The sequence below is a fragment of the Streptomyces sp. NPDC055243 genome, assembly GCF_044544025.1.
In the GTDB taxonomy this organism is placed as follows: domain Bacteria; phylum Actinomycetota; class Actinomycetes; order Streptomycetales; family Streptomycetaceae; genus Streptomyces.
Genome location: NZ_JBITWR010000021.1, coordinates 1 through 56966, shown reverse-complemented (window position 1 = coordinate 56966; position 56966 = coordinate 1). Strand labels below are relative to the sequence as shown.

Below are 56966 nucleotides of genomic sequence, written 5' to 3'. Positions count from 1 at the left end.
GGCGCCTTGGTCGCCGTCATCACCGGCTCCGCCGAGTTCGTCCTCTAACGCCGGACGGGCTGGAAATGCCAGCCCGTCCGGCGTTTGAGGACATCTTGTACGGGGTCTGGGGCGGAGCCCCAGGCAGGTCCGGGGCGCAGGCATGGTTTGCGGGAAGGGGCGGGGTTGGGGAGAGGTCTTGTGGCTAGCCGACCTCTCCCGGCCGCACGACCTCCGTGATGCCCCGCGCGGCCAAATGCGCAGAGTCACCTACCCTGCTGGCCAGCACGGTGGTCGGCCGGACCCCGTCCGCGACGAGGCGGGCGAACGCCTCGAACACCGGCCCCCCGGGGCCGCACGCGGACCGCCGCGAGGTGGAGTCGTCGACAACGACCGCGGTCGAGCGGACCGCGGGCGCGTACTCCCGCCCCCGCCACTCCTTCGCGAGACGGGCCAACACCTCACCCCCCGGCTTGACCCGCCCCTCGTTGGTCAGCAGACCCAGGCTGTACTCAAGCTCGGGGAAGTCCGCGAGCGAACGCGACACATCGTGCGAGCACCACCACGTCACCCCCCACACGTCCGCACAGTCGAGCGCCGCCTCCACCGTCGCCTCGGTGAAGGAAGCCGCGTGCTCCGCGGGGATGAGGGGAGCGGGCGCGCCCACCTCCTGGAGCCAGACCGGGCGGCGCGGATCGTCCGCCCACGCCTTCGACAGTTCGATCATGTACGCCGCGTGGTGCGCGGTGGCGACGCCCTCCCGCCCGTGCCGCTGGGCCGTGCCGTTGAACACCCAGGAGTGCACGGCGGTCGCACCGCCGAGCCGCGCGGCCTGGGCGGGGGTGAAGGGCTGGTCGTCCTGGTACCAGGCGGCGTCGTACTCGGCGTGCAGATGCAGCTTGCCGGGCGCCCCCTCCTCGCACGCGGCCAGCACCCGCCGCAGCCACTCCCCCGCCTGGTCCTCGGTGATCCGGTCGGGATCGGGGTGCGGGCCCGCCGAGAACTGGTTGACCTCGTTGCCGATGGTCATGCCGATGAAGTTGGGCCGGTCGGCGAGCGCGGCGGCGAGCGTACGCAGGTAGGCGATCTCCCCCTCCACCACATCGGGGTCGGTGAAGATGTTCCGCCGGTGCCACGTCTGCGTCCAGGCCGGCAGGAAGTCGAAGCTCGACAGATGCCCCTGTAGTCCGTCGACGTTGACGTCGAGCCCGCGCTCGGCCGCGGCGTCGGCGAGGGCGACGAGCTGTTCCACGGCGCGCGGCCTGATCAGGGTGCGGTTGGGCTGGAAGTACGGCCAGATCGGGAAGACCCGGATGTGGTCGAGGCCGAGCCCGGCGATCGCGTCGAGATCGGCGCGCACGGCGTCGATGTCGAAGTCGAGCCAGTGGTGGAACCACCCCTGGCTGGGTGTGTAGTTCGCTCCGAAGCGCGGCGCGTCGGAGGGAACAGGGGTCGTACGAGTCATGCGAGTCCTGGTTCTCGGGGGTGCGGGGGGGGCATCCGGTGCGGGGCCCGGGGTGCGCGGTGAGGCGATCGGAGTACGGAGTGCTGCGGCGGCTCAGCCCTTGACCGCCCCCTCGCCCACCCCGCGGAAGAAGTACCGCTGAAGACAGGCGAAGAGCACGATCAGCGGAAGCACGGCGATGACCGTGCCCGCGGCGACGAGCCGTTCGTCGTTGGCGAAGGTGCCGTGCAGGTAGTTCAGACCGATGGTGAGCGTGAACCTGTCCGGGTCGCTCAGCACGATCAGCGGCCACAGGAAGTCGTCCCACGCGCCCATGAAGGCGAAGATCGCCACCACGGCGAGCGTGCCCTTGACCGCTGGCAGGGCGATCCTCAGGAAGCGCTGCCAGACGTTCGCGCCGTCGACGAACGCGGCTTCCTCGATCTCGTACGGCAGGTGCAGGAAGGCGTTGCGCATCAGCAGGACGTTGAGCGCGGAGACGCAGGCCGGCAGGAGCACACCGATGAGGGTGTTGTTCAGGCCCAGCTCCCGCATGGTCGTGAACTGGGCGATGATGATGCCCTCGACCGGCACCAGCATGGCGAGCACGAAGACGATCGTGGCCGCACGGCGGCCCCGGTAGCGCAGGCGCGCGAGGGCGTAGCCGGCGAGCGTGGCGCCCACGCAGTTGGTCACCACGTTCGCGGCGGCCACCTTCAGGGAGTTGAACGCGTAGTCCCAGACGGGGATGGTGTCGGCGACCCGCTCGTAGTTGTGGAAGGTCGGGCTGCTCGGCAGGAACGAGGGCGGGGAGCTGAAGATGTTCTCGTGCGGGCCCTTCAGCGATGTGGACAGCTGCCACAGGAAGGGGCCGATCATCAGCGCGAGTACGGCGAGCAGGAGTGCGTAGCGCAGGACGATCTCCCACACGGGCATCCGGCGGCCGTTCTCGTCGGTGATCCGCCCGCGCCTGCGGGCCCCGTCCTTGCGGGCCTTGCCCTTGCGGAACCTGCCCTTGCCCTCCGCCTCGCGGTCCGCCTGCTCGGTCTCGCGCGTGTCCGTCGCGGTGCTCACGCGTCCTCCTTCCGGTCCGCGCGCAGCACGAGCAGCATCAGCGCGACGGTGACGATGAAGACGACGACCGAGATGGCCGACGCGTAGCCGACGCGGCCGGTCAGGCCGGTGCCGACCCGTTGCACCAGCATCACGAGCGTGGTGTCCTCGCCGGCCGGGCCGCCGTTGGGCCCGGCCATCAGGTAGACCTCGGAGAACACCTTGAAGGCGGCGACCGAGGACAGTGCGGCGACCAGGACCATCGTGGAGCGCACGGCGGGCACGGTGACGGTGACGAAGCGGCGCACCGCGCCCGCGCCGTCCACCGAGGCGGCCTCATGCAGCTCGCGCGGCACGTTGGCGAGGGCCGCCAGGTAAATGATCATGTAGTAGCCGAGGCCCTTCCAGACCGTGACGGCCATGGCGCTCAGCAGGAGCAGCCACTGGTCGCTGAGGAAGCCGACCGAGCCGACGCCCACCGCCTCAAGCACCGCGTTGACCAGGCCCCGTTCATCCAGCATCCACACCCAGATCAGGCCCACCACGACGATGGACGCGACCACCGGCGTGTAGAAGGCGGACCGGAAGAAGGTGATGCCGGGGATGTGCTTCTGGACCAGCATCGCGAGCAGCAGCGGCAGCAGGACGAGCGCGGGGACGACTCCGACGATGTAGAGCGTGGAGTTGCGGAGCCCGATCCAGAACATGTCGTCGTGCAGCAGCTCCCGGAAGTTGTCCAGGCCGACGTACTCCCCCGGGATCAGGGTCCGCTTGTCGGTGAAGGAGTTGATGAGCGTGCTGACGAACGGATAGAGGATGAAGATGCCGACGATCAACAGCCCGGGAGCGGCGAACAGCCAGGGACTGGAGGGCAGTTGACGCCGGATGCGGCGGCGTGGGCCGCGGTCGGCGGCGGTGGCGGCACGGGGAACGGTGGCGGTGCTGGAGCTTTTCATGGTGGTCGGTGATCCCGTGTCGTCGTCTCAGCTCTGCTTCAGCAGCCGGTCGCAGTTCTTGACAGCGTTGTCAAGCGCTTCCTTGGGGCTCTGCTTGCCCTGCAGCGCCCGGGCGACGCCGTTGCGCAGCTCGATCTTCATCTGCTCGCTGAACAGCACGGGCGTGTAGTTCACCGCGGTCTTGATGGACTTGGCGGCCGCGACGCGCACGCGCGTGTCGTCGGTGCCGTCCTGCTTGGTGAAGTACGGGTCGTCGAGCGAGCCCTCCGTGCTGGGGAAGATCGCCACCTTCTTGGCGAAGGACATCTGGCGCTGCGCGTCCGTGACGTAGTGGGCGAAGGCCACGGCGGCGGGGGTCTGCTTGGTGCGGGTGTTCACCATCACCCCCATCACGTACATGTTGTCCTTGCCGGTGTTGGTGATCTGCGGGGTGATCCCGATGTTCTTGTAGAGACCGGGTGCGTCCTTCTTGAACTTGCCGAGGTCCAGGGCACTTCCGGGGTTCATGGCGACGGCCTCGGTGAGGAACTTCTTGCCCGTCGACTCGGGCGTCGCGGTGAGCGCCTGCCGGTCCAGGGCCTTCGCGTCGTACAACTCCTTGTACTTGGTGAGGAGTTCGACGCCCTTGGCGCTGTTGAAGGTAAACTTGGTCCCGTCCTTGTCCATCAGCGGGACGCCGTAGCGCCCGAAGTCCTCGATGGTGGGGACGTTGGCGAGCGTGGCGGTCTTGCCGTCGGTCTCCTTCGACAACTTCAGGGCGTCGTCGAAGAGTTGGTCGTAGGTCGTCGGGGGCTTGTCGGCGGCGAGACCCGCGTCCTTGAAGATCCGCTTGTTGTAGAAGAGCGGTCCGGTGTTCAGATACCAGGGGAAGGCGTACGTCCCCTCCGTGCCCGGTATCTGGTGGCTCTTCCACGCCCCCGGCAGGTACTCCTTCTCGTACTTCCCCGCGGCCTTGTCGAGGTCGAGCGCGAGTCCGGCCTTGGCGAGCGGGGCCACCAGGTCGGGCGAGACGTTGACGACGTCGGGGAGGGTGCCTGCCGCGGCGTCGGCGCTGATCTTGTCGGCGTAGCCTTCGCCGGGCTGGTCGACCCAGTGCACCTTGGTGCCCGGGTACTTCTTCTCGAAGCCGTCGACGACGCCCTCGAAGTACGACTTGAAGTTCGCCTTGAGGTTCCAGGTCTGGAAGGTGATCTCGCCCTCGACCTTGCCGGAGGCGTCGGTCGAGCCGCCGCCGTCACCTCCGTCACCGCAGGCGCTCAACGGCAGGAGCACGGCGATGACGGCGGCAGCGGCGGCTGCCCTTCGGGGCATGCGGGGGTGGTGGGAGATGCGCACGGTGAAACGGCTCCTTTGCTCGGCCCAGCGTGAGGCAGACCTTGCATGGAACTCCGGTGAAAAGTCAATGGATTCGTGGCACATTCCTTGCTCAACACGCCAACTGTGCAGCTCAGAGCGTTGCGTTGAACTTCTTGCGAGGATCGACTAATGCGCTTTAGAGTGGGCTGGCTCAAGCGCATTAGTATGCGCACGACAGGAAAGGGGCAACACCGGTGCAAGGCAAGCGGTCCCCGGCACGCCGGCCGACCATGAAGGACATCGCGCGCCGCGCCGGAGTCTCCGAGAGCGCCGTGTCCTTCGCGCTCAACGACCGGCCCGGAGTCTCCGAGCTCACCCGCGACCGGGTCCGCAGGGTCGCCGAGCAGCTGGGCTGGCACCCGAGCACGGCGGCACGCGCCCTGTCCGGCGAGGGCTCGGCGACGGTGGGCCTCGTGGTGGCGAGGCCCGCCGGGACGCTGGGCGTCGACTCGTTCTTCCTCCAGCTGATCTCGGGCATCCAGGAGGTCCTGGCGGAGCGTCGACTGGGGCTGCTCTTCCAGGTCGTGGAGGACGTGACCGCCGAGTGCGCGGTCTATCAGCGGTGGTGGGCCGAGCACCGGGTGGACGGCGTCCTGGTCGTGGACCCGCGCACGGACGACCCCCGTCCGGCGCTCCTCGACGAGCTCGGCCTGCCCGCGGTGGTGACGGGCGGTGTGCCCGACCCGGAGGCCCACCACCCCAATCTCTCCACCGTCTGGGCGGACGACGCGGGCGCGATGGCGTCGGTCGTGGACCACCTGCACGCCCTCGGGCACCGCCGCATCGTGCACATCGCGGGACTGCCCGGCCTCGCCCACACGGAGCGGCGGATCCGGACGCTGCGGGCCGAGGCTGAGCGGCGCGACCTGTCCGAGGTCCGCTCGGTGACCACGGACTACTCGGACGCGGAGGGCGCCGCGGTGACCAGACGGGTGCTCAGCGCCGCATCCCCGCCGACGGCTCTCGTGTACGACAACGACGTGATGGCCGTCGCCGGGATCGCCGCGGCGTCCTCACTCGGCTTCGCCGTGCCGGCGGACGTCTCGGTGATCGCGTGGGAGGACTCGGCACTGTGCCGGATGGTGCACCCGTGGCTGACGGCGCTCTCCCGCGACACGGTCTCCTTCGGCCGCACGGCGGCCCGTGAACTCCTCTCCCTCCTGGACGACCGCCCGGCGGCCACGGTCCAGGTACCACTGCCCAGCCTCATCGAACGGGAGAGCACGGGGCCGGTGGCCGGGAGCTGAAGGTGCTCTCCACCCCGGGGAGCAGGCCTGACTGTCGTACCCCGCCAGTACGGTGCCGGTGTGGCGGACATCTACGAACTCTCGATGGCGCTGGACCTGCGTGACGACGTCTCCGAGGAGGAGATCGCCGAACTGCGGTGGCATCTCGGCCTGGGCTCCCGGCCGGTGGGGCCGACCATCGTGCGCGAGTTCCCGGTCGTGGTGGAGGACGACCAGGGCGAGCTGGTCACGGAGGACGACCCGGTGCCGCTCCTGGGGCGCCATGAGGCGGCCTTGAAGGTGGGCGGCGCTCTCACCTCCGTGCTGCTCCGGCGCGAGGACGGCTGGGCGCTGACCGCCCGGCAGGAAATCCACCCGGACGACTTCGACCGCGTCGACGAGCTGCTCACCTGGCTGGCGACCAAGGCCGGGGACCACCACGGGCGGTTCGACGGCTCCGTCCACATCGGATGGATCAGGTTCTACGAGACGGAGGAACCCGATCCCCTGACGGTACGGAACGGCGGCGTCGCGTGGCCTTGCTGAGCGTTTCGCCCCGTCTGCTCGCCACGACATTCAGCACCGGCCTCACCCGTCGGCCCGTCCCTCACCCGTCGGCCCGTCCCTCAGCCTGGCAGCCTGGGGAGAGGGACCGTGGAGAGGCCGAGTCTTCCCTCCCGGGGCCCGATGCCCGACCGGGCTGCGCCTTGAGCGCCGACAGGCTCCGTGAAGGATCTTGAGTTTGGTGTAATGCCGGGGCGATGGTGAGCGCGGATGATCGGCGCGGCTCGGCGTGTGGGGCGGGGGCGGGTGGAGAGATGGCGACAGCAGAACGTCAGGGTCAGGGTGCCGTGAAGGGGCCGGCGCGATGGGACTGGGAGCTGATGCCCCTTTCAGGGGGCGTCGTACCAGGAGAAGGCCGTGATCCTCCAGCCCTCCGGGGTGCGGACGAATTGGATGGTCTTGGTGCCGCCTCCCTCGAACGGCTCGCCGTCCAGTGTTCCGGATTTGCGGTACGTGCCGAACCGCGAGGCGATGTCGCCCTCGATCTCGGTCCGTTCGGAGGTCTCCCACTCGGAGAACTCCACCAACCGGCCCTCCGTCAGAAGCCGTTGGCGCGGCTCGATGAACTCGTCCACCGTGTAGACCGTGAACTGCGGGCCGGTCAGGACGATCACACCTCCCGGGACGAGCAGCCGGCGGATGCGGGCCACGTCGGCGGTCTTGCCGCCCACGTTGTCGAAGGCGCCGAAGAACTCGGCGGTCAGGGCGTCGATCTCGTTCTTGGACATGGCCGGGACGGTAACACCGCGCCGTGCAGGCGTACTTCGCCGGCCTGAGGTACGCGGACTTCGCCGGCCTGAAGCACGAGAACCCGGGGCCGCGCTCACGGGCGAGCGCGGCTCCCGGGCCGGACCTCTACACCCGTGACCGGTACAGCCCGAACTCCGCCAGGCGCACCGTCCCGCGCGACCCCGTCACCCGAAGCCGCCACTCCCGGGCCCGCACCGGCGCGGCCAGGATCAGGACCCGGCTCGCCCCCACCGTGTCCACCTCGGTCACCAGGGACCAGCCGGCCCCGGTGGACGTCCGCGCCTCGATCACCGCGCGCTCCAGCCGCTGGCCGCGCCTGATGTCCTCCCCGAGCCGGATCCGGTCGACCTCGCGCGCCTTGCCCAGGTCGACCGTGAGCGTCCCCCGGGCGGGCGCCGGACACACCCACGCCGTGTCCGGGTCGGCGTCCACCGCGCACGAGGGACGACGGCCGTCGCCGCGGACCCGCGCACCCCGCGCCAGGTCCTCCGGCAGTTCGCGCCCGATCCGCTCGCGGAACTCCCGCAGCCGCGCCACGTCCGCCTCCGGGAGTAGGCCCCGCTTGTCCGGCGGAACGTTGAGGAGCAGTACCGCATTGCGGCCCACCGAGCGGAACCAGATGTCCGTCAACTGCTCGACGGACTTGGGCTGTTCGTCCTCGTGGAAGAACCAGCCCGGCCTGATCGAGACGTCGCACTCCGCCGGCCACCACTGCACGTACTGGGCGACCGCCCGCGACTCCGCCAGCGCCGCGCGGCTACCCTGATCCGGTGCGTCGTACTTCAGGGCGTAGTCGATGCTCCCGTTCCCCGAGTCCTTGACGGGGACGACGCTCCACTCGTTCTCGCGCGCGAGCCCGCCCTCGTTGCCGACCCACCGGACATCCGGGCCGCGCACCGCGACCGTCGCGTCCGGGGCCAGGGCGCGGATGACCGCGTACCAGCTGTCCCAGTCGTACGTCTCGACCTTCTCCGGCGGGATGCGCCCCTGGGCCCCGTCGAACCACACCTCGTCGACGGGCCCGTACTCGGTGAGCACCTCGTAGAGCTGGTTGAGCATGTGCGCGCCGTAGTCCGTCGCGTCGAGCGTGAACGACCGCACGGCGGCCTCGCCCGCCCGGTCGTCGCCCGCCACCGGTGTGGGAATGGTGCGCCGCGAGCGCGCGCTGCCGTTGGCGTAGACGCCGTACAGGTACTGGTTCTCGTCGGCGGGCGAGATGTAGACGCCCACCTTGATGCCGTGGCGGCGCAGCGAGTCGGCGAACGAGCGCAGTACGTCGCCCTTGCCGCCCTGCCAACTGCTGCTCACCACACTGTGCTTGGTGTAGCGCGAGGGGTAGAGCACGAAGCCGTCGTGGTGCTTGACGGTGAGGATGGCGAGCTTGAAGCCGCCGTCGCGCAGGGCCCGCGCCCACTGGTCGGTGTCGAGGCCGGACGGCTGGAAGACGTCGGGGTCCTCGTCGCCCGTGCCCCATTCCAGGCCGGTGAAGGTGTTCACCCCGAAGTGCAGGAACGCGGTCTGCTCAAGGCGCTGCCAGGCGATCTGCCGTTCCGTCGGCCGGACCTGGGAGGCCTTGGTGACGACCTCGTCCGGGGAGTCGTCCGGGCCGATCGGGATGCGGTAGGGCGGTTCAGGAGCGGCGGCAGCGGCCGTCCCGATGGAGCCGGACGCGGCGAGCGCGAGGGAACTGCTCGACGCGGCGACCGCCGTGGTGACGGCGGCGGTCACGAAAAGACGTCTGCTGACAGTCATGGGGGTGCGGTCTCCCTGTCGGGTCTCGGGCGATGGGATCAGCGGGCGGTCGCTCGGCGGGTGATCGCTCAGCGAGCCGTCAAGGTCCAGGTCGCCGGGGCCTGTTGATCCGCCGGGTACTGCTGAAGCCGCCCGTCGTCGGCGACGCGCACGGACATCCGCGTGATCGCGTTCGTCAGCCGGTAGCCGCCCGCCGCCTTCGCGAGCTGCCACCGCTGGAGGGTGTTCTTCGCCTCGCACGTCTCGTGCGTGACCGAACTGCCGGGCTCCAGCGGCACGTTGAGGGTGAGCTTTCCGCTGCGGGTCTCCAGGCAGGTGCCGTCGGCCGCGGACTTCAGCGTGACGTAGCCGTCGGCGGTGCGCTTGATCTCGTAGGCGGCGGGCTCCGCGTGCCCCTTGGTGTCCCGCAGGGTGTACGTGCCGTCCGCCACCGGTGGCTTCGTCAGATCACGCCACCCGGGCGCGTGCCCGACGGACCTGGCGCGCGCGGTGAAGTCGGCGTACGTCGGGTCCGGGTGCGGGGACCCCCAGGTGACCTGGGCGATGTGACTGAGCGGCAGCGCCATGGAGGCGGCGACCTCGTTCTCGGTCTCGCCCCGTCCGTTGTCCGGCCACAGGCTGATCTTCGCGCCGGTGATGCCGTCCCGCGACGCGAGCTTCTCGCCCTCGAAGCTGCGCGGGTCCCACGCCTTGTCGTACAGCGCCTTGGTGTCGGTGTGGAAGCCGCCGCGGACCAGGTAGAGGGAGTACGCGGCGTTCTGCAACGGATGGCCCTGGGCGATGAGCTGGCTCGGCTTCGTCTTCACGTCGAGCCAGTGCTCCACGCTCGCGCCCGCCGCGACCGGCACGGTGTTGTCGCCGGTCAGGCCGTCGTTCCAGATGCGCAGCTGCTTGCCCTTGCCGGTCGCGTAGGCGTGCACGCGGTTGATGAAGTCGACGAAGGCGTCCTGCGGGGTCGCCTGGTCGCCGTACTTCCTCTTCGCGTAGTCGAGGATGTGGGGGTACTTGGCGAAGTCGGAGCCGAGCATGTACTCGTCGGCGCCCATGTGCCAGGACTTCGCGGGGAACACCTCGGCGTACTCGTCGATGAGGCTCGTGTAGTACGCGAAGGCCTCGTCCTTGGTGATGTCCAGGCGCGACGGCTGCGGTTTGCCGTCGGAGTCGGTGAGCTGGAGGTCGGTGCGCTTCTCCAGCCACGGGTCCATGTGGCCCGGGGAGTTGATCTCCGGGACGATCGTGACGTGGTACTTCTCGCCGAGCGCGACGATGCGGCGGATCTCGCTCTTGGTGTAGTAGCCCCAGCTGTTGGCCTCGGGGTGCTTGTCGCTCTTCACCTTGAGTTCGAGGAGCAGCTGGTTCTGCTTGTGGTACGCCATGTCGCGTACGAGGTTCTCCAGCCAGGGCGTCGAGACGTGGATGTAGCAGGCGCAGACACCCACACCGCGCTCCTTGTACTGAGGGACGTCGACGGTGCGTCCGGCCGGTACGCGGTCGCTCTGGGCGAGGAGCTGGAGGAGGGTGCGGGTGCCGTAGAAGGCTCCGGTCTCCGTCGCGCCGGTGATCTCCAGGCGTTTGCCCGCGCGGAGTTCGTAGCCTTCGGCGCCGAGGGGTGTGCGCGCGGGGGCGACGTCGAGCACGATGTCGCCGTCGCGCGGGGCGCCGCCGGTGACCGGCACCCGGCCCTCGCCCGCCGCGCGCAGATCATCGGCGAGGGTGCGGGCCACGTCGCGTGCCGCCTGCCCGTGCGCGACGATCCGGGAACCGGGTCCGTACGCGTAACTCCCCTTTCCCGGCGTCCAGTCGGCCAGGGCGGGGACCGTGCGGGGCGGGTCCGCGGCGGGCCGCGACGCACCGGCGGCCTGGGCCGCCGGGACGGGCGCCGCGAGCAGCAGCAGGGCCACCGCGGCGCCTCTCAGCCGGTGGAACCGCGCACGGGGCGCGAGCATCATGCGCATGTCAGTCATGACATCCGATGATTCAAGCGCCCCGTGAGGGTGTCAATGCATTGCTCGCGGCGGAGACTTGGACATTTGCGCTGCCCTACGCCGACCCATCGGATGAATCCGCAGGCCGCCTGTCAGCCGGGCCCGCCGTCCGTCAGCCCGGCCAGGTGCCCGTCAGCCGGCGCGTGGCGACAGCGCCACCGCGGTCGACGGCCGCCTTGACCACGGCGAAGATCGCACCCTGGAGCGTCGCCGCCAGCAGGATCTCGCCCCAGCTGCGGTGCTCGTCGGTGGCGTCGGGCGCGTCCTCGTCGTGGCCGACCACCTTCCACGCCTGTTTGAACAGCCCGCCCGCGGCCACACCGGCGAGCGCGCCGAGCGCCATGCCGACCGGCTTGTACGCGATCTTCGAGGCCTTCACACCGCGCTCCCCTGCTTACGCCTGCGTCGCAGCAGTACGTACGTGGCCAGCAGCGTCGCGCCACCGGCCGCGAGGACGGCGGTGCGGTTGTTGCGGACCTGCGCGGGGGCCTTGTCCTGCCACAGCTCTCCGGCCTGTCCGGCCGCGGCCTTGACCTGGTCCGTGGCGGCGGCGGCCTTGTCCTTGACCTGGTCGGGCACCTTGTCCTGCAGCACGTGGGCGGCCTCGGTGGCCTTCGCCACGGCCTGCCCGCTCAGCTCCGCGGCCTTCGTGGCCGTCTGGCCCTTGATCGCGACCGCCTTGTCCTGCGCACGGGCCTTGACGTCCGCCTTGGCCGCGAGCGCCTCGACCGTCTCTCCCAGGTCCTGCCGGGTCTGCTCGACCTTCGCGCGCAGTTCCCCGGCCCCGGCGGTGTGCTTGTCGGGATGGTTCATCGCTGTGCACTCTCCTTGATCTCTGCGACATCGGCCTTGACGCTGCCGATGGCCTGCTCGGGGATCGGCGGGGCGGCCCGGCCGACTTCCTTCTTGCCGGTCACGGCCAGTACCGCGGCGATCAGACCGAGGACGGCGGTGACGATCAGCCCCGCCGCCCACACCGGAAGCGGCACCGCGAGGGCCGCGATCGCGGTGGCGACGAGAGCCTGCAGGGTGAGGAAGCCGACGAGACCGGCTCCGCCGAACAACCCGCTGCCCTTGCCGTAGCGCCTGGTCTTCTCCTTCATCTCCGCCTGTGCCAGACGCATCTCGCCGCGCACCAGCTCCGTCAGCTGCTGCGACGCGCGCTGCACGAGATCGCCGAGCGGCTCGCTGCCGGGGGCGCTCGCTCCGCTGCTGTCACGGCCGGTGGTGTGCGGACCTGTCTGGGCCATCGTCATCAACCTCCTGTCTGTTCTGCGGCCGAGTACCCCGATCTCCGGGATCGGCACATGGTCGGGGACCGCGATCACGGCGAGCGGTGTTCACTCCTCCATGCGCCGCCGGTCCTGCTCGTCCCACGCGCGGGTGTCGCGGGGCGGTACGTAGGGCTCTTCCTCGGCGGGCAGACCCCCGGCGATGGCACGCTGCCGTGAGAGCTCCGCGTCGAACTCCAGGCCCAGCAGGATCGCGATGTTGCTGAGCCACAGCCACACGAGGAAAATGATCACTCCGGCCAGTGCGCCGTAGGTCTTGTTGTAGGAACCGAAGTTGCTCACGTAGAAGGCGAACCCGGCCGACGCGATCAGCCAGATCACCAGGGCGATCACGCTGCCGGGGGTGATCCACTTGAAGCCGCGGCCCTTCACGTTCGGCGTCGCCCAGAAGAGCAGCGCGATCATGCAGGTCACCAGCACGACAAGGACTGGCCACTTCGCGATCGACCACACCGTCAGTGCCGCGTCGCCGACGCCCAGGGTCGAACCCACGGTGCGGGCGAGGCCGCCCGTGAACACCACGATGACCGCGCTGACGACCGCGAGGACCAGCAGGACCACCGTCACGCCCACCCGGACCGGCAGCACCTTCCACACCGGCCGTCCCTCGGGCATGTCGTAGACGGCGTTGGCGGTGCGGATGAAGGCGCCCACGTACCCGGAGGACGCCCACACCGCCAGCACGATGCCGACCACCGCCATGAGTGAGCCGACACCGCCCTGGCCCTCCAGCTGCCGCACGGCGTCGCTGATGATGTCCCTCGCCGAACCCGGCGCGAGCTTCTCCAGGTTCTCCAGCAGCCAGTCGATGGCCGACTTCCCCACGACTCCGAGGAGGGAGACGAGGACCAGCAGCATCGGGAACAGCGACAGCACCCCGTAGTAGGTCAGCGCCGCCGCCCGGTCGGTCAGCTCGTCGTCCTGGAACTCCCGGACCACGCCGGTGATCACTGCCCGCCACGACCGCTTCGACAGCTGCGTCAGTTCGTCCGGCGCGCGGTCCGCGCTGCGCTCGGCATCCGATGTCCCGTTCATACTCCCCGGAGTAACCCGCAACCGCCGGGCCATGCGCGAGTGGGCCGACCCACCCGGAATCCGCGGTTCGCACCGCCCCCGGGGCGCCCGACGGCACCGCGCACGCCGCGTGCCCCCGGCCGGGTTCGGCCGGGGGCACGCGGCGAAGCGGAGGGATCAGTCGATACCGGGGAGGATGTGCGGCTCCGCGAGGTCGTCCTCGTAGCCGGCCAGACGGATCGGGGCCGCCTTGGCCCACGAGTCCAGGTTGCTGAGCTTGCGTGGGCCGCCGGCCCGGTCGCCGCCGCTCTCCGCCGGTCGCTTTTCCTGCTTCGTCAGATCTGGTGTCACCGCGCACTCCTTTGTGTCGCGTAACGGAAGGACATGGGCTGTTCGGTCGCGGTGGCGCCGTTGTTCGGGCGGGAGCGCGGCCACGGTTGCAAGCCTGTCCCGGGGCGGCTGAGGGGCGCTTGTGGATCCCCTGAGGGCCGTCCGTTCGCCTCAGATTAACCAAATGAGCAGGCGCGCGCTCTATGGGTTCGGCCGAAGGGGTGGATTTCAGACAGTTGATACCGGTGTGGGGGTGGCCGCCGGGCCGAAATCTCTTCAACGGGTCGGCCTTATGGGCCTTTCCAGGCCTCCATGGGACCGTACGCGGATGACTTCTGCGCAGGCACGGGAGGGCGCGGTGGCTCTGGTGACCGGAGCCTCGCGAGGGATCGGGCTCGCCGTCGCGCGGGCCCTGGCTCAGTCCGGTCATCGCCTTGTCATCACCGCCCGCGACCCGGACGCCCTGGACGCGGCGGTGGCCGAACTGCGCGCCGACGGCACCCAGGCCGTCGGATGTCCGGGCGGCGTGGCCGATTCCGGGCGGGCGGAGGCGTGCGTGGCCCTCGCGGTCCGGGAGTTCGGGCGGCTGGACGTCCTGGTGAACAACGCCGCGACGAACGCCCCCTACGGCCCGCTGATGGACGTGGACCTGACCCGGTGGCGCACGGCCTTCACGGTGAACGTCGAGGCCGCTCTGCGCCTGACGCAGCTCGCCTGGCGGGCCTGGATGGGCGAGCACGGCGGCGCGGTGGTGAACATCTGCACCGAGGGCGCCTCCCACGTGGGTCCGAACGTGGGCGCGTACGGCACCAGCAAGGCGGCGCTCCTGCACCTGACCGCCCAGCTCGCGGGCGAACTGGCGCCCTCGGTGCGGGTCAACTCCGTCTCCCCCGGCCTCGTCCGCACCGAGATGGCCCGCTTCGTGTGGGACGGCGCCGAGAAGCAGCTCGCCGCGAGCCTGCCGCTCGGCCGCATCGGCGAGCCGCAGGACGTGGCGCGGGCGGTGACATGGCTGGTCTCGGATGCGGCCGAATGGGTGACGGGCGCGGATGTCCTGGTGGACGGCGGGACACGGGTGCGGGCCGCCGCCGGTACGACCTCCCCGTACGCCGTGCACGAGCGGCTGCGGGAGGCAGCGGGCGGAGCCACGGACAAGGCCTGACGCCGCCCGCGCGTGGCTACCACTTGCCGGGTGCGTAGTCCTTCAGGAAGACACCGAACAGGTCGTCGCCCGCCTCGCCCCGCACGATCGGGTCGTAGACCCGCGCCGCGCCGTCGATCAGGTCGAGCGGGGCGTGGAAGCCCTCGTCGGCCAGGCGCAGCTTGTCGTAGTGCGGGCGCTCGTCGGTGATCCAGCCGGTGTCGATCGAGGTCATCAGGATGCCGTCGGTCTGGAACATCTCCTGGGCGCTGGTCCGCGTCACCATGTTCATCGCGGCCTTCGCGGCGTTCGTGTTCGGGTGGCCCGCGCCCTTGTAGCCACGGCCGAAGACACCCTCCATCGCCGAGACGTTCACGACGTACGAGCGGCCGCTGGACGCCTTCTTCGCGGCGTCGGCCATCGCCGAGCGCAACGCGCTGATCAGGATGAACGGCGAGGTGTAGTTGCACAGCTGGGTCTCGAGCAGTTCCACCGGGGAGATCTGCTCGATGGTCTGCACCCAGGTGTTGCTGTCGACGACGTCCGGGACCAGGCCGCCCGCGTCGATGGCGGTGCCGTCCAGGTGCCGGGCGACGCTGGCGTTGCCCGCGACGAGGGCGAGGTCGGCGACCTGCTGGGCGTCCAGGTTGCTGGTGCCGACGGGCAGCGCGGCCAGGCCGTCCACCGCGCCCGAATTGAAGGCGCCGATGACGGAGTGGGCGGGCAGCTCACCGGCGGGCAGCGGCGCGCTCTCGCCGTCGACCAGGGCGGCGTACGCGGAGGGCAGGCGGCGCACGGTCTGCGTCGCGTTGTTGATCAGGATGTCGAGCGGCCCCGCGGCGGCGAGCCGCTCGGCGAGCGCGACGGACTGGGCCGGGTCGCGCAGGTCGATGCCGACGACCTCCAGGCGGTGCAGCCACTGCGCGGAGTCGTCCATCGCCTTGAAGCGGCGGATGGCGTCCTTGGGGAACCGCGTCGTGATGGTGGTGTGGGCGCCGTCACGCAGCAGACGCAGCGCGATGTACATGCCGATCTTGGCGCGGCCGCCGGTGAGCAGCGCGCGCTTGCCGGTGAGGTCGGTGCGGGCGTCGCGCTTGGACCGGTTCAGGCGGGCGCAGTCCGGACACAGCTGGTGGTAGAAGTAGTCGACTTCCACGTAGCGCGTCTTGCAGGTGTAGCAGGAGCGGGGGCGCTGGAGTATCCCCGCGATCCGGCCCTCCTCGGTCTGCGAGGAGGGCAGCAGACCCTCGGTCTCGTCGTCGATCCGCTCGGCGGAGCCGGTGGCGGTGGCTTCCGTGACGGCCTTGTCGTGCGCCGTCTTGGCGGCCCTGCGCTCCTGACGGCGGCGCTGCTTCACCGTCCGGTAGACCCCGGCCGTGGCGCGGCGCACCGCGATCGCGTCGGGGTGGTCGACCTCCAGCTTGTCGAGCTCGTCGAGCACGCTGAGGCAGACGGCGAGCCGGTCGGGATCGATGCCTGGGCCAAAAGACTCCGCGGCCTCCGGGCCGTCCTCTGTCACCGTCATCGCCACTGTCCTCGCGTCACTCATGCCGCGGCTCGTCTGGGTGACCGCGGAAGCTCCAAAGAAGAGAACTTTACGTAGCGACGGGCCCCTCTACCAAACGCGGACGGTCTACGCACGCTTCGACGAGCCCCGCGAGCTCCTCCCGCACGCTGCGCGCGAGAACGTCCAGGTCCGGTACGGCCGCCGCGTCCGCGACCAGACCGAAGTGCACCCGGCCCCGGTACGTGGACACCGCGACGGCGAGCGCCTGGCCCCGGGCCAGCGGCGCGAAGGGGTACACGGCGGCGAGCGGGCAGCCGCCCAGCTTCAGGCCCAGGCTGGGCAGCGGGACGCTGGTGACGAGGATGTCGAAGAGCAGCCGGGCGGCCTGCGCGACGACGGGACCGCCGATGCGGTGGCCGAGCGAGGGCACATGATCGGCGAGCAGGGCGACCGCGCCCGCGCCGCGGCTGGGACCCGCGTCCTTGTTGCGGTCCATGGCGGCCCGCACCGTCCGCAGCCGCGCGACCGGGTCCGGATCGCCGACCGGCAGCCGCACCAGATACCCGGAGAGCCGGTTGCCCGGCGGCTGCGCCCCGCGCGGCCTGCGCCGGGAGACGGGGACCAGGGCGCGCGGCGCCACGCCCTCGCTGCCGTCGCCCCGCTCGTCGAGCCAGCGGCGCAGGGCTCCCGCGACCACGGCGATCAGTACGTCGTTGACGGTGCCGCCCACGGTCTTGCGCACCCGGTGCACGTCGTCCAGGTCGAGCAGCACCCCCGCGGTGAGCCGCGTACCGGTGGCCTGCGAGGTGAGGGCGACCGACGACCGCACGCCCAAGGTGGCGCGGGCGACCGAGGCGCCGATGTCCAGGGCCTGCCCCACGTCGCCGACGGTGTCGCGGACCAGGCCGGGCAGCTTGCGCGGGTCGGGCAGCCAGGACCAGCCGGAGGCCTCGGGCGCCACGGGCGCGGGACGCGGGGCGGGCAGCTCGACGGGGTCCATGACCGCAGCGGCGAGCATCAGGGCGCGCAGCCCGTCCGCGAGGGCGTGGTGGAACTTGAAGAGCACGGCGAAGGAGGTGCCGTCGTCCCCCGGCAGCACATGCGCCTCCCACGGCGGCCTGCCGCGCTCCAGGGGGCGCTGCATGAGCGCGCCCGCCGCGGCGTGGAAGTCCCGCACGGGCCCGGCGATGCGGACGTGGTCCAGCGGGTCGAAGGCCGGCGCGGGCGCCCGCGCGGCCCCGCCGACCGGCAGCCAGACCGAACGTATCCGAAGCCGCAGCCCGGGCACGGCGGCCGCACGCGAGGCGAGCAGCTGGGCGGCGCGCTCGGCCGCTCCCGGCGAGTCGGCGTCGAAGACGCCAAGTGCGCCCAGGTGCATGGGGTGTTCGGCGGACTCGATGTTCCAGAAGGCGAGATCGAGGGGTGCGAGCAGGTCGGATGGCTCAGTGGTCAGAGTTTTCAACGGGCTGCTCTCGCGTCGAGGACGATGCGGGGGATGGCATGGACGTGCAGTCAACCGCCGTTCCGCGATTACGGTCAAGTACGATCAAGCTACGCACAGTTAACAACAGGTTAAGGCCCGCCCCTCTGCGAGGGACGGGCCTGGTGGGACGTAAGTGGCTTATGTCTTACGTCACTTCAGCGCGGGCGGCGCCGCCTGCGGCGACGTCCCCCACGGTGAGGGCTTGTCGCCCACGGCGAAGGAGAGTTCGCGGGTGTCACGGATGTCGTCGGTCGTCAGGTACGTCTTGCCGTAGTCGGCGCCGTCCGTGCTCGCCGACTGGATGTACCGGTTGGTGTCGGAGGTGCCCTGCGCCTTCACCGTGAGGCGCCCCTTCGGGTAGTAGCGGCGGTCGAGGGTGAGGTCGACGCGCTCGAAGACGGGCGTCGACAGACCCCACGTGTCCGTGCCGGGCTGGACCGGGAAGACACCGATCGAGGAGAGGACGTTCCAGGCGGACATGGTGCCGAGGTCGTCGTTGCCGGTCATGCCCGTCGGGGTGTCCGTGAAGAGCGTGAGCGCGGCGTGCACCACGTCGGTGGTCTTCCACGGCTGCCCCGTCGACAGATACGTGTACGGGGCGATGAGATCGGGCTCGTTCTGCGGGTTGTACTTGTCCGCGTTGTAGTAGTCGTAGGGGCCGTTGACCCACACCTCGCGTGCGGTCTTCGCCGGGCCCTTCAGGAGCTGCTCGTACGCGAAGAAGGAGTCGAGGCGGTCGTTGGTGGCCTGCTTGCCGCCGATGAGGTCGACCATGCCGGGCAGGTCCTGCGGGACCAGCCACTGGTACTGCCAGGACGTGCCCTCGTGGAAGCCCTCGCTCTTGGCCGGGTCGGCGGGCCCGGTGAAGGCACCGGCCGCGTCCCGCGCCCGGAAGAATCCCGTCGAACCGTCGAAGATCTTCCGGTAGTTCTGCGCACGGTCCGCATACCGCTCGGCATCGGCCTCGTGCCCCAGTTCGCCCGCCATCTCACCGAGCATCGCGTCCGAGAGGGCGTACTCCAGGGTCGCGGACGCGCCGTGGTCGTAGTCCGAGTCGCCGGGCTTGGCGTGCGGACGGCCCTTGATGTACGGCGCGAAACCGTCGCTCAGATACTCCTTGTTGGCCTCGCGGCCCACGGGCGCCGAATCGGCGGGCGGCACACCGTCCGCGTTCTTCTTCAGCGCGCGGTACGCCTTCTCCTCATACCCCTTGAGCAGACCCTGCTGGTAGGCGTTGGTGAGGAACGGGGTGACCGGGTCGCCGGTCATGATGTTCGTCTCGACCGTGCCGTAGCCCCACTTGGGCAGCCAGCCGCTCTCCTCGTCGATCTTCAGGACGGAGAGCGCCATGTCACGGGACTCGTGCGGTGCGAGCAGGGACAGGAGCTGCGCCTGGGTGCGGTAGGTGTCCCACAGCGACCAGTTCTGGTAGTACGTGAACCCCCCGTCAGCAGAAGCGCGGTGGACCTTCTGGTCCCAGCCCGTGTACCGGCCGTCGACGTCGCTGCCGATGTTCGGCGCGAGGAACGACCGGTAGAGGGACGAGTAGAAGGTGCGGCGCACGGTCTCGCTGCCGCCCTGCGCCTTCACGTCGTCGAGCCGGTCCTCCCAGGCCGCCCGAGCGGCCTTCGCGACACGGTCGTACGAACGCCCGCCCTCCGCGCGGAGGTTGAGTGCGGCGCCCTTGGCATCGACGTACGACAGAGCGGTGGTCGCCTCGACGGTGCGGTCCTTGGACGTGTCGAACCGGACGTACGCGCCGTTGCGCTCATCGCCCGCCGACGACGTCTTGGAGCCCGCGGTGACGGTGTCGCCCTTCCAGGTGCCCGACGTGGCGAAGGGGCGGTCGAAGCGCGTGATCGTGTAGACCGTGTACGGCTTGGTGTCCTGACAGAAGCCGCTGCCGGTGATCGCCGTGCGGACCGTACGGCTGTCGAGGATCTCGACCTTGGTGCTGCCCGTCTTGTGCAGTGACTGGCCCGCGTTGAGCAGGACGTTGGCCTTGTCGGTGGCGGGGAAGGTGTAGCGCTGCACGCCGGTGCGCTCGGTGGCGGTCAGCTCGGCGTCGATGCCGGACTTGAGGCCGACCCGGTAGGCGCCGGGGCTCGCCTTCTCGTCGTCGTGGCTGAACTCCGCCGCGTACTTGGCGTAGTCCGTCTCCTTGACGTCGCCCGTGGTGGGCAGCACCGGCAGGTCGCCGCCCAAGCCGCAGCCCACGCCCGAGAGATGGACGGTGGAGAAGCCGCGGATGTGCGTGTCGGAGTGGTCGTAGCCGGTGTTGTGCCCGGTGTCGGGCGAGAACTGGACCATGCCGAAGGGCACGGCGGCGCCGGGGTAGGTGTTCCCCTCGTTCTCGGTGCCGATGAACGGGTTGACCAGATCGGTCAGCTGCCCGTCCCCTGCCGGGGCGGCCTGGGCCGCCGGTATGGCGAGGGCTCCCCCGAGGAGCGCGGCCGCGGCCACCGCCACCCCCGTACCGCGTAGCCGTTGGGTCCATCTCATGGGTGGGAACGCCTCCTTGGACAACGTTGTCACAGCGCGGAACGCGATCATTCTTCGGGGGTGGTGGCGTACACGTCAAGAGGTGGGAGCCGGCGGCGGCCGGGTGGCCGGGGTGGCCGCCCGGCTGCTCGCGGGGCGGCCACCCCGGCCACCCGAGGCCCCGCGTCAGCCGGTGTGCAGCCACACCCGCAGCCGTCCGACCGGGGTGAACCCCTGGCGGACGGCGGCGTCCAGGCTGGTGCCGCTCTCGTATCCGACGACCGGCAGGTCCGGCCAGAGCCGGGCCGTCCGCGTCAGGCAGCCCGCCCAGGCGGACTCCTCGTCGGCCGCCGGCCCGCCCGCCGCGAACAGGTTGGAGACACCGACCACGGACGCCCCGCGGCTCGCGATCGCGCCCGCCACGATCCGGCCGTCGGAGGAGGTTCCGGCCAGGAACGTCGTTTCTCCGGTGAGCAGTTCGGGACGGAACAGGCCGTCGCCCTCCTCGCCCTCGTTCCACGCCCTCTCCCAGGCGGGCAGCGAATCGGCGCTCTTGAGCGGCTCCCAGACGACGTCCGGGGCCATGGCCCCGGGAATCGCACTGCCCGCGTCCCGGTGGATCCATTGCGCCTCGAAGAGCACCTCGAAGCCCAGCGGCTCCAGATCCAGGCACGCGAAGCTGTCCTTGACGGAGCAGCCCGGTGACGCCGTGTCGATCCGCGCCACCAGATCGGCCGCCGACACGTCGGGGCTGAGCGTGACAGCGTCCGGATACAGCGGCGGGGTCCGTCGCGCGCTGCTCCAGGCCCCGGCGCGGAACTCCCCCGGTGTGCCGTGTGCGCGGCACACCTCGTCGCACCACTCGGCGTTGTTGCGGGCCGCGGCCCCGGCCCACTCGCTCTCGTTGATCACCGGGAGATCGTGCCAAGCGAACGGTCCTGCGTCCACGGGAAAAGCGCTCCGGCCCACCGGGCCGGAGCGCCTTCGCACCGGGTCAGGAACCCGAGCACCCCGCCGGGTCCGGCCGCGACGCGTCGCTGATCAAGGCTTCATGTGCCGCCTTGAGCCGCTTCACGTCGGGCTTGACGACCCTGCGGTCGTAGGTGAGCAGACCGTTCAACTCGCCCTCCACATCCGAGATCTGGGTGTAGACGGCGCCGTTGCCGCCCTTGCAGGCGAGCTTGTGCACCTCGTCGAGCTTGGTGAGGTAGTCGTCCGTGTACGTCGCCGGGTCCACGTCGACGTAACTCTGCTGGACCGACCAGGCGTGGCCCGGTACCGCGAGTCCGAGTCCGCCGTACTCGCCGTTGATCTGCGCCCGCACGCCGTCGGGCTTGGGCGGCAGGGCCGGACTCGGGTAGCCGTGCTCGTCCATGATGTCGCCGGTGCCGCCGTCGCGCCCGAGGTTGAGGCCCGACATGCCGTTGACCAGGCGGGTCGGGTCCCAGGACTTGGCCTGGGTGGCGATGCGGCCCTCGTCGTACTGGCCCCAGCCCTCGTTGAAGGTGACCCACATGACGATCGACGGGTGGTTCGCGTGCTCGTCGATCATCTGCTTCATCTCGGACTCGTACTGGGCCCGGGCCGCCGTGCTCGGGTTGCGGCCCGCGCTCATCGAGGGCATGTCCTGCCAGACCATCAGGCCCAGCTTGTCCGCCCAGTAGAACCAGCGGTCGGGCTCCACCTTGATGTGCTTGCGCACCGAGTTGAAGCCCATCTCCTTGTGCATCTTCAGGTCGTACGCGAGCGCCTCGTCGGTCGGCGCCGTGTGCAGTCCGTCCGGCCAGAAGCCCTGGTCGAGCGTGGCCATCAGGAACTGCGGCTTGCCGTTGAGCATCGTTCGCGGCGTACCGTTCACCTTCTCCACGGCGACGGTCCGCATGCCGAAGTAGCTCTTGACGTCGTCGCGCCCGACGGTGACCTTCAGGTCGTAGAGGAAGGGGTCGTCCGGCGACCACAGGCGCGGCTCGGTGATCTTCAGCTTGAGCGGTGTGCCCGTGCGTCCGCTCGCCTCCGCGACCTTCTTCTTGCCTTCGTACGCGACTGCCCTGACCGGCACTCCGTCGCGTACGCCCTTGGGCTCGACGGTGACCTGCTTGGCCGCCACGTCGGGGGTGATCTTGAGCGAGTCGGCGTGGTCGGCCGCCACCGGCTCCATCCACACCGTCTGCCAGATGCCGGACGAGGGGGTGTACCAGATGCCGCTGGGGTCCAGGCGCTGCTTGCCGACGGGCGGGTTCTCGCCGTCCTTGCCGTCGGTCGGGTCGTAGACGCCGACGATCAGTTCCTGGGTCCTGCCCGGCTTCAACGCGTCGGTGATGTCGGCGCTGAACTTGTCGTAGCCGCCTTTGTGCTCGGTGACCTTCTTGCCGTTGACGAACACCTCGGACTGCCAGTCGACGGCACCGAAGTTGAGCTTGAGGCGCTTGCCGTCGCCGACCTTCCAGCCCTGGGGGACGGTGAAGGTCCTGCGGTACCACATGCGGTCCTCGTGCCGTTCCAGGCCGGAGAGCTGGGACTCCACGGGGTAGGGGACGAGGATCTTCTCGGCGAGCTTCTTGCCGACCGGGGGCTTCTCGCCCTCCTTCGCCGAGGCGAACTGCCAGGAGCCGTTGAGGTTGCGCCAGGCGTCACGGGTCAGCTGGGGGCGCGGGTACTCGGGCAGCGCGTTGCCGGGGCCCACCTCGTCGGCCCACTTGGTGCGCAGCTGGTGCTCGGAGTGGTTGGGTCCGCTGCTCCAGAACGCGGCGACCGCCTTGCCGTCGTCGCCGCTCAGGCCGCCCTTGCCGTCGTAGCGGAGGTCGGCGGTGCCCTTCGCCGTGCCCTGCTTGTTGCCGACCACGGGCTCCTTGAGGCCCACGAGGAGGGCGCGCGGGTCCTTCGGGTCGGCCTTGACCGTGCCGATGGGCCACTTGGCGCCGCCGATGACCGCCTCGATGTGGGTGGCGAGGCCCGCCGGGGGCGCGGCCAGCTTCTGCGCGAAGTCGAGCTTCAGGGTGCGGCCGTCCTTGAGGACGGTGGCGGAGGTGGCACCGTCGTAGTCGAAGCCGTCGGGGAGGCGGAAGGCCGACTGCGGGATCGCTTCCTTGGTGCCGCCGGGCTCGGTCCAGCGCAGGTGGAGGTTGGAGCCGCCGTAGTGCTCGAAGTACTCGACCTTGATGTCGTAGGCCTTGCCGGCGGTCAACTCGACCGGCTGCGCGGTCTGTTCCTTGTCCCAGTCGTCGACCCAGTGGTCGATGGCGAGCTTGCCGTCGACCCAGAGCCTGAAGCCGTTGTCGCCGATCATGGAGAAGGTGTGGGAGCCGGTCTTCTCGGGGACGACCTTGCCGGTCCAGCGGACGGTGGCGTCATCCGCCTTGCCGGTGGCGAAGGCCAGGCGCGGGTCGAGGTTGTCGAAGTCGATCTTCTGGTCGAAGCCGGTGGCCTTGAGCTCGTGGAAGTCGAAGGCTCCGGGCGCTGACTGGGTGTAGTACTCGCCCTTCAGGCCGTGGACCTCGGGGGGTTCGTCGGCGGCTGTCGCGGCCGGCACGGCGGTGAGTCCGGCGAAGGCGAGGGCGACGGTGAGCAGCAGTATCAGTCGCTGCCTGACGCGTCTGGGTCGGTTGGGGCGCACGGATCCTCCTTTGCTTGAAGCGGTGCTTGAAGGCTGAGGAAGGGGGTGGCGGCTCGCCGCCGCAGTCTGTACAACGAATCTGTACAACGTTGGAAGGAACGGCAGTTGGCATGACAGCACGCTCCCCGGCGCGCTGTCCAGGGCCATGACAAACACCCCAGGACAGGGGTGCACCTAGACGCAGGGAGCTGCACGTGCGGGTAAGCCTCAAGGACGTCGCGGAGCGCGCGGGCGTCTCCATCAAGACCGTCTCGAACGTGGTGAACAAGTATCAGCACGTCACCCCGGCGATGCGGGCACGCGTGCAGGAGGCCATCGACGAACTGGGCTACCGCCCGAATTTGACGGCACGTCACCTACGAAAGGGCCGTACGGGGATCATCGCGCTGGCCGTCCCCGAGCTGGGCAACCCCTACTTCGCCGAACTGGCGGGCGCGGTCATCGACGCGGCGGCCGAGCACGACTTCACCGTCCTCCTCGACCACACCCGCGGCGAACGCGAGCAGGAGGTCCTGGTCAGCCAGGGCTTCCGGGCCCGGGTGATCGACGGCCTGATCCTCAGCCCCCTCGAACTGGAGGCGGCCGACCTCCTGGGCCGCGAGGACGACGTGCCGCTCGTGCTGCTCGGCGAGCGCCAGTACGACCTGCCCTACGACCACATCGCGATCGACAACGTCGCGGCGGCCCGCACGGCGGTGCGCCACCTCATCGGCCGCGGCCGCACCCGCATCGCGTATCTCGGCGCCCGCACGGACTCGGCGAACCAGCCCGCGAACCTCCGACTCCAGGGCTGGCGCGAGGAGTTGACGCAGGCCGGGATAGCCGCGCCGGACAACCTGGTGGGCCCGGTCGGCGGCTGGAACCGCTGGGACGGCGCGAAGGCGATGGCACGGATGCTGGACGCGGGGGTGCGGCCGGACGCGGTGTTCGCGTACAACGACCTGGTGGCCATCGGCGCGATGCGGGTGCTGCACGAGCGTGGCCTGCGCGTGCCGTGGGACGTGGCGGTGGTCGGCTTCGACGACATCGCCGAGGGCCAGTTCGGGGCGGTCACCCTCACCACGGTCTCGCCGGACAAACAGGCCATCGCCCGCCTCGCGGTGGCCTCGCTCCTGCGGAGTCTGGAGGGCGCGGGAGAGCCCGAGGGCCGTGAACTCACCGCGGAATTCCGCCTGGTGGAGCGCGAGAGCACGCTGGGCCGACGCTGAGCGCTCGGCGGTCTTCGCTTGCGCGGAGGGTTTACAGCCCCCTTTCAACGATGTAAAAAGCTCCCCGTACCGCCGAGTTGACCGTAAGTGCCGATCCTCCCGTGAGCGCTCTCAGCGCCGGGGCCGTGCCGTTTTGGGGACTCCATGAAGCCGACCACACGCCTTAGCCGCACCTCAGCCAGGACCCTCCTCGCCGCCGGCCTCGCCGCGAGCCTCGCGCTCGCCACCGGATGCGCCAAGTCCGAGGACGACGGCGACAAGAGCTCCGCGTCGCAGGACCAGGGCGACTCGGGCCAGGTCGTCTCGGAGCCGAGCGCGGGCAGCGGCCCGACCTGCGCGATAGACGCCTACGGCGGCAAGAAGCTCGACCTCGCGTCCGCCACCGTCGGCTTCTCCCAGTCGGAGAAGGAGGCCAACCCCTTCCGCATCGCGGAGACGGCGTCCATCAAGGCCGAGGCCAAGAAGCGCGGCGTCAAGCTGCTCACCGCCAACGCCCAGTCGCAGTTCTCCAAGCAGATCAGCGACGTCCAGGACCTCATCGCCAAGGGCGCCGACCTCCTGGTCATCGCACCGCTGAACTCCGACGGCTGGGAGCCGGTCCTCCGCGCGGCCTCCGCCAAGCACATCCCGATCATCACGATCGACCGCAAGATCAACGCCAAGGCCTGCAAGGACTACGTCAGCTTCATCGGCTCCGACTTCGTCGAGCAGGGCAAGCGCGCGGCGGACCAGATGATCAAGACGACCGGCGGCAAGGGCAAGGTCGCGATCCTGCTCGGCGCCGCGGGCAACAACGTCACCACCGAGCGCACCAAGGGCTTCGAGGACCGCATCAAGGAGAAGGCCCCCGACCTGAAGGTCGTCTTCAAGCAGACGGGCGAGTTCGCCCGGGAGAAGGGCCAGCAGGTCACCGAGCAGCTCATCCAGTCCAAGCCGGACATCACCGGGATCTACGCCGAGAACGACGAGATGGGCCTCGGCGCCGTCAACGCCCTCAAGGGCGCGGGCAAGAAGGCCGGTGACGTGAAGATCGTGACGGTCGACGGCACGCGCAACGCCGTGCAGGGCATCGTGGACGGCTGGATCGACGGCGTCATCGAGTCCAACCCGCGCTTCGGCCCGCTCGCCTTCCAGACCCTGGACACCTTCACCAAGGGCACGAAGGTCTCGCAGGACATCGTCATCAAGGACAGCGCGTACACGAAGGCCAACGCCAAGGCGGACCTCGGCAAGGCGTACTGAGATGACGGACGTCCTCTCGGTGACCGGCCTCACCAAGACGTTCCCGGGCGTACGGGCCCTGGACGGCATCGACTTCACCGCGCGCGCCGGCGAGGTGCACGCCCTGATAGGCGAGAACGGCGCGGGCAAGTCCACCCTGATCAAAGTCCTCACGGGCGTGTACGCACCGGACGCCGGTGACCTCACGTACAAGAACCGAAAGGTCGGTTTCGCAACGCCCCTGGACGCCCAGCACGCGGGCATCTCCACCATCTACCAGGAGGTCAACCTCGTCCCCCTGATGAGCGTGGCCCGCAACCTCTTCCTCGGCCGCGAGCCACGCGGCCGCCTGGGCCTGATCGACTTCCGCCGCATGCACCGCGAGGCGGCCGAGGCCCTCAGGCGCCTGGGCATCAGCGTCGACGTACGCCGCCCGCTCCGTGAACTGGGTGTCGGCACCCAGCAGATGGTGGCCCTGGCCCGAGCGGTCTCGGTGGACGCGCAGGTCGTCATCATGGACGAGCCGACCTCCTCGCTCGAACCCCGCGAGGTCCAGACGCTGTTCGGCGTCATCCGCATGCTGCGGGACCGGGGCATCGCGGTGATCTACGTCAGCCACCGCCTCGAAGAGCTCTACGAGGTGTGCGACACGGTCACCGTCCTGCGCGACGGCAAGCTGGTGCACACGGGGCCGATCGCGGAGCTCGACCGCCTCCGCCTCGTCTCCCTCATGCTGGGGCGCGAGGTCGGGGAGGTCCGCGAAGAGGGCGTGACCAAGTTCTCCGGCGAACACGCGCCGACGACACAACCCATCCTCCGGGCAACCGACCTGACGATGCGCCACCACTTGCACGGTGTCTCCGTAGACATCCGCCCCGGCGAGGTGGTGGGTCTGGGCGGCCTCCTGGGCTCGGGCCGCAGCGAGACGGCAAAGGCCATAGCGGGCGCGCTGGCGCCGGACTCCGGACGCGTAGTGGTAGCCGACGCCCCCGTCCGGACCGGCTCGCCACCCGCCGCGATCCGGGCCGGGATCAGTCTCCTGCCCGAGGACCGCAAGGCCGAGGGAATCGTCCCCGGCCTCTCGGTCCGCGAGAACATCGCACTGGCCGCGCTCCCCGGCCTCTCCCGCTTCGGCCTGGTGGACGAGGCGGCGATCGACAAGGTCGTCGACACCTTCATGAAGCGCCTGCGCATCAAGGCGTCGGGCCCCCACCAGAAGGTGGGCGAACTCTCGGGCGGCAACCAGCAAAAGGTCCTCCTGGCCCGCTGGCTGGCGATGAACCCCAAGGTCCTCCTCCTGGACGAGCCCACCCGAGGCATAGACATCGGCGCGAAGGCCGAGGTCCAGAAGCTCATAGACGAGTTGGCCAACGACGGCCTGGCCGTACTCCTCATCTCCTCCGACATGGAGGAACTCATAGAGGGCTCGGACCGAGTCATCGTCCTCAAGGACGGCAAGGTGATCGAAGAACTCACCGGTTCCAAGGTCACAGAAGACGCCCTCATGCGGGCGATAGCCACCACAGGGGGCCCCGATGAGTAACCCCCAACCCGCCCGCGGCCGCCGAACCGGCCGGAGGGGACGTGCCGGTATGTCCGCCCGGAGCACGGTTCGCGGCGCTCCGGCGCCGAAGTCCCCAGGCGGCCACCGGCCGATAGCGAGGACGGACATACCGGCGCGGCCCCGCCCCACCGACAAGCCAAGGCGCTCCCGGAGCAGCCGGAGCGCTCGGAGCACCCATGACTGACCTGGCCCTGGGCGGCAAAGCCGCAGACCGCGACCGCATCCTCCGCTACCTGCAGAACTACGGCGTATACGTCGGCGTAGCCGTACTCCTCCTCCTCAACATCGCCCTGACCCCCCACTTCCTCTCCGCCGAGAACTTCCGCACCCAGGCAGTCCAGGTGGCCCCCGTCCTCATCGTCGCCCTGGGCATGGCGCTGGCCATCGGCAGCGAAGGCGTGGACCTCTCCGTCGGCTCGGTCATGGCGCTCTCCACCTCCCTGCTCTCCCTCTACCTCGGCTACGGAACATGGATCGCGCTCATCGTCGCGATCATCGGCGGCGCGGCCATCGGCCTCGCAGGCGGCTCCCTCATCGCGTTCATCGGCGTCCAACCCATCGTCGCCACCCTGGCGTTGATGGTCGCGGGCCGCGGCCTCGCCCTCGTACTCCTCCCCCAGCTCAAGGACGTACGCGACCCGACCATGGCAAGCCTCGGCTCCGGCGCGGTCCTCGGCATCCCCTACCTCGTCCTCATCGCCGCCGCACTCGCACTCCTCGTGGCCTTCGTCGTCCGCCGCACCACCTTCGGCCGGCAACTCCTCGCCATCGGCGACAGCCGTCCCGCCGCCCGTCTCGCAGGCCTCCCCGTGCGGCGCGTCCTGATCCTGGTCTACGTCTGCTCCGGCGCCCTGGCCGCCGTCGCGGGCGTCCTAGCGACGGCCCGCCTCACCGCCAGCGACCCCACCTCGCTCGGCAACCTCATGGAACTGTCCGCGATCACGGCCGTAGTGGTCGGCGGCACCCCGCTCAGCGGCGGACGCGTACGCATCGGCGGCACCGTCGCGGGCGCCGTACTGATCCAGCTGCTCACCGCCACGCTCATCAAGCACGATCTGCCGCCCTCATGGACCCAGATCGCCCAGGCCGTAGTGATCATTCTCGCCGTCTACGCGGCACGGGAGAGGGGCAAGCGGTGACCGGCACCGTCCTATCCGAGGCCAAGCCCATGAAGAAGCCGCCGGGCGAGCAGACAGGCCCGAGCCGCTCCGAGCGCGTCAGCGCGCTCGCCCAGCAGCACGGCGCCCTGGTCACCCTGGTGGTCGCCGTCATCGCGGCGTCGCTCAGCTTCGACACGTTCCTGACCGGCGACAACCTGGAGAACATGGCGGTCTCCTCCGCGTTCCTCGCGGTCGTCGCGCTCGGCATGACGTTCGTGATCATCACGGGCGGCATCGACCTCTCGGTCGGCTCGCTCTTCGCCCTCGGCGGGGTACTGGCGGCCTGGGGCTCCCAGTACGGAACGGCGGTGGCGCTCCTCCTGCCGCTGGCCGTCTGCGGACTCATCGGCCTGGTCAACGGCCTGCTCATCGCCCGCTCCCGCCTGGCCCCCTTCATCGTGACGCTCGCCGCGATGCTGGGCGCACGCGGCATCCTCCTGTCCATCACCGACGAGGGCTCCAAGACCTACCTGGTCGACAAGGACTCGTTCTTCGCGACGCTCGGCCAGGGCAAACTCCTCGGAGTCGGCGCCCCGGTCTGGATCACCCTCGCCCTCTTCGTCGCCGGCGCCGTGGTGCTGCGCCGCAGCCGCTTCGGCCAGTACGTGTACGCGGTCGGCGGCAACGAGGACGCGGCGGCCCTCATGGGCGCCCCCGTGGCCCGCACCAAGGTCACCGTCTACACCCTCTCCGGCCTCTGCGCGGGCCTGGCGGGCGCGCTCAACGCGGCCTGGCTGGTCTCGGGCGTCACCATCCTCGGCTCGGGCATGGAACTGGAGGCGATCTCGGCAGTCGTCATCGGCGGCACGCTGCTGACGGGCGGCTTCGGATTCATCAGCGGATCACTGGTCGGCGTACTGCTCCTGAAGGTCATCCAGAACGTCATCAACCAGATCGGCTCACTGGACTCCGCGTACCAACAGGTGGTCAGCGGCGCCTTCTTGGCCCTGGTCGTGATCGCCCAGACGTGGCTGGGCCGCCGACGCCGGGTGCTGTAGGAAGCGCGGCTGCGAGCGAGGGCTACATGGGCACGGGCTGCCCCTTCCCCAGCGCGATCACGCCTCCCTTCGACACCGTGTAGAGCTCTTCGTCCCGCTCGGGGTTGACCCCGATCGTCGCCCCGGGCGGGACGTCCACGTTCTTGTCGAGGACGGCGCCCCTGACCACCGCGCCGCGCCCCACACGGACGTTGTCGTGCAGCACCGACCCCTGCACGACCGCCCCGTCCTCGATCGTCACGCCCGGCGAGAGAACGGAGCGTGTGACCTGCCCGCGGATGACGCATCCGGGGCTGACGATGGACTCGCTGGCGATACCGGCCGCGCAGAACTTGGCGGGCGGCAGACCGCCCGAGTGGGTGTAGATGGGCCAGCGCCGGTTGTCCAGGTTGAAGACCGGCTGGTCGGAGATCAGGTCCATGTGCGCTTCGTAGTACGCGTCGAGCGAGCCGACGTCGCGCCAGTAGCCGTGGTCGCGCGCGGTCTCCCCCGGCACGTGGTTGTCATCGAAGTCGTACACCTGGGCCAGGCCCCTCTCGGTGAGCATGGGCAGGATCGAACCTCCCATGTCGTGCACGGAGTTGTCGTCCTCGGCGTCCTGCTGGATGGCGTCGACGAGGGTCTTCGTGGTGAAGACGTAGTTGCCCATGGAGGCGAACACCTCGTGCGGCGATCCGGGCAGGCCCGGCGGATCGGTGGGCTTCTCCAGGAAGCGCTCGACGCGGGTGCCGTCCCGGGCGGGCGTGATGATCCCGAAGGACGCCGCGTCCGAGCGCGGCACCCGGATGCCCGCGACCGTCACCCCGGCCCCGCTCTCGAAGTGCTGGTTGAGCATCTGGCGGGGGTCCATGCGGTAGACGTGGTCGGCGCCGAACACCGCGATGTAGTCGGGCTGTTCGTCGTGGACGAGGTTGAGGGACTGCAGGATCGCGTCCGCGCTGCCCAAGTACCAGCGCGGGCCCAGGCGTTGCTGGGCCGGGACCGGGGTGACGTAGTTGCCGAGGAGGCTGGACATCCGCCAGGTGGTGGTGACGTGCCGGTCCAGGGAGTGCGACTTGTACTGGGTCAGGACGCAGATCCGCAGGATGTCGCCGTTGACGAGGTTGGAGAGCACGAAGTCGACGAGGCGGTACGTGCCGCCGAACGTGACCGCTGGTTTGGCCCGGTCGGCCGTGAGGGGCATCAGGCGCTTGCCCTCACCGCCCGCCAGGACGATTCCGAGCACCGAAGGTCCACCGCGCATCGCGCCGCCCCCTTAACTGGGATCACTTGGACTCGAGTAACTCCTCGTACACGTCGGTCGTGCGTCGCGCGACCGCGTCCCAGCCGAACTCCCCGACGGCGCGGTCCCGTCCGGCGGCGCCCATGCGGGTCGCGGCGCGCGGATCGGCGACCAGTTCGTTCAGGGCCTGCGCGAGCCGCGCCTCGAAGGCGGCCGGCTCCTTCTCCTCGTACGGGACGAGGAGTCCCGTGGTCCCGTCGGCGACGACCTCGGGGATGCCGCCGACGTCGGACGCCACGACCGGGGTGCCACAGGCCATCGCCTCCAGGTTGACGATGCCGAGCGGTTCGTACACCGACGGGCAGACGAACACCCGGGCGTGTGTGAGGAGTTGGACGATCTGCGGGCGCGGCAGCATCTCCGGTATCCAGTGGACTCCCCCGCGGGCGCGGCTCAGCTCCTCGAAGAGGGTGCGGAACTCGGCGTCGATCTGCGGGGTGTCGGGGGCTCCGGCGCACAGGACCAGCTGGGTGGCGGGGTCCAACTCCTTGGCGGCGCGCAGCAGATGGGGCACGCCCTTCTGCCGGGTGATGCGTCCGACGAACAGGACGTAGGGCCGCTCGGGGTCGACGCCCAGGCGTTCCAGGACGTCCGTGCCGGGGTCGGGGCGGTACAGGCCGGTGTCGATGCCGTTGTGGACGACGTGCACCTTCGCCGGGTCGATGGCGGGGTAGCAGCTGAGGATGTCGGCCCGCATGCCGCGCGAGACGGCGATCACGGCGTCCGCGGCCTCGACCGCGGTGCGCTCGGCCCAGCCGGAAAGGGCGTAACCGCCGCCCAGTTGCTCGGCCTTCCAGGGGCGCAGGGGCTCCAGGGAGTGCGACGTCATGACGTGCGGGATGCCGTGCAGGAGCTTGCCCAAGTGGCCCGCGAGATTGGCGTACCAGGTGTGGGAGTGGACGAGGTCGCACCCCGTGAGGGCTGCCGCCATGGACAGGTCCACGGAGAACGTGCGCAGGGCGTCGTTGGCGCCGTCCAGGGCGTCCCACGCCTGGTGGCGTACAAGTCCGTCGTCGGCCCCTTGGTTTCCCCAGCAGTGCACGTCGACGTCGACGAGGGCGCCCAACTCCCGCGCGAGGAACTCGACATGGACTCCGGCCCCGCCGTAGACATCCGGCGGATACTCCCGGGTGAGCAGTCCCACTCGCACGCAGCACCCCCCGTCCGTCCGCCCCAGCCGCCGGTCGCCCGCCCCCTCATGGTCACCCAGAAGCGTCCGGTGGGGAAGAGGCCCGCACCGACCTCTGCGGCGGGCGGTCGAAGCAACAGTCCCCGCACAGACCGCCGTTGGGGCAGCGGTAGTAGAGACAGCAGCTGCGGCGGCGGAACGCGGTGCCGCGCAGGGTTCCGGTGCCGCGCAGGTCGGGGTGGTCGAAGAGTTCGGCGGCCAGGGCCCGCGCGCGCTCCCCCACGTCGGTACGTCCGGTGCGGCGCGCCCAGGTGTCCAGTTCGCGGGCGGCTCCGGCGAGCGCGGAGCCCGCGTTGCCCCACAGCAGCGGTGCGGAGACGCGGTGGCGCGTGCGCAGGGCGCCGGCCAGGGGTGCCAGGTGGCCGTCCTGGACGACGTCCCGGATGCTCGCGGCGTCGCCCGGCCGCGTCGTCGCCTCCGTCAGCCACAGGTCGTCGGGCGAGCTGCCGTCCGCGTCCCAGTGCAGCAGCGCGGGGTCGAGGTCCGGCACCCGGCCGTGCAGCGCGGCCGAGCCGAGCGCCACGGACCACAGCCGCGCCGCGAGCCCCAGCTGGGCCACCGACACGGCGACGCGCGCGTCGGGCGCCCCGAGCCGGGCGGCGACCTTGTCGACGCGGAACGCGAGGGGCGCGTCGTCCCCCGCGTACACCCGTGCCAGGGTCGTCACGTGGGCGCCGCCCGGCGGCGCACCCGTGCGCAGGGCGAAGAATCCGCCGACGGAGCCGAGTTCTGTCAGGTCGAGTGGGGCTGTCACGGGAGCAGAGCCTAGGCGTCCTTGCGGAACAGGGCCGTCCACAGGAAGGGCTCGCCGAAGTGCGCGGAGTCGGCCGGTTCGTCGCGCATGCGGCGCAGTTCGACCTCCGTGAGGTCGGAGAAGATCCAGCGCAGGGACTCCGGCGTGTAGGCCAGGCCGCCCCGGAGTCCGGACGCGCGGTAGAGGTCCGCGTCGGGCAACTCCGAGCCGGAGCCCGCCTCTCCGGCCGCGAAGCTGGTGAGGGCGAGGTGGCCGCCGGGGGCCAGGGCCCGGTCGAGCAGGGAGAGGTAGCTGACGCGGCGGTGGGGCGGCAGGTGGTGGAAGCAGCCGGAGTCGTGGATCAGGTCGTAGGGGCCGCCCAGTTCGGCCGCCGTCAGCGCGAAGGCGTCGCCGCGGTGGAACCGGATGTCCGCCCCGGCCTCGCGGGCCCGCTCCTCGGCCCAGGCGACGGCCGCCGGGGAGAGGTCGACGGCGTCCACCCGGAACCCCTGTGAGGCCAGGTACAGGGCGTTGCGGCCGGGGCCGCAGCCCAGATCGAGGGCGCGGCCCGGGGCGATCAGGCCCCGGTCGACGTACGAGGCGAGGTTCTCGTCCGGTTTCGCCACGAAGAACGGCACCGGCCGGTCGCGGTCGGTGTAGAAGCCGTCCCACCAGCTCGCCGCGTCGTCGGTCCAGCGGTCGGCTTCTGGCGCGAACAGGCCGTCCATGAGCTTCAGGACGTCGTCGACACTGCGTACGTTCCGGTTCATCCGGACCCCTTTCCACGGGGGTCAAGAATACGATCGTCCGCCATAAAAGCCCAGGTCAGGCTGTATGGCGGGAAGGGCGCAGGCGCGCATTCGAGGCAGCGGGAGCACACTGGAGGGGCAGTACCCCCAAAGGGGTGAGCAAGCGCGCCCACGCCGCGCCCAGTGGCCTGGACGGGGGCGTCGCGCAGGTCGCCCACGCAAGGATTTTCGAGTTCTTGGATGATTCACCGACCCGATACGTAACCCACCCGGGGGAGGACATCTGCCCGGTAGTACTCCATCGGCAGTAGGACCCAATGCCTGCTGAGGTACGACGACGTGGAGCGAAATCCGCGAGATCGTAGTGACTATGGAAGCCGACCGTTCGCCGCACCGGACGCCCCGGGCCCACCAGGGGGCGCACCGCATGCCGTGGAGCACCTCATGAGTGCCCTCACGCTCGCCGTGCTGCTCTCTCTCGTCTCCGCCGTGGCGTATGCGGGCGGGGCCATTTTGCAGGAGCGCGTGGCCGTGAGTACGCCGGAGCGGCGGTACGCCCCGATGTGCCGCGGCGCCTGGTGGGTCGCCATCGCGCTGAACGGCCTGGGTGCGCTGCTGCACGTAGTGGCGCTCGCGTACGGGCCGCTGAGCGTGGTGCAGCCCCTGGGCGCCCTCACCATCGTCTTCGCCCTGCCGATGGCCGCCCTCTTCGTGCGCCGCAAGGCAGGCGCCACCGCATGGCGCGGCGCGATCATGGCGACCGTGGGTCTGGCCGGGCTGCTCTCGCTGACGCAGTCGGCCGACGCGCAGTCCCTGGACGACGCCGAGCGGGTCATGGTGGCGCTGGTGACCGCGGGCGCCGTGGTGACGCTCATGGTCGTGGCGCACGCGGTGCACCGTCATCCGGTGGTGCGCAGCGTGCTGCTGGCCAGTGCGGCGGGCGTCGCCTTCGGCATCGCCTCGGTGTTCACCAAGACGGTGGCGGTGGACTGGGACGCGAACGAACCCCTGACGCATCAGGCGCCCAGCCTCGCCGTGATCGCGGTCCTGGCGATGGCGGGTGTGCTGATCTCGCAGGCCTCGTACCGCGGCGCGGGCCTGGCGGCGCCGCTGTCGACGGTGACGGTGGTCAATCCGGTCGTGGCGGCCGCGGTGGGCCTCACGCTCTTCGGCGAATCGTTCCGCTACGGCTCAGCGGGCACGGCCGTCGCCCTGGGCTTCGGCGTCGTCGCGGCGGGCGGTCTGATCCTGCTGACCACGGAGCGGATCGGCGCCGCGCAGGGTGTCGCGACGTCGACGGTGCCGGTGGCCAAGGGCGGCCCCGGGGTCGCGGACCCGGTGGTTCCCGAGGCGCGGCCGGAGGAGCTGCCCGCGGTGCCCTCGCAGCCCGCGCCCGGGCCGCACCGGCGGGTGCTGTTCCGCCACGGCCATGGCCGTGGCCGCGAACGCATCGGCTCCTGAGCTCGCTGCGGCCCACCGAGGCCCGCACGGCCCGCAGAGGCCCGCACGTCCTCAAGCCCCCGGGGATTTCCCCGGGGGCTTCGGTCGTTCGGAGAAGCCTCAGATCCGCACGCCGCCGGCCCGCAGGTACGCGAGCGGATCGACGTCGGAGCCGAAGCCGGGGCCCGTGCGCACCTCGAAGTGCAGATGCGGGCCCGTGCTGTTGCCCGTGGACCCCGAGCGCGCGATACGCTGCCCCGCGCCCACCTTCTGCCCGGCCTTCACGGTGAGCGCCGAGAGATGGCCGTACTGGGAGTACTTGCCGTCGGCGTGCCGGATCACCACTTCGTAGCCGTACGAGCCGCCCCAGCCGGCCGAGACGACCGTGCCCCCGGCGACGGACTTCACCGAAGTGCCGGTGGCCACGGGGAAGTCGACCCCCGTGTGGTAGCCCTTCGACCAGGAGCCGCCCGCCGCGCGGTAGGGCGTGCTGGGCGATGCGGCCACGGGTGCGGAGAAGCCCTGCGACGCCTGCGCGGGCTTCGCCTTCCTGGGCTCGGCCTTCGGCTGCTGCTTGGGCTCGGCCCGCTGCTTCGGCTCGGCTCGCGGCTTGGGCGCGGCCTGCGGCTGCGCGGCCTTCTTCTGCGAGGCCTGCAGCGCGAGCCGCTGGCCCGGCGTGATCAGGTCGGGGTCGCCGCCGATCGCCTTGCGGTTGGCCTCGTACAGCTGCCGCCAGCCGCCGCTGACCCGGCGCTCCTCGGCGATCCCGGAGAGCGTGTCGCCGCGGACGACCGTGTACATCTGACCGCGGCCCGCGGTGGACTGCGGGGTCACTTCCGGCTTGACGTCCTTGACGTCACGCTGGGGGGCCTTCGACGCCGCCTTCTTGGGCGCGCCCATCGGCGTGACGTCGGGCGCGTCGCCGCCCCGGGTCAGGCCCGCACGCTCCGAGCAGACCGGCCAGGCCCGCGGGCCCTGCGCCTTGAGGACCTTCTCGGCGACGGCTATCTGCTGGTCCTTGGTGGCGCGGTCGGCGCGCGGGGCGTACACGGTGCCGCCGTACGCCTCCCAGGTGGACTGCTTGAACTGGAGACCGCCGTAGTAGCCGTTGCCGGTGTTGATGCTCCAGTTGTTGGTGGACTCGCACGCCGCGACCTTGTTCCAGGTGTCGACGTCGGCCGCCTCCGCCGTGCCGGTGCCCATCAGTGGCAGCGCCATCCCGGCGCCGCCCGCCGTGACGGTCAGCGACGCACGGTTGATCCGGTTCGGCTGATACCGGCGGTGCCGACCGCGTACGGCCATGGGAGCCCCCTCCGTCACACACTTCTCAGTCACGTCAGACACACGACAAGGCGGCAAGTTAGCCGCTTGGACCAAGCCGTGACAAGGGCGCGTGACCGAGGGGGCGGCGCACGGATCAGCCCTTCAAGTGCTCCGGGATCCACTGGAGTTGGACACTCTGCTGGTAGGGGCCACCGCCCTCATGATCGTTGAAGGCGTACACCTCCATCGAACGCTCCGCACCGGCATAGGAGTTGTGCGCCGCGAAGACGGTGGACGGCGGGCACGTCATGTCCTCCAGAGCCGCCGAGAAGAGCGCGGGCGCCGTGCCCCGGGCCGCGAAGTGCACGCCGTCGAAGTAGGAGAGCGTACGGAAGACGCGGTCCTCGACGCCCCGCCTCGCCTTCATGTAGAGCGCGATCTCGCGGTAGGGCGGCCGGTCGGTGATCGTCGTGGAGCGCGGGAAGTCGCACAGGAAGGGCACGTCGGCGGCGATCGCCGCCAGGTCGGGGACGAGCCCGCCGACGGCGAGCGTGATCCCGCCGCCCTGGCTGCCGCCGACCGCGGCGACGCGCGAGGAGTCCACCAGCGGATGGGAGCGGGCCGCCTCGACGGCGCGTACGCCGTCGGTGAAGACGCGCCGGTAGTAGTACTCGTGGGGGTCCTCGATACCGCGCGTCATGTAGCCGGGGACGGCGGGACCGCTGCCGACCGGGTCGGGGGTGTCGCCCGCCGAGCCGCCGCTGCCCTGGCCCCGGGTGTCCATCACGAAGTGCGCGAAGCCGGCCGCCGACCAGAGCAGCCGCTCGTGCGGCAGGCCGCGGCCGCCGCCGTAGCCGATGTACTCGACGACGGCGGGCAGCGGTTCGGTCGTCCCGGCGGGCAATATCAGCCAACCTTTGACCGGGTGACCGCCGAACCCCGCGAACGTCACGTCGAAGACGTCGACCGTGCTCAGGTGCGCGTCGTAGGGAACGAACCGGGCGTCCAGGTCGTGCTCACGTGCGGCCGAAAGGGTCTTCTCCCAGAAGGCGTCGAAGTCCTCCGGCTCGGTCGCTTCGGGCCGGTAGCGGCGCAGTTCGTCGAGCGGCATGTCGAAATGGGGCACGGGCGGCTCCTCCGTCGGACACAGTGTCGGGATGTCACGCTACGCCGCGGGGCAATACTGGCGGACACCACCGGCACTTCCACATCCAGGAGCCACGGCATGAGCAGCACGTCAGCCCAGATCGGTGTCACGGGCCTCGCGGTCATGGGGCGCAATCTGGCACGCAACTTCGCCCGCAACGGCTACACCGTCGCCCTGCACAACCGCACGGCGGCCAAGACCCACGCGCTGGTCGAGGAGTTCGGCCACGAGGGCGAGTTCATCGCCACCGAGACCGCCAAGGAGTTCGTCGCGGCCCTCGAACGCCCGCGCCGCCTCGTCATCATGGTGAAGGCGGGTGAGCCCACGGACGCCGTCATCCAGGAGTTCGCGCCGCTCATGGAGCCGGGCGACATGATCATCGACGGCGGCAACGCGCACTTCGCGGACACCCGGCGCCGCGAGCGTGAACTGCGCGAGCAGGACATCCACTTCGTCGGCACGGGCGTATCGGGCGGCGAGGAGGGCGCGCTGCTGGGCCCGAGCATCATGCCGGGCGGCTCCCCGGAGTCCTACGCCTCGCTCGGCCCGATGCTGGAGAAGATCTCGGCGAAGGCGAAGGACGGGTCCCCGTGCGTCACGCACGTCGGCCCGGACGGCGCGGGGCACTTCGTGAAGATGGTGCACAACGGCATCGAGTACGCGGACATGCAGCTGATCGCCGAGGCGTATCAGCTCCTTCGCGACGTGGCGGGCTACTCCCCCGCGCAGATCGCGGACATCTTCCGCACCTGGAACACCGGCCGCCTCGACTCCTACCTGATCGAGATCACGGCTGAGGTCCTCAAGCACGTGGACGCCGCGACGGGCGAGCCGTTCGTGGACGTGGTGCAGGATCAGGCCGAGCAGAAGGGCACCGGCCGCTGGACCGTGCAGATCGCCCTCGATCTGGGCGTGCCGGTGTCGGGCATCGCCGAGGCGGTGTTCGCGCGCTCCCTGTCGGGCCACACCGAACTGCGGGCGGCGTCCAAGGAGCTGGCGGGCCCGACGGCGCGTGCGCTGAGCGAGGCCGAGGCCGGGGCGTTCGCCGACCAGGTCGAGCAGGCGCTGTACGCCTCGAAGATCGTGTCGTACACGCAGGGCTTCCACGAGGTCGCCGCGGGCAGCGAGGAGTACGGCTGGGACATCGACCTGGGGGCGGTCGCCGCCATCTGGCGCGGCGGCTGCATCATCCGCGCCGCCTTCCTGGACCGCATCCGCGCCGCGTACGACACGCGCGCGGACCTGCCGAGCCTGCTCTCGGTCAAGACGTTCGCGCAGGAGATCGGCGCGGCCCAGGACGACTGGCGGGCGGTTCTGGTCGCGGCCACCCGGCAGGGTGTCCCCACGCCGGGCTTCTCGGCGGCCCTCGCGTACTACGACGCGCTGCGCGCGGACCGGCTGCCGGCCGCGCTGACGCAGGGACAGCGGGACTTCTTCGGGGCGCACACCTATCGGCGTACGGACCGCGAGGGGTCGTTCCACACCCTGTGGGGCGGGGACCGCTCGGAAGTGCGGGCCTGATCCGAACGAGAGGCCGTCTCGGCCTCCCCCGCCGTCAGACCGGCTTGGGCTCGGTCTCGGGCTCCGGTCCCGGCGGCGGGAGCGGGGTCGGCGGCGGATCCGGCGTGGGCCGCGGCACGGGGCCGGGACCCGGCCCCGGCACGGGGCGCTCGGGGTCGGGCACCGGACTCGGCCCGCCCGGGTCGGGGATCGGGCTGGGCGGCGTGGGCTCGGGGTACGGGACGGTCATGTCTCCTCCAGCGGGTCGGAGATCGGTCGTGTCCACTCTCTCCCGCCTCGCGTGCCCACGCCTGCCGAGTTAACGCGTCCTCGTGACGTCCGAACTCAGTCGTGGGTGCGGCGCAGCCGCACGACGGGGATGTCGCGATCCGTCTTGGCCTGATAGTCCGCGTAGGGGGCGAACAGCTCGACCAGGCCCGGCCAGACCCTGGCCTTGTCCTCGGCCGACAGGGTCTCGGCGCGGGCGGCGAACCGCTCCTCGGTGCCCACGCGGAGCCGCACGTCGGGGTTCGCGGCGAGGTTGCGGTACCACAGGGGGTGCTCGTCGGCTCCGCCGTTGGAGGCCACGATGAGGTAGTCGTCGCCGTCGCGGCCGTAGATGAGCACGGTGCGGCGCAGCTGCCCCGTGCGCTGTCCGCGGTAGTCGAGCAGCAGGCAGGGGGCGCCCTGGATCCGAGCGCCCTTCTTTCCGCCGGACTCCTCGTACAGGCGGGCCTGATCGGCCACCCAGCCGGTGGGACTGATCACGGCCTCTTCGTCCTGCTGCGCCATGTCCGCTCCTGTGAAGTCGTAGGGGTGAGCGGGAGGTGAGCGGTCACTCACCTCCCGCGATCAGCCTACGACGTGACACCCGCCCCGCACCGGTCAACTGCCGCGCGCAGTCCGAGCCTTGGGCTGGAGAGCACCGGGGCACGCAGGGTGGTGCGGTCCGCGGCGGACGCCATGGACGCCTGGGCCAGCAGGACGGCGTCGACGCCGTCCAGGGCGTCGACGGCGGCCACGACCCGGTCCACGTATCCCTCGTGGTCACCGGCGGTGAAGCACTCCCAGGCGCCGTCCACCAGGACGGTGGTGACGTCGACGGGGTGCCCGGCGCGGGCGGCCTCCTCCTCGACGAGGGCCACGGTCGGCCCCAGGGTGCTGGCCACGGTGGCGACGACGGCCACGGACCGCCCGGCGGCCACGGCGGCGGCCGCCATCGGCCTATCGACCCGCAGCACCGGCACTCCGACGGCGGCGGCAGCGGACTCGGCGACACCGCCGATCGTCGAGCAGGTGCAGAGCACGGCGCTCGCCCCGTCGGCGGCGGCCCGTTGCAGGAGCTCCTGGACGGCGCCGGCCACCGCGTCCGGCCCCTCGGCACGGGCCCGCGCGAGCAGCTCCTCGTGGACGAGGTGGCGCAGCGCCACGCCCGGATGGTCCTCGTCCCGCAGCTCCTCGAAGACGGGGACGTGCACGGGCGAGGTGTGCAGCAGGGCGAGCGCCGGCGTCACCACGCGGCCGGGTCCGACTTCACCTTGTCCAGGGCCGCGGCGACCAGTGCCCCCGAGGGGACGGGCGCCTCGTCGGGGTGCCGCTCGGCCCACTTCACGACGTACGGACACAGGGGCGCCACGGCGACGCCTTCCCGCGCCGCCATCGCGTACAGCTCCCCGGCCAGCGAACCCGCGATGCCCTCGCCCTCGTGCGCGGGCACCACTTCGGTGTGCACCGGCACCAGGGCGGACTCGGGGGCGTCCAGCGTGAAGTAGACGATCTGGCCGACGACTTCGCCGTCGGCGCGCGCTTCGAGGACGCCGCGCGCCCGGTCGTCGCGGATCTCGATCCCACTGCTCATCGGCTCTCCTGGAGTGCTGACACGGCCTGCGGGCTGCGCGCCATGTCGTCGGCGCCCGGCACCGGAGCCGCCGCGTCGTCGCCGAGGGCCACGATGCGGTTGTCCGCGCCGTCGACGTGCACGACCTTGGGCCGCAGGGTGCGTGCCTCGGCGTCGTCGACCTGGGCGTAGCTGATGATGATCACCCTATCGCCGGGGTGCACGAGGTGCGCGGCCGCGCCGTTGATGCCGATCACGCCGCTGCCGCGTTCGCCCTCGATGGTGTAGGTCTCCAGGCGGGCGCCATTGGTGATGTCGACGATGTGCACGAGCTCGCCGGGCAGCAGGTCGGCGGCGTCGAGGAGATCGGCGTCGATGGTGACGGAACCGACGTAGTGCAGGTCGGCCTGGGTCACCGTGGCGCGGTGGATCTTGGACTTGAACAGAGTACGCAGCACTTTGGACTCCTGAAAGACGGCTCCCTGCCAGCTTTTTGCAGGTCAGGGGCGCCTTTCACTGTACATCGGCCACTGTTCGAATCTAGGACTTTCCACAACATCGTGCGCTGCGGCGAGCAGGCTTGGGATGTTCGGCCCCGAGGCGCACTCAGCGGTCCACGCGCTTCTCGTGCGGTCCTGTGTCCGGGACCTCGCCCACCTCCGCCGCCGCAGGATCGAGTACGCGTGCCAGGAACGTCCGGGTCCGCTCGTGCTGCGGGTCGCCCACCACACGTTCGGGCGTGCCCTCCTCGACGATCACTCCGTCGTCCATGAAGACCACCCGGTCGGCGACCTCGCGCGCGAAGCTCATCTCATGGGTGACCACCAGCATCGTCATCCCCTCCTGGGCGAGCGAGCGCATCACCGCGAGTACGTCCCCGACCAGTTCGGGGTCGAGTGCGGAGGTCGGCTCGTCGAAGAGCATCAACTCGGGGTCCATGGACAGCGCCCGAGCGATCGCGACCCGCTGCTGCTGCCCGCCGGAGAGCTGCGCCGGATAGGCCTGTTCCTTGTCGACGAGGCCCACCCGCGCGAGGTTGGCCCGCGCGATGCGCTCCGCCTCCTCCTTGCCGCGCCGCAGCACACGGCGCTGCGCGATGGTCAGGTTCTCCAGCACCCTGAGGTGCGGGAAGAGGTTGAAGGACTGGAAGACCATGCCGATCCGGCGGCGTACGCGATCGATGTCCACATCGAGGTCGGTGACCTCCGTGCCGGCCACCGTCACCGTGCCCGACGTGGGCTCTTCCAGGAGATTGACGCAGCGCAGCAGGGTCGACTTGCCGGAGCCCGAAGGGCCGATGACACAGACCACGTCACCGCGCCCGACCGTGAGGTCGATGCCCTTGAGCACCTCCAGATCGCCGAACGACTTGCGCAGCTCGCGCACCTCGATCGCCTGGCCGGAAGGTGCGGGCGCGTCGGGTGCCTTGTCCAACTTCATGGTGCTCACCTGGCTTTCGCCGTACGGGCCTCGAGCCGCCGCACCAGATGGCCGAGCGGGAGGGTGATGACGAGATACAGCAATCCGGCGATCAGGATCGGGGTCAGGCTCTTGTGCTCGTTCAGCGCGTCCCGGCCGAAGTTGGCCAGCTCGAACTGGCCGAGCGAGAGGCCGAGCAGATACACCAGTGAGGAGTCCTTGGTGAGTAGGATCAGCTCGTTCGTCAGCGGCGGCAGCACGATCCGGAACGCCTGCGGCATCACGATCGACACCATCGCACGCCCCGGTGACATGCCCAGCGAACGGGCCGCCTCCGTCTGCCCCTTGGGCACGGCCAGAATGCCCGCGCGGATCGTCTCGGCCATATAGGCGGCGCCCACCAGGCCCAGGGACAGCATCACCGTGATGTTCATGTCGAGCGCGACCTCGAAGGCCAGCGGCACACCGAAGCCGAGCGCGATGAACACAAGCAGGGACGGAACGCCGCGGAAGAACTCGATGTAGGCGATCGCGATCCAGCGGTACGGAGGCACCGTGGACAGCCGCATCAGCGCGAGGACGACGCCGAGCCCCAGGCCGAAGCCGAAGCCGAGCAGCGTGTAGTAGGCGGTGTTGACCAGCGCGGTGGTGATCACCTCGGGGAACAGCGCCTTGGCGATCTCCACGTCGAAGAACGCCTGGCGCAGTGTCCCCCAATCGGCCACCAGCGCGAACACGGCTACGGCGATGAACAGCACGGCGTACTGGACGCCGCGGAACAGCCGTGCCCGCCGCCGTCGGGACATGGACATACGTGCAGAACTCCTCTGGTCAGCCGTTTGAATGCTCGAGGTCAGCTCTGCGGAGTGGTACCGAACCACTTCTTGTAGATCTTGTCGTAACTGCCGTCGGCCCGGGCCTCCTTGAGGACCTCGTTGACCTTCGTACGCAGTGAGTCGTTGCCCGTGCGGAAGCCGATTCCGTACTTCTCACCGGTGTCGAACTCCGCGGTCACCTCGGCGTCCGGGTTGTCCTTGATGTATTCGAAGAGCACGCCGTTGTCGTTGATGCCCGCGTCGACTTTGCCGGCCTTGACCGCCGTGAGCAGCAAGCCGACGTCCTCGTACTCCACGAGCTCCATGTCGAGGCCCTTGCTCTCCTTCTTGGCGTAGATGCCGCCGGTGGTGGCCTTCTGGTAGCCGAGCTTCTTTCCCTTGAGATCCTCGAAGGTCTTGTAGGGCTGCCCCTTCTTGGTGATCAGCGCCTGAGTGGCGTTGAAGTAGGGGGCCGAGAAGTCCATGACCTTGTCGCGCTCGTCGGTGATCGTCATGCCTGCCGCGGCCAGGTCACACTTGCGGATGTTGAAGTCCTGGCCGGTTTCGATGCCCTCGAAGGGTGTGTTGACGATCTCCTGCTCCACCCCCAGTTCCTTGGCGACCAGGTCGACCAGATCCACGTCGAATCCGACGATCTTGCCGTCCTTCTTCGACTGGAACGGCGGATAGGGCAGATGCGTGCAGGTCTTGATCTTGCCGGACGAGACGAGCTTGATCCCCGAGGCGCCCTTGTCGCCGTCGCTGTCGGACTTGGTGCTGGTGCAGCCCGTCATCAGCAGGCCGGCGACTGCGGTCAGGGCTATGGCGGCCACCGGGGAACGAACGGACTTCGGGGGACGAGCGGACACAGGACCTCCAGGGCAGGCTCGAACCAGAGCGCGAGCGAGATCAACAGCGCTGTGTGCTGCGCAAGCTGCGGTGCATCCTGCCACCGGCCAGGGCTCTTGTCCCGCCCTCGGGATTGCGTATGGGTAACACACTCGATCTCCACCGCATCAACTCCCCTGTGTGAGCGGCAGATTGCCCTGCGTCAGGTTCCGGGTCGACGCCGAGGGGTGGCCGAAACGGCGGTCGCGACCACAGCCGGGCGAACTCCGCGGGAAACGGAGGGCCATGCGGGAAAGCGATCAGGATTGGAGAAGCACCGGTCACCGAGCCCGCCTAGCGTGACGGACATGACCTCCATCGACTGCATCACCCTCGAGGTGGCCGACCCCACGGCCGCCGAGCGCTTCTACACGGACGCCTTCGGGCTCGACAAGCAGGTACGGCTGCGGGCCTCGGAGGCCCCGACGTCGGGCTTCCGCTGGTTCACGGTCTCGCTCGTGGTCTCCCAGCCGTCGATCGTCGACGGTCTGTTCGGTGCCGCGCTGGCCGCCGGGGCCACGGAGCTGAAGCCCGCGAAGAAGTCCCTGTGGGGCTACGGCGGCGTCGTACAGGCCCCCGACGGGACGGTCTGGCAGCTCGCGAGCTCGTCGAAGAAGGACACCGGCCCCGACAGCCGGAAGATCGACGAGATCGTTCTCCTGCTGGGCGTCTCGGACATGGCCGCGACCAAGCGGTTCTACGTCGACCGCGGCCTCACCGTCGCCAAGAGCTTCGGCAGCAAGTACGTCGAGTTCGACGGTTCGTCGAGTCCCGTCAAACTGTCGCTGTACCCGCGTCGCGGCCTGGCCAAGGTCGCCGGTGTCCCGCCGGAGGGCAGCGGTTCGCACCGGCTCGCGATCGGCGGCGACGCCGGGACCTTCACCGACCCGGACGGATTCGCGTGGGAGCCCGCGGCCTGACGCGAACCGGCCGCTGAGGCCGCCGGGCGCGCACAGGGATCCCGCCCCGTCGTAAGCCGACGGAGCGGGACCGCAGGAGCCGACGACGATCCGCTCGCCTACACCGCCACCGCCGTCTTCTCCGATGTCCCCGCCGTGCCCGCGAACTGCGTGCGGTACAGCTCCGCGTACCGGCCGCTCACCGCGAGCAGTTCCTCGTGCGTCCCGCGCTCCACGATCCGCCCGGCCTCCACGACGAGGATCTGGTCGGCGGAGCGCACCGTCGAGAGCCGGTGCGCGATGACGATCGCGGTGCGGCCCTCCAGCGCTTCGGCCAGCGCCTCCTGCACCGCCGCCTCCGAGGTGTTGTCCAGGTGCGCCGTGGCCTCGTCGAGGATGACGACCCGCTGCCGGGCGAGCAGCAGCCTGGCGATGGTCATGCGCTGGCGCTCGCCGCCGGAGAGCCGGTAGCCGCGCTCGCCGACCACGGTGTCCAGGCCGTCGGGCAGGGAGCGTACGAGGTCTTCGAGGCGGGCCCTGCGCAGGACGTCCCACAGGTCGTCCTCGGTGGCCTCGGGGCGGGCCAGCAGCAGGTTGGCGCGGACCGACTCGTGGAAGAGGTGGCCGTCCTGGGTGACCATGCCGAGGGTCTGGCGCATGGACGCCGCCGAGAGGTCGCGGACGTCGACCCCGCCGATGCGTACGGCCCCGCCGTCCGTGTCGTAGAGGCGCGGAAGCAGTTGCGCGATGGTCGACTTGCCCGCCCCCGACGATCCGACGAGGGCCACGGTCTGGCCCGGCTCGGCGCGGAAGGACAGGCCGTGCAGGACCTCGTCGCCGCCTCGGGTGTCGAGGGAGGCGACCTCTTCGAGGGAGGCCAGGGAGACCTTGTCGGCGGACGGGTAGCCGAAGCGGACGTCGTCGAACTCCACCGTCACGGGGCCTGCCGGGACCTCACGGGCGTCCGGCTTCTCGTCGATCAGCGGCTTCAGGTCGAGGACCTCGAAGACCCGCTCGAAGCTGACGAGCGCGCTCATGACCTCGACCCGCGCTCCGGCCAGGGAGGTCAGCGGCGCGTAGAGGCGGGTCAGGAGCAGGGCGAGGGAGACGATCGCGCCCGCTTCCAGGGTGCCGTTGAGCGCGAAGTAGCCGCCGAGGCCGTAGACGAGCGCCAGGGCGAGGGCGGAGACCAGTGTGAGCGCGGTGATGAAGGTGGACTGCGCCATGGCCGTGCGGACGCCGATGTCCCGTACCCGGCGGGCCCGCGTGGCGAACTCCTGCGACTCGGCGCCCGGACGCCCGAAGAGCTTGATGAGGGTGGCGCCCGGAGCGGAGAAGCGCTCGGTCATCCGCGTGCCCATCGCCGCGTTGTGGTGCGCGGCCTCGCGCTGAAGCTTGGCCATCCGAGAGCCCATGCGGCGCGCCGGCACGACGAAGACGGGCAGCAGGACAAGGGCGAGGAGCGTGATCTGCCACGAGAGCGTCAGCATCACGGCCAGGGTCAGGAGCAGCGTGACCACGTTGCCGACGACGCCGGAGAGCGTGTTGCTGAACGCGCGCTGGGCGCCGATCACGTCGTTGTTGAGGCGGCTGACGAGCGCGCCGGTGCGGGTGCGGGTGAAGAAGGCGACGGGCATGCGCTGTACGTGGTCGAAGACGGCCGTGCGCAGGTCGAGGATGAGCCCCTCCCCCAGGTTCGCCGACAGCCAGCGGCCGAGGAGGCCGAAGCCGGCTTCGGCGAGGGCGATGGCGGCGATGAGCAGGGCGTACCGGACCACGAGGGAGGACTCGCCGTCCTTGACAATCGTGTCCACGACGTTGCCCGCCAGGACGGGGGTGGCCACGGCGAGCAGCGCGGTGACGACGCTCAGGAGGACGAAGTAGACGATGCGGCGTTTGTGCGGCCGGGCGAAGGTGCCGATGCGGCGCAAGGTGGCGCGGGCGAAGGGACGGCGGTCCTGCTCGGCGTGCATGACGCTCTGCAGCTGGGTCCAGGCTGTCGTTTCCATGCTCATGAGAAGAACGTAGAACCTCAAGTTTCCTTGAGGTCAAGCGTCGGGGAAAGGACCACCGAAACGAGACCCCCGCGCGTCCCTGCCGCGTCCCTTGACCCGCATGTATCAGGAACGTACTTTCGCTTCAACTCTTGTGGCCATCACAGAGGTTGTCGACTTCCTGACGCGAGAAGGCGAACACATGCGAGAGCTACGAAGGCGTACTCTGCTGTCCGCGATCGGCGGCACGGCCGTCGCGGGAGGCGGCTTCACCGCCGCGGGCACCGGAATCGCGCAGGCCGCGCCGGAGCGTCCGAGCCCCGTCGACCCGAAGATCAAGAAGCTGCTCGACCGTATGACTGTCGAAGAGAAGCTGGGTCAGTTGCAGCAGCTCCCCTGGGCCGTCAGCACGGGCCCCGGCGGCAGTGAGACCAAGGACGTCGAGGACGCGGCACGCGCCGGACGGCTCGGCTCGGTCCTGAACATCTTCGGCGCCAAGAGCAGCAACGCCCTGCAGCGCATCGCGGTGGAGGAGTCCCGGCTCGGCATTCCGCTGCTCTTCGGGCTCGACGTCATCCATGGACTGTGGACGACGTTCCCGATCCCCCTCGCCCAGGCGTCGAGCTTCGACCCGGAGGTCGCCCGGCGGGACGCCGAGGTGTCGGCGAAGGAGTCCCGCTCGAACGGCGTGCACTGGACGTTCTCGCCGATGATGGACGTCACGCACGAGCCGCGCTGGGGCCGCGTCGCCGAGGGCTGCGGCGAGGACCCGTACCTCACGACGGCGTTCGCCGTGGCCAAGGTGGAGGGCTACCAGGGCGAGAAGGGTTCGGGCCTCGACGCCAAGGACCGCGTCGCCGCCTGCGCCAAGCACTTCGTCGCGTACGGCGGGGCCGAGGGCGGCAAGGACTACAACACGGTCGACGTGTCGGAGTCGCGCCTGCGCAACCACTATCTGCCGCCGTTCAAGGCCGCGTTGGACGCGGGCGTGGCCACGGTGATGGCCTCCTTCAACACCATCAGTGGCGTCCCGGCCCACGGCAACTCCCACACGCTCACCGACGTGTTGCACAAGGAGTGGGGCTTCGACGGCTTCGTCGTCAGCGACTGGAACGGCGTCGACGAGCTGATCGCGCACGGTTTCGCCGAGGACGGCGCCGACGCGGCCCGCCTCGCGCTGAACGCCGGCGTCGACATGGAGATGGCGAGCACGGACCTGGCCGAGCACGGCAAGAAGCTGCTGAGCGGCGGCAGGATCAGCAGGAAGCGTCTGGACGAGGCGGTCACGCGCATCCTGCGCCTGAAGTTCGCCCTTGGGCTCTTCGAGCATCCGTACGTCGACGAGGGCGCCGCCATCGACAAGCCGTCCGCCGATGCCCGCAAGGCCGCCCGCGAGACCGCCGCCCGCTCGATGGTGCTCCTGAAGAACGACGGCGAGGCGCTGCCGCTCAAGAAGTCGACCGGTTCGATCGCGGTCGTCGGGCCGTTCGGCGACTCGGACGACCTGCTCGGCACGTGGACGTTCCCCGGCGCGGCCAAGAGCTTCCCCTCGGGCAAGATCCTCGCGGCGGTGCGGGCCGCCGCCCCGCAGGCGAAGGTGACGTACGCGAAGGGCGTCGACGCCGATGGCACGGACACCGGCGGCATCCCGGCCGCGGTCGCCGCGGCCGGGAAGGCGGACGTCACCGTCGTCGTGGTCGGCGAGCCCCCGGCGATGAGCGGCGAGGCGGCGGCGCGCAGCGACATCAGCCTGCCGGGCGGGCAGGAGAAGCTGATCGAGGCGATCGCCGGGACGGGCAAGCCGTTCGTGGTGGTCCTGGTCAACGGGCGCCCGCTGACCGTCGGCGACTGGCTGAAGTCCGCGCCCGCCGTCCTCGAGGCCTGGCACCCGGGTCTCGAGGCGGGCAACGCCATCGCCGACGTGCTGTTCGGGAAGGTCGATCCGGGCGGCAAACTGCCCGTCTCGTTCCCGCGCACGGTCGGCCAGATCCCCGTCCACTACAACCACGAGTCGACGGGCCGCCCCTACAACGCGGACAACAAGTACACGTCCAAGTACCTCGACCTGCCCCCGGACCCGCAGTTCGCCTTCGGCCACGGGCTCTCTTACACCAGGTTCGAGATCGGCGAGCCGAAGCTGAGCCGCGACAGCGTGTCGGCGCGGGCGCTGCGCAAGGGCGACACGCTGGAGGTCTCGGTCACCGTCCGCAACACCGGTGACCGCGAGGGCGACGAGGTCGTCCAGCTGTACGTCCACGACATCGCGGCGAGCATCACGCAGCCGGTGCGCAAGCTGCGCGGGTTCCGCCGGGTGACCCTTGGGCCGGGCAGGTCGAAAGCCGTCCGCTTCCGGCTCGGCGCCGACGACTTCGGGTTCTGGACGAACGCGCAGAGCGGTGAGTTCCGTGTCGAGGAAGGGGCCGTGGACATCTATGTGGGCAACAGCTCCGAGGCCGAGGCGAAGAAGAGGCTGACGATCACGTAGCGGCAGCGGCGCATCCCCTTGGCGGCGGAGCGGAGGGCCGGGTCCCGGTGGGCCGGGTCCCGGTGGGCCGGGTCCCGGTGGGCCCGGCCCTCACCCGTCAGCCGAGTTCGAGCGTGGTCACGCCGAAGACCCGCTCCTGGGCCAGCTCGCGCACGGGCCCGGTGTACATGCGGGCGGTCTCGAACGTGGGCTTCATGCCGCGCGCCTCGGCCAGGGCCACGGCATGCGGCTGGGACTCGGGGACGTCGATGACGACGGGCACGTCGTCCGCCTCCGCCGTCAGCGCGTCGAAGACCTCCTCCGCGTCGGCGCGCGTATCGGCGAACAGGGGCCCGACGCGCAGGGCGCCGTGTGCCGGGCGGAGCACGCCGTATCCGGTGACGCGGCCGTCGACGATGCGGGCCAGGGCGCGGTGCCCCGGCGCGGTGAGCCAGGACTCCAGGAAGCGCGGACGGTCGGCGGGGTAGCACGCGGCGTCGTACGCGGTGATCGCCCGCAGGCCCGCGGCCTCGACCGGCAGGATCCGCGGGGGTCGTGGGAAACCGCCGGGCACGAGACCCGTGTAGCGGATGGTGCGGTGGGCGAACTCGAAGCCCGAGCGGCGGTAGTTGTCCTGCTGGGCGACCACGCCGTCGAGGCCGACGGTGCGGTTTCCCGCGTGGGCGATGGCGGTCTGCCAGGTGGTGATGCCGTGGCCCCGGCCGCGCAGGTCGGGGCGGACGAGGTAGAAGCCCAGGAAGGCGTACAGCTCGTCGTAGTTCACGACCGAGATCGCGGAGACCGGCTCGCCGTCGATGCGGCCGATGAAGAACCCCTCCGGGTCCTGCACGAAGAAGGACGGGCCGTCGCGCAGTCCCGGGTTCCAGCCCTCGTCCGCCGCCCATCCGCTGACGATCTGCCAGTCGTCGAGCGTCGCCCGCGAGATGGTGAGCCGCCCAGGGGCCGAGTCTGTCATCGCTGCACCCTTCGTACGGCGGCCGCGATCATCGGCCGCACCGCCATCATCCTGCCCGGGTCACGGCTCCGATACCCGATTCATAAGCGCTCCTTTCAAGGGTGCTCGGCTCCGGTATCGGGATGATTTGAGCCGGATATCTGCCGTGCGAGGAATTTCCGGAAGAGGCCTGGAAGGCTGGTCCGCGGGTGCGGGGCCCACTGTCCATTCATTTCCGGCCTTTTCTCGACGAGCCCTGACAAACGACCACTTGCGGTCATGGAACAACGCGAAGACGATCGGCGCCGGATGCCGTCACGGCAGCCAGCAGAAACCGTTCTTCCAGGAGGTTCCAGTGAACGACCGGCTCGCACTCGGCCCGGATGCCGCACGGCAACTGGCGACGACCACCAAGACCACTCCGCAGATGCGCGGCATCACCCCGCGCTATCTGCTGCGCGCCCTGCCCTGGGTGGATGTCGAGTCGGGCACCTACCGGGTGAACCGCCGCCGGACGTTCGTGCTCGGTGACGACCGCATCACCACGTACGAGGAGAGCGGCTCGCAGCGCGTCGTCCCGGGCGACTTACGCGAGGTGCCCTACCTCCGCGACGCCGACGACGCCCTGCTCGCCGAACTGGCCGGCGCCTTCACCGAGGTCACCTTCGAGGCCGGGCAGGTGCTCGCCCAGGAGGGCGACCCCGCCGACCGGCTGTGGGTGATCGTGCAGGGCAAGGCCGAGAAGCGGGTGACCGGGCGGTACGGCGAGGACGCGCTGCTCGAAGTCATCGGCGACGGCCAGTTCTTCGACCTCGGCGCGTGGACCCGTACCGCCGCGATGCCCTACCGCGTCAAGGCGCTCACCCCGGGTGTGGCGCTCTGCGCGGACCGCAGCGCGCTCGCCGGGCTCGCCGACCGTGACGAGGCGCTGGGGGGCGCGATCACCGCGTACTGCGACGCGGACCCCGACACGCCCGGCGCCGAGGTGCCGGTGGACCTGAGCGCGGGGCACGTCGGCGAGCCGGACCTGCCGGGGACGTTCGTCGACTACGAGGACGCGCCGCGTGAGTACCACATGACGCTCGCGCAGACGGTGCTCCGCGTGCACACCCGGGTCGCCGACCTCTACAACGGGCCCATCGACCAGACCCGCGCACAGTCCAACCTCACCATCGCGGCGCTGCGGGAGCGGCAGGAGTCCTCGCTCCTGAACCACCCGGAGCACGGCCTGTTCCACAACGTCTCCGCCGGGCAGCGGGTCCAGGCGCGCACCGGCGCCCCCACCCCCGACGACCTGGACGAGCTCCTGACGCGGGTCTGGAAGCAGCCCGGCTTCTTCCTGGCCCACCCCAGGGCGATCGCCGCCTTCGGCCGTGAATGTACGCGGCGGGGCGTGCCCCCGGTGACGGACAGCCGCTTCGGCAGCCCGCTCCTGACGTGGCGCGGTGTTCCGCTGGTCCCGTCGGACAAGGTGCGGTTCTCGGGCGGCACGGGCGCGGGCCTCGGCACCACCGAGATCCTGCTGATGCGGACGGGCGAGGCCGAGCAGGGCGTGGTGGGGCTGCGTCCCGCGGGCGTCGCGGACGAGGTCGAACCGGGCCTGTCCATGCGGAACATGGGCGTCGACCAGAAGGGCATCACGTCGTACCTGATGACGGCGTACTTCAACACGGCCGTGCTGGTCGAGGACGCCATCGCCGTCCTGCAGAACGTCGAGGTGTCGAACTACCATGACTACTCCTGACGCCAGGGCGCGAGGGCTGGGCGTTCCGGGGCTGTCGAACCTGCCGGGTGTGACGGGGGTGCCGGGCGCGACGGGGCTGCCGGATCTGTCGGGCCTGCCGAATGCGGCAGGAGCCCCCGGCGCGACGGGAGTTCCGGGCGTGACGGGGCTGCCGAGCTCGACGGGAGTTCCGGGCGCGACGGGAGTCCCGGGCTCGACGGGGGTGCTGCCGACGGCCCCCGCGGAATCCGCTCTCCCGGCCGCGACCCCGACCACCGCCGGCGCGGGCGCGCTCCCGCAGCTCCAACCCCCGGGGTTCACACCGGAGTCGGCCCGCCAGGACATCCCGATCCTGCACCGCACCGTCAACGGCCACCCCCTGGTCTGGCTCGACAACGGCGCCACCACGCAGAAGCCGCGCCAGGTCATCGAGGCACTCGGCGCCTACTACGGCGCCGCGAACTCCAACATCCACCGGGGCGCGCACACCATGGCGCGCGAGGCGACGGAGATGTACGAGGCGGGACGGTCCGCGGTCGCCCAGTTCCTGGGGGCCGGGTCGCCGGACGACATCGTCTTCGTACGCGGCACGACCGAGGCCATCAACCTGGTCGCCCAGAGCTGGGGGCGGGACAACCTCGGTCCCGGGGACGACATTCTGGTGGCCGTCCTCGAACACCACTCCGACATCGTGCCCTGGCAGCTGATCGCGAAGGAGACCCGCGCCCGGGTCGTGCCGATCCCCCTCACGCCCGAGGGAGCGATCGACCAGGACGCGTACGCCGATCTCCTCTCCTCCCGCACCCAACTCGTCGCCGTCAGCCACGCGTCGAACGTCCTCGGCACGGTCCCGCCCGTGAAGGAGATGACGGCCCTCGCCCACCGCTACGGCGCCAAGGTCCTGGTGGACGGGGCGCAGGCCGTCGCGCACTTCCCGGTGGACGTGCAGGACCTGGACGCCGACTTCTACGCCTTCTCGGGGCACAAGCTCTTCGCCCCGACCGGCATCGGCGCGCTCTACGCGAAGCCGGAGATCCTGCGGGCCATGCGGCCGTGGCAGGGCGGCGGCAACATGATCGACTCGGTCGACTTCACGCGGACCACGTTCGCGCCGGTCCCGCACCGCCTGGAAGCGGGCACGGGCCACATCTCGGGCGTGGTCGGCCTGCTGGCCGCCCTGAACTGGTTCACGTCCTTCGACCGGAACGCCGTCGCAGCCTACGAGAGCGCGCTCATGACGTACGCGCAGCAGGCCATGGCCACGGTGCCGGGCCTGGAGGTCCTGGGGTCGGCGCCCGAGCGGATCGCGGTCCTCACCTTCACGCTCGCGGGCCACGATCCGGCGGGCATCGCGGAGTGGCTCGACCGCGACGGCATCGCCATCCGCGCGGGCCACCACTGCGCCCAGCCCGCGCTCGCCCACTACGGCCTGGAGTCGGCCGCCCGCGCGTCGCTCGCGCTCTACAACACGTCCGAGGAGGTGGATCAGCTGGTGGCGTCCCTGCGGCGGCTTCAGGAGGCGCCACAGACGGCCGGGTAGGAAGGGCGTCGGGGGTCCGGTTTCCCGTGCGGCATGGTCGGATAGGCGACGTACATCGACTGAGCTTCGGGAGGCAGGATGTTCGTCCCGTTCGGGGCCCTTGATTTTCTGGACCGCGCCACGGCCGTGTACGGGGACCGGGTCGGCATCGTCGACGAGCCCGATCAGCCGGCCGAGCCCTGGGAGGGGCTCACCTATCGGCGCGTGGGTGAGCTGGCGCGGGCCCAGGCCGCCGGTCTCGACGCACTCGGGGTGCCGCACGGCGCCCGGGTGGCGGTGGTCTCGCACAACAGCGCACGGCTGCTGACGTCGTTCTTCGGCGTCAGCGGCCACGGCCGGGTGCTCGTGCCCGTCAACTTCCGTCTCTCGCCCGACGAGGTGAGCTACATCGTCACCCGGTCGGGAGCGAGCGTCCTGCTGGTGGACCCCGAACTGGAGGACCACCTCTCGGAGGTGACCTGCAAGCACCGCTACACGCTCGGGGCCGGGGCGGACGAGGAGCTGTACCGCTTCGACACCGAGCCGGAGCCCTGGGAACACGACGAGAACGCCACCGCGACCATCAACTTCACCAGCGGAACGACCGCGCGCCCCAAGGGCGTTCAGATCACGCACCGCAACATCTGGGTGAACGCCCTGACGTTCGCGCTGCACGCCGGGGTCACCGACCGGGACGTCTATCTGCACACCCTGCCGATGTTCCACGCCAACGGCTGGGGCATGCCGTTCGCGATGGCGGGCATGGGGGCGCGCCAGGTCGTGCTGCGCAAGGTGGACGGCGCGGAGATCCTGCGCCGGGTGGCCGAGCACGGGGTCACGGTGATGTGCGCGGCGCCCGCGGTGGTCAACGCGGTGCTCGCCGCCGCGCGGACGTGGAAGGGGGAGGTCCCCGGCCGGGACCGGGTGCGCATCATCGTCGCGGGGGCTCCGCCGCCCACCAGGACGGTCGCCCAGGTCGAGTCCGAGCTGGGCTGGGAGTTCATCCAGATCTACGGCCTCACCGAGACCTCACCCCTGCTCACCATCAACCGCACCCGCTCCGAGTGGGACGACCTCACCTCGCAGCAGCGCGCGGAGAAGCTGGTCCGGGCCGGGGCGCCCGCGCTGGGCGTGACGCTGCGGACCTCGGACGAGGGCGAGATCCTCGCCCGCTCGAACGTGATCCTGGAGGGGTACTGGGAGCAGCCGGAGGAGAGCGCTCAGGCGCTGGAAGGCGGCTGGTTCCACACGGGCGACGGCGGTTCGATCGGCGCGGACGGCCATCTGACGATCAGTGACCGCAAGAAGGACGTCATCATCACCGGCGGTGAGAACGTGTCCTCGATCGAGGTGGAGGACGTGCTGTTCAGCCACCCCGCGGTCGCCGAGGTCGCGGTGATCGGGGTGCCGGACGAGAAGTGGGGCGAGACCATCAAGGCCCTGATCGTCCTGGCCTCCGGCGCGCACGCCACGGAGGAGGAGCTGATCCGGCACTGCAAGGAGCACCTCGCGGGCTTCAAGGCGCCGACCTCGGTGGAGTTCCGCGCCGAGCTGGCCCGCACGGCCACCGGAAAGCTCCAGAAGTACAAGCTGCGCGGGCCCTACTGGGAAGGGCGCGAGCGGGGCGTCAACTGACCGCAGGCCTTGCCGGTAGCGCCACCTGCCGAAAGCCCCACCGGAAGCGCTACCAGTCGGTGCTCGTGTGCGTCTCGCAGAGCTCGAAGACGGCCTCCCCGGTCTCCGGATCGGACCCGGCCACGGGCCGCACACGCGCGCCGACCCACACCAGATGCGGTGATGCGCCCACGACACGGCAGCGGAACACGAACCCTTCGGGGAAGCGGACGAGGGACTCGTTGCGCGCGGTCCCCGTGTAGCGGTTGACCACGCTGGACTGGACGACGACGCCTTCGCCGTCGCTGCGCTCCGCCTCCAGATCACTGGACGCGCACACCGGACACAGCATGCGCCGGAAGGACGCGGTGCCGCACCATCGGCAGCGTCGGTAGATCAGGCCGGTTCGCTCGTGTTCTGTCGGCGCGACGCTCAAATCCTGCTGGGACACGTCTCGACCCCCTGCATTCGGCTCGGATGCGCCGCGCTCGGCGTCGACGCCTTCGCACCATATGGCACTGAGTGCCAGCAGGTAAAGGTACTGAGTGCTGCTTTCCGGAGTTCAGTCCTGGCCGAGGGCCGACTCGACGCGCTGCACGACCCGCCACATGGGGGCACGCTTCGACACCACCATCACGACGACCTCGTCGTCGGTGTCGGCGGCGGCCTCCCCGTTCGCCGCGGCGCTCCCCCACCCGTTCCGCACCAGTTCGAGCGCGTGGTCCACCGCGGCCTCGGCGTCACCGTCGCCGCCCGAACGCAGCCAGGAGCGCAGGGCGTTGTTGTGCGCGGCGACCACGGCGGCGGCGATCACCTCGGCGCGCAGGGAGCCGTCATCGGCCTCGGCGTAGCGGCCGCGGAGGTAGCCGGCCATGGTGCGTTCGTAGCGGCGCACCACCGACAGTTCGTACGTACGGAGGCCGGGGACCTCTTGGGTGAGGCGGTAGCGCTGCACGGAGAACTCGGGGTTCGTGGCGTACATGCGCAGCACGATCCGGGCCGCGTCGCACACCGCGTCCACGGGATCGGCGCCGTCGGCCGCTTCGAGGAACGCCGTCATGTCGGCCAGGCAGCTCTCGTGGTCCGGAAAGACCGCGTCCTCCTTGGACGGGAAGTACCGGAAGAAGGAGCGGCGCCCGACCCCGGCCCGCGCCACGATGTCGTCCACCGTGGTCTGCTCGAAGCCGCGCTCCAGGAACAGCTGGAACGCCGCCTTGGCGAGCACCTCTCGCATGGGGGCCTTCTTCGCCGCTCCGCGTGCCTCAGTCATGCGGGGAACGTAGCACCGTGACGGCACATCTGGCACTACGTACCTTTACAGGGGGTACTGAGTGCCATACCGTCGTCCTAACGAACCACACCAGGTAGGAGAGCCGGCGTGAGCTTGAGGATCGTTGTCACCGTGAAGTACGTGCCTGACGCCACCGGCGACCGGCACTTCGCCGATGACCTGACCGTC

The 56966-nt window shown here is 70.4% G+C and carries 50 protein-coding genes and 1 pseudogene; 16 read left to right on the top strand and 35 right to left on the bottom strand.

The annotated features are described in order from the left end of the window. Positions 1-184: 184 nt before the first annotated feature. From ACIGXX_RS38800 to ACIGXX_RS38785, 4 genes are all read right to left on the bottom strand, one after another. Positions 185-1444 (bottom strand): glycosyl hydrolase, encoded by a 1260-nt coding sequence (locus ACIGXX_RS38800; protein WP_399983069.1) that lies wholly within the window; start codon positions 1442-1444, stop codon positions 185-187. A gap of 93 nt (positions 1445-1537) precedes the next feature. Then, the gene (locus ACIGXX_RS38795) at positions 1538-2359 is read right to left on the bottom strand and encodes a carbohydrate ABC transporter permease (protein WP_399983234.1); all 822 of its coding nucleotides are present in this window, start codon (positions 2357-2359) and stop codon (positions 1538-1540) included. Positions 2360-2493: 134 nt separating this feature from the next. Beyond that, positions 2494-3432 (bottom strand): carbohydrate ABC transporter permease, encoded by a 939-nt coding sequence (locus ACIGXX_RS38790; RefSeq protein WP_399983066.1) that lies wholly within the window; start codon positions 3430-3432, stop codon positions 2494-2496. Between the two features lie 27 nt (positions 3433-3459). Then, positions 3460-4743 (bottom strand): extracellular solute-binding protein, encoded by a 1284-nt coding sequence (locus ACIGXX_RS38785; RefSeq protein ID WP_351164463.1) that lies wholly within the window; start codon positions 4741-4743, stop codon positions 3460-3462. Between the two features lie 275 nt (positions 4744-5018). Between ACIGXX_RS38785 and ACIGXX_RS38780 the strand changes: the two genes are divergently transcribed. Together ACIGXX_RS38780 and ACIGXX_RS38775 are read left to right on the top strand one after the other, a co-directional pair. Further along, positions 5019-6035, top strand: coding sequence for a LacI family DNA-binding transcriptional regulator (locus ACIGXX_RS38780; protein WP_399983063.1), 1017 nt, complete (start codon positions 5019-5021; stop codon positions 6033-6035). 60 nt (positions 6036-6095) lie between these two features. After that, the gene (locus tag ACIGXX_RS38775; protein WP_399983060.1) at positions 6096-6560 is read left to right on the top strand and encodes a hypothetical protein; all 465 of its coding nucleotides are present in this window, start codon (positions 6096-6098) and stop codon (positions 6558-6560) included. Positions 6561-6907: 347 nt separating this feature from the next. Here ACIGXX_RS38775 and ACIGXX_RS38770 read toward each other — a convergent pair whose 3' ends face one another. The 8 genes from ACIGXX_RS38770 to ACIGXX_RS38735 all read right to left on the bottom strand — a co-directional run bounded on the left by ACIGXX_RS38770 (position 6908) and on the right by ACIGXX_RS38735 (position 13722). Further along, positions 6908-7306, bottom strand: coding sequence for a nuclear transport factor 2 family protein (locus tag ACIGXX_RS38770; protein ID WP_351164098.1), 399 nt, complete (start codon positions 7304-7306; stop codon positions 6908-6910). Positions 7307-7433: 127 nt separating this feature from the next. Beyond that, complete coding sequence (locus tag ACIGXX_RS38765) at positions 7434-9080, bottom strand: alpha-L-fucosidase (RefSeq protein WP_399983056.1); 1647 nt, start codon at positions 9078-9080, stop codon at positions 7434-7436. Positions 9081-9148: 68 nt separating this feature from the next. Continuing rightward, positions 9149-11035 (bottom strand): family 20 glycosylhydrolase, encoded by a 1887-nt coding sequence (locus ACIGXX_RS38760; protein ID WP_399983229.1) that lies wholly within the window; start codon positions 11033-11035, stop codon positions 9149-9151. A 142-nt stretch (positions 11036-11177) separates the two neighbouring features. Continuing rightward, complete coding sequence (locus ACIGXX_RS38755; protein WP_351164096.1) at positions 11178-11444, bottom strand: DUF4235 domain-containing protein; 267 nt, start codon at positions 11442-11444, stop codon at positions 11178-11180. Beyond that, complete coding sequence (locus tag ACIGXX_RS38750; RefSeq protein WP_351164095.1) at positions 11441-11878, bottom strand: DUF3618 domain-containing protein; 438 nt, start codon at positions 11876-11878, stop codon at positions 11441-11443. Before ACIGXX_RS38750 ends, ACIGXX_RS38755 begins: the two co-directional genes overlap by 4 nt. Further along, entirely contained in the window at positions 11875-12321 is a 447-nt protein-coding gene (locus ACIGXX_RS38745) for a phage holin family protein (RefSeq protein ID WP_383821575.1), read from the bottom strand. The genes ACIGXX_RS38750 and ACIGXX_RS38745 overlap by 4 nt, the downstream gene beginning before the upstream one ends. 84 nt (positions 12322-12405) lie before the next feature. Continuing rightward, positions 12406-13392, bottom strand: a complete 987-nt coding sequence (locus ACIGXX_RS38740; protein ID WP_351164093.1) for a YihY/virulence factor BrkB family protein — start codon at positions 13390-13392, stop codon at positions 12406-12408. A 156-nt stretch (positions 13393-13548) separates the two neighbouring features. Next, positions 13549-13722, bottom strand: a complete 174-nt coding sequence (locus tag ACIGXX_RS38735; RefSeq protein WP_351164092.1) for a hypothetical protein — start codon at positions 13720-13722, stop codon at positions 13549-13551. Between the two features lie 307 nt (positions 13723-14029). Here ACIGXX_RS38735 and ACIGXX_RS38730 point away from each other — a divergent pair, with 307 nt between their 5' ends. After that, positions 14030-14863 carry an SDR family oxidoreductase gene (locus tag ACIGXX_RS38730; RefSeq protein WP_399983048.1) on the top strand — a complete coding sequence of 278 codons (834 nt, stop codon included), beginning with the start codon at positions 14030-14032 and terminating at the stop codon, positions 14861-14863. A 16-nt stretch (positions 14864-14879) separates the two neighbouring features. On the opposite strand, the gene ACIGXX_RS38725 is transcribed toward ACIGXX_RS38730, so the two are convergent. From ACIGXX_RS38725 to ACIGXX_RS38705, 5 genes are all read right to left on the bottom strand, one after another. Further along, positions 14880-16367, bottom strand: a complete 1488-nt coding sequence (locus ACIGXX_RS38725) for an SDR family NAD(P)-dependent oxidoreductase (protein WP_351164089.1) — start codon at positions 16365-16367, stop codon at positions 14880-14882. A gap of 70 nt (positions 16368-16437) precedes the next feature. Continuing rightward, positions 16438-17802 (bottom strand): wax ester/triacylglycerol synthase family O-acyltransferase, encoded by a 1365-nt coding sequence (locus tag ACIGXX_RS38720; protein WP_399983226.1) that lies wholly within the window; start codon positions 17800-17802, stop codon positions 16438-16440. Between the two features lie 180 nt (positions 17803-17982). Further along, positions 17983-20334 (bottom strand): GH92 family glycosyl hydrolase, encoded by a 2352-nt coding sequence (locus ACIGXX_RS38715; RefSeq protein WP_399983044.1) that lies wholly within the window; start codon positions 20332-20334, stop codon positions 17983-17985. Positions 20335-20499: 165 nt separating this feature from the next. Next, positions 20500-21222: a hypothetical protein gene (locus ACIGXX_RS38710; protein WP_399983223.1), complete on the bottom strand. Its 723-nt coding sequence runs from the start codon at positions 21220-21222 to the stop codon at positions 20500-20502. A gap of 85 nt (positions 21223-21307) precedes the next feature. After that, entirely contained in the window at positions 21308-23926 is a 2619-nt protein-coding gene (locus ACIGXX_RS38705) for a PA14 domain-containing protein (protein WP_351164085.1), read from the bottom strand. A 194-nt stretch (positions 23927-24120) separates the two neighbouring features. Here ACIGXX_RS38705 and ACIGXX_RS38700 point away from each other — a divergent pair, with 194 nt between their 5' ends. The 5 genes from ACIGXX_RS38700 to ACIGXX_RS38680 all read left to right on the top strand — a co-directional run bounded on the left by ACIGXX_RS38700 (position 24121) and on the right by ACIGXX_RS38680 (position 30077). Continuing rightward, on the top strand, positions 24121-25134 hold the full coding sequence (locus ACIGXX_RS38700) for a LacI family DNA-binding transcriptional regulator (RefSeq protein WP_351164084.1): 1014 nt from the start codon (positions 24121-24123) through the stop codon (positions 25132-25134). Between the two features lie 144 nt (positions 25135-25278). Then, positions 25279-26376, top strand: coding sequence for an ABC transporter substrate-binding protein (locus ACIGXX_RS38695; protein WP_351164082.1), 1098 nt, complete (start codon positions 25279-25281; stop codon positions 26374-26376). Between the two features lies 1 nt (position 26377). Continuing rightward, the gene (locus ACIGXX_RS38690; protein ID WP_351164081.1) at positions 26378-27898 is read left to right on the top strand and encodes a sugar ABC transporter ATP-binding protein; all 1521 of its coding nucleotides are present in this window, start codon (positions 26378-26380) and stop codon (positions 27896-27898) included. 197 nt (positions 27899-28095) lie between these two features. Next, positions 28096-29058, top strand: coding sequence for an ABC transporter permease (locus ACIGXX_RS38685; RefSeq protein WP_351164079.1), 963 nt, complete (start codon positions 28096-28098; stop codon positions 29056-29058). 29 nt (positions 29059-29087) lie between these two features. Further along, on the top strand, positions 29088-30077 hold the full coding sequence (locus tag ACIGXX_RS38680; RefSeq protein ID WP_366464748.1) for an ABC transporter permease: 990 nt from the start codon (positions 29088-29090) through the stop codon (positions 30075-30077). 22 nt (positions 30078-30099) lie between these two features. Here the strand turns inward: ACIGXX_RS38680 and glgC are convergent, their stop codons facing one another. From glgC to ACIGXX_RS38660, 4 genes are read right to left on the bottom strand one after another with little or no spacing between them, the layout of a single operon-like run. Then, positions 30100-31320 carry a glucose-1-phosphate adenylyltransferase gene (glgC, locus tag ACIGXX_RS38675; RefSeq protein WP_351164077.1) on the bottom strand — a complete coding sequence of 407 codons (1221 nt, stop codon included), beginning with the start codon at positions 31318-31320 and terminating at the stop codon, positions 30100-30102. 22 nt (positions 31321-31342) lie between these two features. Beyond that, complete coding sequence (glgA, locus tag ACIGXX_RS38670) at positions 31343-32509, bottom strand: glycogen synthase (RefSeq protein ID WP_351164076.1); 1167 nt, start codon at positions 32507-32509, stop codon at positions 31343-31345. A 52-nt stretch (positions 32510-32561) separates the two neighbouring features. Beyond that, a complete protein-coding gene (locus ACIGXX_RS38665) occupies positions 32562-33302 on the bottom strand; it encodes a (2Fe-2S)-binding protein (RefSeq protein WP_351164075.1) in 741 nt (246 codons plus the stop codon). 11 nt (positions 33303-33313) lie between these two features. Beyond that, complete coding sequence (locus tag ACIGXX_RS38660; protein ID WP_351164074.1) at positions 33314-34051, bottom strand: methyltransferase domain-containing protein; 738 nt, start codon at positions 34049-34051, stop codon at positions 33314-33316. Positions 34052-34474: 423 nt separating this feature from the next. Here ACIGXX_RS38660 and ACIGXX_RS38655 point away from each other — a divergent pair, with 423 nt between their 5' ends. Beyond that, a complete protein-coding gene (locus ACIGXX_RS38655; RefSeq protein ID WP_399983034.1) occupies positions 34475-35491 on the top strand; it encodes a DMT family transporter in 1017 nt (338 codons plus the stop codon). Between the two features lie 99 nt (positions 35492-35590). Here ACIGXX_RS38655 and ACIGXX_RS38650 read toward each other — a convergent pair whose 3' ends face one another. Together ACIGXX_RS38650 and ACIGXX_RS38645 are read right to left on the bottom strand one after the other, a co-directional pair. Then, positions 35591-36772, bottom strand: a complete 1182-nt coding sequence (locus ACIGXX_RS38650; RefSeq protein WP_351164072.1) for a transglycosylase family protein — start codon at positions 36770-36772, stop codon at positions 35591-35593. A gap of 115 nt (positions 36773-36887) precedes the next feature. Continuing rightward, positions 36888-37859, bottom strand: coding sequence for an acetylxylan esterase (locus ACIGXX_RS38645; protein WP_366464742.1), 972 nt, complete (start codon positions 37857-37859; stop codon positions 36888-36890). Positions 37860-37958: 99 nt separating this feature from the next. Between ACIGXX_RS38645 and gndA the strand changes: the two genes are divergently transcribed. Further along, a complete protein-coding gene (gndA, locus tag ACIGXX_RS38640; protein WP_399983029.1) occupies positions 37959-39401 on the top strand; it encodes an NADP-dependent phosphogluconate dehydrogenase in 1443 nt (480 codons plus the stop codon). A gap of 34 nt (positions 39402-39435) precedes the next feature. Here gndA and ACIGXX_RS38635 read toward each other — a convergent pair whose 3' ends face one another. The 8 genes from ACIGXX_RS38635 to ACIGXX_RS38600 form a co-directional block, all read right to left on the bottom strand. Further along, complete coding sequence (locus ACIGXX_RS38635) at positions 39436-39630, bottom strand: hypothetical protein (protein WP_351164068.1); 195 nt, start codon at positions 39628-39630, stop codon at positions 39436-39438. A gap of 95 nt (positions 39631-39725) precedes the next feature. Then, entirely contained in the window at positions 39726-40172 is a 447-nt protein-coding gene (locus tag ACIGXX_RS38630) for a nitroreductase family deazaflavin-dependent oxidoreductase (protein ID WP_399983026.1), read from the bottom strand. Between the two features lie 65 nt (positions 40173-40237). Beyond that, entirely contained in the window at positions 40238-40897 is a 660-nt protein-coding gene (locus tag ACIGXX_RS38625) for an aspartate/glutamate racemase family protein (protein WP_399983023.1), read from the bottom strand. Beyond that, the gene (locus ACIGXX_RS38620) at positions 40891-41238 is read right to left on the bottom strand and encodes a GNAT family N-acetyltransferase (RefSeq protein WP_351164065.1); all 348 of its coding nucleotides are present in this window, start codon (positions 41236-41238) and stop codon (positions 40891-40893) included. The genes ACIGXX_RS38625 and ACIGXX_RS38620 overlap by 7 nt, the downstream gene beginning before the upstream one ends. Beyond that, on the bottom strand, positions 41235-41675 hold the full coding sequence (gene panD / locus ACIGXX_RS38615; RefSeq protein WP_351164063.1) for an aspartate 1-decarboxylase: 441 nt from the start codon (positions 41673-41675) through the stop codon (positions 41235-41237). The genes ACIGXX_RS38620 and panD overlap by 4 nt, the downstream gene beginning before the upstream one ends. A gap of 148 nt (positions 41676-41823) precedes the next feature. Then, on the bottom strand, positions 41824-42657 hold the full coding sequence (locus tag ACIGXX_RS38610; protein ID WP_351164061.1) for an amino acid ABC transporter ATP-binding protein: 834 nt from the start codon (positions 42655-42657) through the stop codon (positions 41824-41826). Between the two features lie 5 nt (positions 42658-42662). Beyond that, the gene (locus ACIGXX_RS38605) at positions 42663-43448 is read right to left on the bottom strand and encodes an amino acid ABC transporter permease (RefSeq protein WP_351164059.1); all 786 of its coding nucleotides are present in this window, start codon (positions 43446-43448) and stop codon (positions 42663-42665) included. 41 nt (positions 43449-43489) lie between these two features. After that, positions 43490-44245: an ABC transporter substrate-binding protein gene (locus tag ACIGXX_RS38600; RefSeq protein ID WP_399983218.1), complete on the bottom strand. Its 756-nt coding sequence runs from the start codon at positions 44243-44245 to the stop codon at positions 43490-43492. A gap of 402 nt (positions 44246-44647) precedes the next feature. Here ACIGXX_RS38600 and ACIGXX_RS38595 point away from each other — a divergent pair, with 402 nt between their 5' ends. Further along, complete coding sequence (locus tag ACIGXX_RS38595; protein ID WP_351164058.1) at positions 44648-45259, top strand: glyoxalase; 612 nt, start codon at positions 44648-44650, stop codon at positions 45257-45259. Between the two features lie 98 nt (positions 45260-45357). Here ACIGXX_RS38595 and ACIGXX_RS38590 read toward each other — a convergent pair whose 3' ends face one another. Next, positions 45358-47253 carry an ABC transporter ATP-binding protein gene (locus tag ACIGXX_RS38590; RefSeq protein WP_351164057.1) on the bottom strand — a complete coding sequence of 632 codons (1896 nt, stop codon included), beginning with the start codon at positions 47251-47253 and terminating at the stop codon, positions 45358-45360. Positions 47254-47434: 181 nt separating this feature from the next. Here ACIGXX_RS38590 and ACIGXX_RS38585 point away from each other — a divergent pair, with 181 nt between their 5' ends. After that, complete coding sequence (locus ACIGXX_RS38585) at positions 47435-49717, top strand: glycoside hydrolase family 3 N-terminal domain-containing protein (RefSeq protein WP_399983014.1); 2283 nt, start codon at positions 47435-47437, stop codon at positions 49715-49717. Positions 49718-49814: 97 nt separating this feature from the next. On the opposite strand, the gene ACIGXX_RS38580 is transcribed toward ACIGXX_RS38585, so the two are convergent. Further along, positions 49815-50672, bottom strand: coding sequence for a GNAT family N-acetyltransferase (locus tag ACIGXX_RS38580; RefSeq protein ID WP_361471893.1), 858 nt, complete (start codon positions 50670-50672; stop codon positions 49815-49817). A gap of 334 nt (positions 50673-51006) precedes the next feature. On the opposite strand from ACIGXX_RS38580, the gene ACIGXX_RS38575 reads away from it, so the two are divergent. The 3 genes from ACIGXX_RS38575 to ACIGXX_RS38565 all read left to right on the top strand — a co-directional run bounded on the left by ACIGXX_RS38575 (position 51007) and on the right by ACIGXX_RS38565 (position 55528). Further along, on the top strand, positions 51007-52395 hold the full coding sequence (locus ACIGXX_RS38575; protein ID WP_361471896.1) for a family 2B encapsulin nanocompartment shell protein: 1389 nt from the start codon (positions 51007-51009) through the stop codon (positions 52393-52395). Continuing rightward, a complete protein-coding gene (locus ACIGXX_RS38570) occupies positions 52382-53914 on the top strand; it encodes a SufS family cysteine desulfurase (protein ID WP_399983009.1) in 1533 nt (510 codons plus the stop codon). The genes ACIGXX_RS38575 and ACIGXX_RS38570 overlap by 14 nt, the downstream gene beginning before the upstream one ends. Before the next feature lie 78 nt (positions 53915-53992). Next, complete coding sequence (locus ACIGXX_RS38565; protein WP_399983006.1) at positions 53993-55528, top strand: AMP-binding protein; 1536 nt, start codon at positions 53993-53995, stop codon at positions 55526-55528. 49 nt (positions 55529-55577) lie between these two features. Here the strand turns inward: ACIGXX_RS38565 and ACIGXX_RS38560 are convergent, their stop codons facing one another. Then, the gene (locus ACIGXX_RS38560; RefSeq protein ID WP_361471904.1) at positions 55578-55958 is read right to left on the bottom strand and encodes a zinc ribbon domain-containing protein; all 381 of its coding nucleotides are present in this window, start codon (positions 55956-55958) and stop codon (positions 55578-55580) included. A gap of 111 nt (positions 55959-56069) precedes the next feature. After that, entirely contained in the window at positions 56070-56777 is a 708-nt protein-coding gene (locus ACIGXX_RS38555) for a TetR family transcriptional regulator (RefSeq protein ID WP_361471907.1), read from the bottom strand. Positions 56778-56885: 108 nt separating this feature from the next. Between ACIGXX_RS38555 and ACIGXX_RS38550 the strand changes: the two are divergent. Beyond that, positions 56886-56966: pseudogene (locus ACIGXX_RS38550) on the top strand (electron transfer flavoprotein subunit beta); the annotation flags it as partial.

Coding starts and splice junctions, on each gene's coding strand:
- ACIGXX_RS38565 (WP_399983006.1), top strand. CDS start 53,993: ATGTTCGTCCCGTTCGGGGCCCTTGATTTTCTGGACCGCGCCACGGCC.
- ACIGXX_RS38780 (WP_399983063.1), top strand. CDS start 5,019: ATGAAGGACATCGCGCGCCGCGCCGGAGTCTCCGAGAGCGCCGTGTCC.
- ACIGXX_RS38555 (WP_361471907.1), bottom strand. CDS start 56,777: ATGACTGAGGCACGCGGAGCGGCGAAGAAGGCCCCCATGCGAGAGGTG.
- gndA (WP_399983029.1), top strand. CDS start 37,959: ATGAGCAGCACGTCAGCCCAGATCGGTGTCACGGGCCTCGCGGTCATG.
- ACIGXX_RS38740 (WP_351164093.1), bottom strand. CDS start 13,392: ATGAACGGGACATCGGATGCCGAGCGCAGCGCGGACCGCGCGCCGGAC.
- ACIGXX_RS38605 (WP_351164059.1), bottom strand. CDS start 43,448: ATGTCCATGTCCCGACGGCGGCGGGCACGGCTGTTCCGCGGCGTCCAG.
- glgC (WP_351164077.1), bottom strand. CDS start 31,320: ATGCGCGGTGGACCTTCGGTGCTCGGAATCGTCCTGGCGGGCGGTGAG.
- ACIGXX_RS38795 (WP_399983234.1), bottom strand. CDS start 2,359: ATGCCCGTGTGGGAGATCGTCCTGCGCTACGCACTCCTGCTCGCCGTA.
- ACIGXX_RS38725 (WP_351164089.1), bottom strand. CDS start 16,367: ATGACGGTGACAGAGGACGGCCCGGAGGCCGCGGAGTCTTTTGGCCCA.
- ACIGXX_RS38690 (WP_351164081.1), top strand. CDS start 26,378: ATGACGGACGTCCTCTCGGTGACCGGCCTCACCAAGACGTTCCCGGGC.
- ACIGXX_RS38570 (WP_399983009.1), top strand. CDS start 52,382: ATGACTACTCCTGACGCCAGGGCGCGAGGGCTGGGCGTTCCGGGGCTG.
- ACIGXX_RS38635 (WP_351164068.1), bottom strand. CDS start 39,630: ATGACCGTCCCGTACCCCGAGCCCACGCCGCCCAGCCCGATCCCCGAC.
- ACIGXX_RS38760 (WP_399983229.1), bottom strand. CDS start 11,035: ATGCGCATGATGCTCGCGCCCCGTGCGCGGTTCCACCGGCTGAGAGGC.
- ACIGXX_RS38715 (WP_399983044.1), bottom strand. CDS start 20,334: ATGAGATGGACCCAACGGCTACGCGGTACGGGGGTGGCGGTGGCCGCG.
- ACIGXX_RS38765 (WP_399983056.1), bottom strand. CDS start 9,080: ATGACTGTCAGCAGACGTCTTTTCGTGACCGCCGCCGTCACCACGGCG.
- ACIGXX_RS38655 (WP_399983034.1), top strand. CDS start 34,475: ATGAGTGCCCTCACGCTCGCCGTGCTGCTCTCTCTCGTCTCCGCCGTG.
- ACIGXX_RS38595 (WP_351164058.1), top strand. CDS start 44,648: ATGACCTCCATCGACTGCATCACCCTCGAGGTGGCCGACCCCACGGCC.
- ACIGXX_RS38745 (WP_383821575.1), bottom strand. CDS start 12,321: ATGACGATGGCCCAGACAGGTCCGCACACCACCGGCCGTGACAGCAGC.
- ACIGXX_RS38630 (WP_399983026.1), bottom strand. CDS start 40,172: ATGGCGCAGCAGGACGAAGAGGCCGTGATCAGTCCCACCGGCTGGGTG.
- ACIGXX_RS38695 (WP_351164082.1), top strand. CDS start 25,279: ATGAAGCCGACCACACGCCTTAGCCGCACCTCAGCCAGGACCCTCCTC.
- ACIGXX_RS38750 (WP_351164095.1), bottom strand. CDS start 11,878: ATGAACCATCCCGACAAGCACACCGCCGGGGCCGGGGAACTGCGCGCG.
- ACIGXX_RS38685 (WP_351164079.1), top strand. CDS start 28,096: ATGACTGACCTGGCCCTGGGCGGCAAAGCCGCAGACCGCGACCGCATC.
- ACIGXX_RS38790 (WP_399983066.1), bottom strand. CDS start 3,432: ATGAAAAGCTCCAGCACCGCCACCGTTCCCCGTGCCGCCACCGCCGCC.
- ACIGXX_RS38785 (WP_351164463.1), bottom strand. CDS start 4,743: ATGCCCCGAAGGGCAGCCGCCGCTGCCGCCGTCATCGCCGTGCTCCTG.
- ACIGXX_RS38585 (WP_399983014.1), top strand. CDS start 47,435: ATGCGAGAGCTACGAAGGCGTACTCTGCTGTCCGCGATCGGCGGCACG.
- ACIGXX_RS38650 (WP_351164072.1), bottom strand. CDS start 36,772: ATGGCCGTACGCGGTCGGCACCGCCGGTATCAGCCGAACCGGATCAAC.
- ACIGXX_RS38580 (WP_361471893.1), bottom strand. CDS start 50,672: ATGACAGACTCGGCCCCTGGGCGGCTCACCATCTCGCGGGCGACGCTC.
- ACIGXX_RS38600 (WP_399983218.1), bottom strand. CDS start 44,245: ATGACGGGCTGCACCAGCACCAAGTCCGACAGCGACGGCGACAAGGGC.
- ACIGXX_RS38590 (WP_351164057.1), bottom strand. CDS start 47,253: ATGAGCATGGAAACGACAGCCTGGACCCAGCTGCAGAGCGTCATGCAC.
- ACIGXX_RS38660 (WP_351164074.1), bottom strand. CDS start 34,051: ATGAACCGGAACGTACGCAGTGTCGACGACGTCCTGAAGCTCATGGAC.
- ACIGXX_RS38800 (WP_399983069.1), bottom strand. CDS start 1,444: ATGACTCGTACGACCCCTGTTCCCTCCGACGCGCCGCGCTTCGGAGCG.
- ACIGXX_RS38680 (WP_366464748.1), top strand. CDS start 29,088: ATGAAGAAGCCGCCGGGCGAGCAGACAGGCCCGAGCCGCTCCGAGCGC.
- ACIGXX_RS38610 (WP_351164061.1), bottom strand. CDS start 42,657: ATGAAGTTGGACAAGGCACCCGACGCGCCCGCACCTTCCGGCCAGGCG.
- ACIGXX_RS38730 (WP_399983048.1), top strand. CDS start 14,030: ATGACTTCTGCGCAGGCACGGGAGGGCGCGGTGGCTCTGGTGACCGGA.
- ACIGXX_RS38620 (WP_351164065.1), bottom strand. CDS start 41,238: ATGAGCAGTGGGATCGAGATCCGCGACGACCGGGCGCGCGGCGTCCTC.
- ACIGXX_RS38770 (WP_351164098.1), bottom strand. CDS start 7,306: ATGTCCAAGAACGAGATCGACGCCCTGACCGCCGAGTTCTTCGGCGCC.